Here is a 57,020-nt window from a genome sequence, read left to right on the forward strand (position 1 = left end):
ATCACCGTGCTCCTGGGGATCGCATCCGTCGCCCAGGCCGCCGACTTCAGGGTTCCCGCCCTCGTCATCTGGTTCGGGTGTGCCGTCACCGCGCTGGAGCGGCTGCCCATGGCCACTGCCCTGCCGGTGACCGTGGTCGCCCTCACGTTGTACGCCGCGGTGAACGACGACGCATGGCTGACCACCGTGGCCACGACCGCGGGACTAGCCCTTGCCGGGTACGTCCTACGACTGGACGCCGAGGCCCGTGGCAACGCCCAGCGGCTGCTCGCCCAGGAGCGGGCGGCGCGGGCGGCGGAGGCGGAGTCGGCGGCTCTCGCTGAGCGGGGCCGCATCGCGCGGGAGATCCACGACGTACTGGCGCACAGCCTCTCGGCGCAGCTCGTGCATTTGGAGGCGGCCAGGCTGCTGATCGAGAGGGGCGCCGACCGGGACCAGATCCTCGAACGGGTGGTGGCGGCAAGGGGAATGGCCCGCGAAGGCCTCGCCGAGACCCGGCAGGCGCTGTCGGCGCTGCGTGGGGAGCTGACTCCGGTGGAGGACTTCCTGACCGAGCTCGTGGGGACGGCCGAGGGCGCCGGGGCCACCATTTCGGGTGAGCGCAGGCCACTGTCCGCCGAGGCGTCGCAGGCCGTGCGGAGGGTCGCGCAGGAGGCCTTGACCAACGTCCGCAAGCACGCACCGGGGGCCAAGGTGCGGGTGCGGCTGGAGTACGGCGAGCACCAAGTGACGCTGGTCGTGCGGGACTCGGGCGGTTCACCGGGCGAACTCACCGCCACCGGAGCCGGGTACGGTCTGCTGGGCATGCGGGAGCGCGCCGAGCTGCTGGGCGGTTCGCTGGACGCCGGGCCGGACGAGGAGGGGTTCGTGGTGACGTTGAAGGTGCCGGCATGACGGAGGAGGCGGAGCAGAAGTCGGCGCGGGTGGTGGTCGCCGACGACCAGACCGTGGTCCGCGAAGGCATTGTGATGTTGCTGGGCCTGCTGCCCGGAGTCGAGGTCGTCGGCGCAGCGGGGGACGGGGAGGAGGCGGTGAAGCTCGTCGCCGAACTCGCCCCGGACGTGGTGCTGATGGATCTGCGTATGCCCCGCTGTGACGGGGTGGAGGCGACCCGGCGGATCCGGACCGAGTACCCGGGGACGCAGGTCGTGGTGCTGACGACGTACGCGGACGACGAGTCGCTGTTCCCGGCGCTGAAAGCGGGGGCACGTGGCTACCTCACCAAGGACGCGGGAGGTGACGAGATCGTACGGGCCGTACACAGCGTGCTGTCCGGGGACGCGGGGCTGTCGCCGAGCATCCAACGACGGCTCCTGGAGCGGCTCTCGGAACCCGAGCCGCGGCCGGCGGCACCCACCGAGGCGCCGGACGGGCTCACCGCGCGGGAGGTCGAGGTGCTGGAGTTGATCGCCGAGGGGCTCAGCAATCAGGAGATCGCCCGCAAGCTGCATGTCTCCACGGCGACCGTGAAGACCCACATCAACAACATGTTCGGCAAGACGGGGCTCAAGGACCGCGCCCAGGCGGTGCGTTACGCCTATGCGAAGGGGCTTGTGCGGCCACCGACCGGTTGAATCACCTGATGGGGTGAAGAGCGAGGGGAAGAGAAGTCGGGGATCTTCCCGTTCTGTCCATCCTTGGGCATGCAGTCAAGCAACGGTCGTCCCCGCGGAGTCGGGGGTGATGCCGAAAGTTCGGTCGAGAACCACGACGGTCATGCCCTGGCCCCCGCCGAGGCGTCCGCAAGTGTGAGGTACGACGATCCCTGGTACGACGCACTCGCCTCCGGCTGGGGGGAGGCGAGCGGTGACGGCGTGCCAGTGAGGGCGACTGCGTCGGCACGCGGAGAACGCGAGGACGCGGCTGCCGCAGCGGCCGACGTCTATCTCGAGGTGCAGCGCAGCGCGGCTTTCCAGGAGGTGCGCAGCCGGTACCGGAGGTTCGTGATTCCGGCGGGCGCCGCGTTCTTCGTCTGGTACCTGGCCTACGTGGTGACTGCCACGACCGCGCCCGGGCTGATGGCACGGCCCGTGGCGGGCGCCGTGAACGTGGCGATGCTCGCGGGGCTCGGGCAGTTCCTCACCACCTTCCTGCTCACCTGGGCGTACGCCCGCCATGCGCGGCTGCGCAGGGACCGGGCAGCGCTCGAACTGCGCTGGGACACCCAGGAACTGACGCGTGGTGTCCGGGGCGGTGTCCTGTGACGGGCGACCACCAGACTCTCGCGCTGATCCTGTTCAGCGTGTTCGTCGCGGTCACGCTGGGGATCACGACATGGGTGAGTCGCCATCGGCACGGTTCGGCGGAGGAGTTCTATGCCGGCGGTCGCCTTTTCTCACCGATGGAGAATGGTTTTGCCATCGCGGGCGACTACATGTCGGCCGCCTCCTTCCTGGGCATCTCCGGGCTCATCGCCCTCTTCGGCTACGACGGGATGCTGTACTCGGTGGGCTTCCTCGTGGCCTGGCTGGTGGTGCTGTTCCTCGTCGCCGAACTGGTGCGCAACTGCGGGCGGTTCACGCTCGCCGACGTCGTCGTCGCGCGGATGAGTGAGCGGCCGGTGCGGATCGCGGCGGGAACCTCCTCGGTCACCGTGTCCGTTCTCTACCTGGTGGCGCAGATGGTGGGCGCGGGCAGCCTGGTCGCGCTGCTGCTCGGGGGCACGAGCGAGGCGGCGCAGGCCTGGACCGTCATCGGCGTCGGCGCGCTCATGGTGATCTATGTGTCCTTCGGCGGGATGCGGGCCACCACATGGATCCAGATCGTCAAGGCGGTCCTGCTGCTCAGCGGCACCGTCACGCTGACCGTGCTCGTCCTGGTGCGGTTCCACGGCGACTTCGACCAGCTGCTGCTCACTGCGGCGGAGCGCAGCGGTCACGGCGAATCGTTCCTGGCACCCGGCCTGAAGTACGGCGGGGACTGGACCGCCCGCTTCGACTTCATCAGCCTGGGACTCGCGCTCGTGCTGGGCACGGCCGGGCTGCCGCACATCCTGTCCCGCTTCTACACCGTGCCCACCGCGCGGGCCGCACGGCGCTCGGTCGTGTGGTCGATCGGGCTCATCGGCGGCTTCTACCTCATGACGATCGTCCTCGGGTTCGGCGCGGCGGCGATCGTGGGGCCGGAGGCGGTACGCGGGTCGAACGCGTCCGGGAACACAGCGGTTCCGCTCCTGGCGCTCGATCTGGGCGGAGGCGCGGGGTCCACGGGAGGAACGGTTCTCTTCGCGATCGTCGCCGCTGTCGCCTTCGCCACGATCCTCGCGGTGGTCGCAGGGATCACGCTCGCCTCCTCGGCGTCCGTGGCCCACGACCTGTACGCGTCGCTGCGGCGCCGGCACGCCAAGCCGCGCAGCGAGGTGGCCGTGGCCCGAACCGCCGCCGTCGGGATCGGCGTGGTCGCGATCGCCCTTGGACTGCTCGCACGCGATCTCAACGTCGCGTTCCTGGTGGGCCTCGCCTTCGCCGTGGCCGCGTCCGCCAATCTGCCGGTCCTGCTCTACTCGCTGTTCTGGCGCGGGTTCACCACCCGTGGCGCCGTATGGTCCGTCTACGGCGGACTGATCCCGGCCGTGGTGCTCGTGCTCCTGTCACCCGTGGTGTCGGGCAGCCCCGAATCGCTGTTCCCCGGCGTCGACTTCCAGTACTTCCCGCTGCAGAACCCGGGCCTCGTCTCGATCCCGCTGGGCTTCGTCGCGGGCTGGCTCGGCACGGTGACCTCGGCGGAGGTGGCCGACGAGGCCAAGCACGCGGAGACCGAGGTGCGGTCGCTGACGGGAGCGGGAGCGGTGTAGGGGCGGCGCCCTCACGGTCGTACGGCATCGGGGTTCAGCTAGGGCGCCACCCACGCGTACCGGTGTTCGGGGCGGCCCGTGTCGCCGTATCTGAGGGAGAGGCGGAGGCGGCCGGCCTGTTCCAGGTGGCGGAGGTAGCGCTGGGCGGTGGAGCGGCTCAGGCCCGTCTCGGCGGCGACCTCGTGGGCCGAGAGCGGGTGGTCGGCGCCGTGCAGGACGCGGCAGATCAGGTCCGTCGTCGGCTCCGAGTGCCCGCTCGGCAGGCCCGGTGACGGCGGTGCCGGTGTGGTGCGCAGGGCGCTGAAGATCCGGTCGACCTGCTCCTGGCCGGCGATGCCGCGGCCGCCGACCCGGTCGACGGTGCGGCGCAGGGCGGCGTACGAGTCGAGGCGGGTGCGCAGGGCGGCGAAGGTGAACGGTTTGACCAGGTAGTGGAGGGCGCCCAGACGCATCGCGGTCTGCACGGTCGCCACGTCTCCGGCCGCCGTGATCATGATGACGTCGGTGCCGTGACCCTGTTCCCGCATACGGTGGACGAGTTCGAGGCCCGTCTCGTCGGGCAGGTAGTGGTCCAGCACGACCAGGTCGATGGTTCCACGCTGTACGGCGCTCAGGGCCTGGGCGGCGCTGTGCGCGCGGGCGGCCACCCGGAAGCCGGGAACCCTTCCCACGTACTTGGCGTTGATCTCGGCGACACGGAAGTCGTCGTCCACGACCAGGACGTCAATCATCGGGGCTCTTTCCGTCAAGGCCTGACGGGCGTTAAGCCCGTGTTTCGGCTTCGCTGTTGTAGCGCGAGCAAAACGAGCACAACAGGCCGTTGCAAGCAAAAGAACGGCATGTGCTCAGAAGGCTGATGTCGTGGCGTGGGCCACATCTACCGTCCCCGGCCATGAGCACAGACATCAGCCCCGCCATCGAGCTGCGGGGCGCGAGCAAGACGTTCCGGACCCCGTCGGGGGGTCTGCACACGGCCGTGAGGGGACTTGATCTCACGGTCGGGCGTGGGGAGTTCGTGGCGGTCGTCGGCCCCACCGGCTGCGGCAAGTCGACCACGTTGACCCTGGTCAGCGGCCTGGAGGAGCCCTCCCAGGGGGAGGTCCTGGTGGTGGGGGAGCCGGTCCGCGGGGTCGGGGACAAGGTGGGCTTCGTCTTCCAGCAGGACGCCACCTTCCCCTGGCGCACGGTTCTTTCCAACGTCATGGCCGGTCCCCGCTTCCGCGGAGTGCCCAAGGCGGAGGCGAAGCGGAAGGCGCGGGAGTGGCTGGCCCGGGTCGGGCTCACGGCCTTCGAGGACCGCTATCCGCACCAGCTCTCCGGCGGCCAGCGCAAACGCGTCGCGCTCGCCGCGACCTTCGTCAACGACCCCGAGATCCTGCTGATGGACGAGCCGTTCTCCGCGCTCGACGTGCAGACCCGGGCTCTGATGTCCGACGAACTCCTCGAACTGTGGGCGGGTACGGGCGCCTCCGTCGTCTTCGTCACTCACGACCTGGAGGAGTCCATCGCGCTGGCCGACAAGGTCGTCGTGATGACGGCCGGGCCGGCCACGGTCAAGCAGATCTTCGACATCGACCTGCCGCGCCCCCGCAAGGTCGAATCGGTGCGCCTGGAGGCGCGGTTCATCGAGATCTACCGAGAGATCTGGGAGTCCCTCGGCGAAGAGGTCCGCATCACCCGGGAGAGGGGTGCCGCCCATGTCGCCTGAGGTCCTGAGCACGCCGGTCGTCGAGACGGCCAAGGCCCCTGATCGCGCGCACTCACGCGCGCGTGCCGCTCGCAGACGCAGGATCGTCGTAGCGGTGTCCCGGGTGTTGCTCCTGGCCGCCGTCCTCGGACTGTGGGAGGTGCTCTCCCGGGCCAAGATCATCGATCCCTTCAACTTCTCGATGCCCTCGAAGATCTGGGACCAGATCTGGACCTGGATCACGCACGGGACCGCACTCGGCTCCCTGGGCGAACAGATCTGGTACACGCTGTACGAGGCGCTGCTCGGCTGGGTCATCGGCGTGGTCGGCGGTGTCGTGTTCGGTATTGCTTTCGGGCGGATCACCTTGCTCGCCGATGTCCTTGGTCCATACATCAAGGTGCTCAACTCGATACCGAGGATCGTCCTTGCCCCGATCTTCGTGATCTGGTTCGGGCTCGGCCCGGCCTCCAAGGTCGCGTCGGCCGTCGTGCTGGTGTTCTTCCCGGTGTTCTTCAACGCCTTCCAGGGGGCCCGCGAGGTCGACCGCAACCTGGTCGCCAACGCCCGCATCCTCGGGGCGAGCGACCGCAGGGTGACGCTTCAGGTGGTCATCCCCTCCGCCACCTCGTGGATCTTCACCAGCCTCCATGTGAGTTTCGGCTTCGCCCTCATCGGCGCGATCGTCGGCGAGTACATCGGCGCGACCAAGGGCATCGGCCTGCTCGTCGCGCAGTCGCAGGGCACCTTCAACTCGGCCGGTGTGTACGCCGCGATGGTCATCCTCGCCGTCGTCGCGCTCCTCGCCGAAGGGCTCCTCACCTTCGCCGAGCGTCGCATCTTCCGCTGGAAGCCGTCGGACTCCGACAGCTGAACGCTCCCCAGGCAATCCCCACCCCGCACCGCACCCTCACAAGGACGTGAACCCCATGCGCAACACCGCCAGATACGTCTCCCTGGCCGCAGCCGGCCTGCTCGCCCTCTCCTCGCTCACCGCCTGTGCCGACGACGCGGCCAGTACGGCGTCCAGCGGATCCGGCAGCAAGGGCGACGGAAAGGGCACGAAGGTCAAGATCATGGTCGGTGGCCTCGACAAGGTCATCTACCTGCCGGCGATGCTGACCCAGCGGCTCGGCTACTTCGACGCCGAGGGACTCGACGTGGAGCTGCTGAGCGAGCCCGCCGGCGTCCAGGCCGAGACCGCACTAGTCTCCGGTCAGGTCCAGGGGGCCGTGGGCTTCTACGACCACACGCTCGACCTGCAGGTGAAGGGCAAGGCGGTGGAGTCGGTCGTCCAGTTCTCGCACGCGCCCGGCGAGGTGGAGATCGTCTCCAACAAGGCGGCGGGCGACATCACCTCGCCCAAGGACTTCAAGGGGAAGAAGCTCGGCGTCACCGGCCTCGGCTCCTCCACCGACTTCCTCACCAAGTACCTCGCCGTCAAGAACGGCGTGAAGGTCAGCGAGTTCACGCCGGTCGCCGTCGGTGCGGGGCCGACGTTCATCTCGGCGCTCCAGCAGGGCGCCATCGACGGGGGCATGACCACCGACCCGACCGTCGCGACGATCATGGACAAGAAGGCTGGCAAGATCCTCCTGGACATGCGCACGCCCGAGGGCTCGGAGGAGGCGCTCGGCGGGCCGTATCCCTCGTCAAGCCTGTACATGCAGACGGACTGGGTCAACAGCCACAAGGACACCGTCCAGAAGTTGGCCAATGCATTCGTCAAGACGCTCAAGTGGATGTCCACCCACAGCGCGACCGAGATCGCCGACGAGATGCCGACCGACTACGCGCAGGGCAGCAAGCTGCTGTACGCGGTGGCCATCAAGAACACGCTGCCGATGTTCACCGAGGACGGCGTGATGCCCAAGAACGGCCCCGAGACCGTCGAGAAGGTCCTCAAGGCGTTCAACCCCAACATCCAGAACGCCGACGTCGACCTGAGCAAGACGTACACGACGGAGTTCGTGGCGAAGGCGGGCTGACGCCCTCAGGCGCGGGTCGCCCACACGTAGCGGTGTTCCGGGCGGCCCGCGTCGCCGTACTTGAGCGTGAGCCGGGCCCGTCCCGTGCGCTCCAGGAGCTTCAGATAGCGCTGGGCGGTCTGGCGGCTCACCCCTGTCCGCTCGGCGATCTCCTGGGCCGACAGGGGGCCTTCGGCGTTCATCAGGGACCGGCGGACGAGCTCCGCCGTGGTGGGGGAGTGCCCTTTGGGCAGATCGGGCTCCGAGGGCGTGGACAGGGCGCCGAAGATGCGGTCCACCTCGGCCTGTTCCGCCTCGCCGCCGCCGTCGAGGGTGCGGCGCAGCTCCGCGTACGCCTCCAGCCTGGCCCGTAGGCCCGCGAAGGCGAACGGCTTCACCAGGTACTGCAGCGCGCCGTGCCGCATCGCCGCCTGCACGGTCGTCACGTCCCGCGCGGCCGTCACCATGATCACGTCGGTCTGGTGGCCGCGTCGGCGCATCTCCTGGACGACCGCGAGACCCGTCTCGTCGGGCAGGTAGTGGTCCATGAGGACCAGGTCGACATGGGGCAGCGCCTCCAGCTGGCCCAGCGCCTCGGCGGCGCTGTGGGCCTCGCCGGCCACATGGAAGCCCGCCACCTTCGCGACGTAGGCGGCGTTGACCCGCGCGACCCGGATGTCGTCGTCCACGACCAGAACCTCGATCATCACGACTCCTCCTCGGTGGCGGACTGCCGGGCCGACGACGCGGTGAGGGCCGGCTCCGGCTCGGCCAGCGCGTCAGGCAGGACGACGGTGAACTCCGCGCCTCCGCCGCCCGCCTCACCGACGGTCGCGCTGCCACCCTGCCGTTCGGCGAGCCTGCGCACGAGGGAGAGTCCGATGCCGCGGTTCCGGTGCGCCGGAGGCTTCTTGGTCGACCATCCCTCGGTGAAGATCAACTCGCGTTGCTCCGCCGGAACTCCGGGCCCCGTGTCGCGCACCCTGAGGACGACGGCACCTCCCTTCGCGCGCAGTTCGACCTCCACGCGCGCGTGCGGAGTACCGGCGACGGCGTCCAGCGCGTTGTCCACCAGGTTGCCGACGATCGTGACGAGCCCGCTCGGATCGACCAGCCGGTCCGGCAGCCGGGTCCGGTCGGACACCCACAGGGCCACCCCGCGCTCGGCCGCGACCGTCGCCTTGCCGACCAGCAGCGCGGCGAGCAGGGGATCCCGGATCTTCTCGGTGACCTGCTCCGCGGTGGCCCGGTGGTCGCCGACGACCTCTCCGACGAACTCCACGGCGTCGTCGTACATCTCCAGTTCGAGCAGCCCGAGGAGCGTGTGCATCCGGTTGGCGTGCTCGTGGTCCTGCGCGCGCAGGGCGTCGATCAGGCCGTGGGTCGAGTCGAGTTCCCGGCCGAGCTGCTCCAGCTCGGTGCGGTCGCGCAGGGTGGCGACGGCGCCGCCGTCGTCGGTGGGCATGCGGTTGGCGACCAGCACGCGCTGGCCGCGGACGGTGACCAGGTCGGTGCCCGTCACCCGGCCGGTCAGAACATCGGCCGTACGGCCCTCGCCGAGCGCCTCGGCGGGGGAGCGGCCAATGGCCTCGTCCCCGATGCCCAGCAGGCGCCGTGCCTCGTCGTTGAGCAGGCGTATACGGCCGGCGCGGTCCAGGGCGACGACACCTTCCCGGATGCCGTGCAGCATGGCCTCCCGCTCCGAGAGCAGCGCGGAGATGTCCGAGAAGGCCAGGTCACGGGTCTGCCGGTGGACCCGGCGAGAGATCAGCCAGGCGGCCAGCGCGCCGACGGCCAGGGCGCCGCCCGCGTACGCGAACAGCCCCGGGATCGCGTGGATCAGCCGGGCCCGCACGCTGTCGTAGGCGATGCCGACCGAGACCGCGCCGACGATGTCGCCGTCGCTGTCGCGCAACGGCACCTTGCCGCGCGCGGTGCGGCCCAGGGTGCCGCTGTCGATCTGCATGACCTCCTGGCCGGCCAGAGCCTGGCCGGGGTCGGTCGAGACGGTCCTGCCGACCTCGTCGGGGGTGGTGTGCGACCAGCGCACGCCCCTCCAGTCCATCACCACGATGTACTCGGCATGGGTCGCCTTGCGGATCTGTTCCGCCTCCTTCTGGACCGGTCCGTCGGCCGTGGGAGGCGTGTTCTTGACCTGGTCGGCGATCTGCGGCTGGGCCGCGGTGGTCTGGGCGATCGCGAGCGCGCGGCGCATCGCCTGATCGTCCAGCTGGTCGCTGAGAGGCGCGAGGAACAGTCCGGTCGCGAGCACCGCGACTCCCGCGGCGATCGCCAGCTGCATCAGCAGCACCTGCGAGAACACCCGCTTCGGCATTCCGAGGCGCAGGCGGCGTGCGGGGGGAGTGGGGCTCATACCCATGACGGTACGTGGGCACGCCGGATCTGCCGCAAGGGGTGCGGCATGGATATCTTGATCAATGCTTGGCGGGCCTGTCCACGTGTGCTGAACCAGGCCGAGCCCGGTCAGCTCGCGAGCGCCGTCGCCGTCAGCTCGCGCACCGCCACTACGTCCATCCGCGCGGGTGAGCCGAGCACCGATGCCCCGCAGCTCTCCGGACGGGGCGGCAGGGACGCTCCCTGGGCCACGAGGACGCGCCAGCGGCGCCCGTCGGTGTGGGCGACGGTCACCTCCCAGCGCGGGGCCGCGCCGTCCGTCCGTACGACTGTCAGCGCCTCCGCCGCGTATTCGCCCACCGCCGTGCGCACGGCCAGCTCGGCCGCCTGGCCGGGGCGCTCCCAGGCCGAGTTCCCGCGGCAGCCCTCGACTACGATCCGTCCCCCTTCGACGCTGTGCAGGATCTGCTTGACGGCATGGGCCTCGGCACGGCCGTACGCGTAGCCGTACGGCAGCACGAGCAGCGTCGGAGAGAAGCGATGACCACCCAGATGGGTGACCTCCCAGACGCCCTCGACGGCCGATGCGGCCAGCTCCGCGGCGAGCGGGCGGCCCAGGAGCGCGCAGCAGCGGTCCCGCTTGCCGTTGGTGCACACGAGCGCGAGTGGGTCGCTGGTGTGGGGCCGCCCCCGGAGCGCCGCGTCGAAGGTCGTGTGGTCGCCCCTGCCGAGCGCGGCGAAGTCGAGGTTGAGCAGCTGCCGCGGGTCGCGGGTCGTCGCGCCGTGCAGCCACACGTTCCCTGGCACGGCATGGGCCGCGTACACCTGGCGCACGGCGGGTGTGCCGCTGTCGGCATGCCGTCCAGGGCGGCGGATGAGCGCGATGCGCACGCCCGTGCCGTCCGCGGCGGCCTCCAGGGCACGGCCCAGCGTGGGGTCCAGGTGGCTCGAAGTGAGCGCCTTGGCACCCCAGGGGCCGGACTGTTCCAGCAGCAGCCACGTCTGTGCGGTGGCCGCGGTTCCGGAAACGGGCTCGTCGAGGTCGTGCGAGACCGTTGAACAGGTACTCACAGAGGTGAGCCTAACCTGACTTGGCCCGGGGTGACTTCCGGCCGCGTCCGAGTCCTACTCCGGCAGTGGCCGAGGCGGCTTCGGTCCTACGTAGATGCCGCTCGGGCGCATGCGCAGCGGGCGCTCCCCGTACTCCTCCAGGGCGTGGGCGATCCAGCCCGCCGTACGGGCCACGGCGAAGATCGTCTCGCCCGCCGTGGCGGGCATGCCGGAGGAGGCGGTGAACACGGCGAGGGCCAGGTCGACGTTGGCGTGCAGCGGGGTGTGGCGGGCGGCGGTGGCCGCGATGTCGTGGGCCGCGGCGAGGGCGGGTTCGGCCCGCGGGATCTCCTCCAGGAGGCCGAACAGGGCACGCGCGCGTGGGTCTTCGCCGGGGTAGAGCCGGTGGCCGAGGCCCGGGATGCGACGGCCGGCCCGCAGTTCCTCCGCGATCACGGGAGCCGCGTCACCGCGATCGAGTACGTCGAGGAGCAGCCGGTGGGCGAGCCCGCTGGCCGCGCCGTGCAAAGGGCCCTCCAGGACGCCGAGCCCGGCGGAGACGGCCGCGTAGGCGTGCGCGCGGGCCGACGCGGCGACGCGGACCGCAAGCGTGGAGGCGGCGAGATCGTGGTCGACGAGCAGGCCGAGCGCCGTGTCCAGGGCGCGCAGCGACGCCTCGTCGGCGGGCCGCCCGGTCAGCCGCGTCCACAGCCGGTGGGCCAGGGGGCCGTCGTCGCGGCGGTCGCGCAGCGCAGGCGGGAGGGCGGCGACGAGGGTCGGGATGAGGGTGCGCGCACTGCCGAGCACGGCCTCCTCGGACAGGTCGAACCGCAGCGGATCCGCGACCGCCGCGGCGATCGCCGCGACCCGCAACCGGTCGGTGGGGCCGGTGTGTTCGGGCAGCGCGTCGACGGCGCGGCGGGCCACGTCGACGGCGGCGTCGGGCGCGGTGAAGGTGACTCCAGGGCGCAGCTGTCCGGTCCAGAGCCACTCCGCGATCTCTTCGTAGGAGTGGCGCGCGGCCAGTTCGACCGCGTCCACGCCCCGGAAGTAGTACCGGTCCCGGTCGATCAACGTGATCCGGGTCCGTACGGACAGCTCACCGCCGGAACCCGAACTCCCGCTGCTCTCCCGCCGGTTGCGCCGGGCGAGCGCCTCCACCTCCTTGGCTTCGAAGGTGCTGCCCCGGCCGCCGGGGACGCGTCGGCTGCTCAGTTGACCGCGGCTCACGTAGGCGTAGACGGTCTCGGGCTTCACGCCCAGCAGCTCGGCGGCTTCCTTGGTGCTCAGTCGCCGCTCGGCGGAAGCGGAACCGGGGAGGGGTTCTTGATCGCGCATAAGAGGTCACCGTATCCGTAGCCCGGTGGGTTGATCCTGATGAGTTGATTCAATCAATATTGACAGAGTAAGAGTCAACCATGGACATTCGAATCAAGTCCAGGGAGGAATCATGTCCGTCAACAGGTCCGCATCCACCCTCGTCGACGTACCGCGAGGGCTCGCGGGAGTCGTCGTCACCGATACCGAGATCGGGGACGTCCGGGGGCGCGAGGGCTTCTACCACTACCGCCAGTACTCGGCCGTCGAACTCGCACAGACCCGCGGGTTCGAGGACGTCTGGCATCTCCTGGTCCATGGCGAACTGCCGGACGCCGGGCGCGCGGTGGCGTTCGCCGCCGAGACCGCCGCATTGCGGCGGCTGCCGGACGAGGTGCGGGCGGCGCTGCCCGCGCTCGCCGCGGCGAGCGGAGCTTCCGGACCGCTCGCCGGCATGCGTACGGCCTTGTCGCTACTCGGTGCGGCGAAGGGGTTCCGGCCGGTGTACGACATCGACGCGGACCGGCGGCGCCGGGACACCCTCGGTACGGCCGCGGCCGTACCGACGCTTCTCACCGCGCTGCACCGGCTGGGCAAGGGGCTCGAACCTGTGGAGCCGCGTGAGGACCTGTCGTACGCGGCGAACTACCTCTACATGTTGACGGGTTCGGAGCCGGAACCGCGGCGGGCCCGGGCGGTCGAGCAATACTTGATCTCAACCATTGACCATGGCTTCAACGCATCAACCTTCACGGCGCGGGTCATCGCCTCGACCGGGGCGGATGTGGCGGCGTGCCTCGTGGGGGCGGTGGGGGCGCTGTCCGGGCCGCTGCACGGCGGTGCGCCCAGCCGGGCGCTGGACACCCTCGACGCGATCGGCACCCCCGACCGGATCGACGCCTGGATCCGTGAACGTGTGCTCGCCGGCGACCGGATCATGGGCTTCGGCCACGCGATCTACCGCACGGAGGACCCGCGGTCCCGGATGCTCCGCGAGGTCGCGCAAGGGTTCGGCGGTCCGCGCGTCGACTTCGCCGTCGAGGTCGAGCGCCATGTCGAGGCGATCCTCGCCGAGTTGAAGCCGGGCCGAGAGCTGCACACCAACGTCGAGTTCTACGCCGGCGTGGTCATGGAGCTGTGTGGTCTGCCCCGCGAGATGTTCACCCCGACGTTCGCCGCGGGGCGGGTGGTGGGGTGGAGTGCGAACATCCTGGAACAGGCGGCGGACTCGAAGATCATCCGGCCGGTGGCGCGGTATGTGGGGCCGGGGGCGCCGGTGGCGGTTCCCGCGGTGACCTGACCGGTACTCGAAGTGCCGTGCCTGGAGAGGGCTTTCCGTGTGCGGCCGGCGGTCAAGGCTGTCGCGAAAATTTCACTCACTTGCAGGGGGATAACACGCGCACCAGGCGCACCGGAGTCGATATCTTTACCTGGCCCTCTCCGGGCGCTCCGGCGAACACCCCTGCGCGCGGAGAGCGCACTCCGACACAGCGCCGACGAACCACCGCGGATGGCTTCGGAGGGCACACCCATCCCTCTGAGTCACAAGGCGGTACACCTCCGTGAAGATCGTGCGACGTGTCGGGGTCTCTCCTCGGGAGCGTGGCAGTACCACAGGGCAGACCTGCCCCGACATCTTCGAGCTCAGTAACGGCGACTTCGCCGTCATCGGGCGCGAAGCGACCGCGGAACTTGATCATGAGCTCCCGTCGGACGCCGCACGAGCGGACTACGAGAGGATCGTCGTCATCACGCGCGAGACGCTCGTCCGCGCAAAGTGTGACATCCCCGACGCCTGACGCCTCCTGACGGTTCGCCGCCCTTCTCGGGGCCCGGTGCAGCGAGGCCGGGCCCTCAGTCATGCCGACTCGTCGGGTGGCTCGCCCACGACCCACCACTCGTCGGTGTCGGAGTCATCGAGCTCCTGGATCAGGTCGTCCATCATCCGCCCGAGGATGAATTCCTCCGACGCCTCGGGCAGGCTCTTGCGGTGGTGGCGGGTCGCCTCCCAGTACTCGCGGAACACCTTGTTCTGGCACATCACCCGCAGATGTCCGTACAGCTCCGCCTGGGACAGGGCGCCGATCCGGTAGAAGTGCAGGTTGTTCACGTAGAGCGCGTTGGCGAAGAGGAACTGTCGCTGTTTGTGGAGGGGGATCTCGGACTCGTACGTGTTCAGCACCTCGGCCAGAGCCGGATCGTCCATGGCTTTGCAGAGTAGGTCGAAGGAGAGCCGGTGCTGCTCGGCCAGCGCGGCCCTCTTGCGGTGCCGTGAACCCGGCGTGCTGACGGAGTCGATGGCGGCCGCGAGCTTCGTTTTCGCAGCCGAAACGATCCTTCGTACACCTGTACTCTGTGTGGCCATGTCAACCCCCGGTTCAGGCGTCCATCCGCCGGTCGTCGGGGTGCGGGTCGACTGATGGGGACCGGCGAGCGGTGGGCGGCGCTTGCCGTCTCCCAGGGTGCCGAGCGGCTCTGATCGGCGGGGGAGGCGGAGAGGAGGCGCACGGAGGGAAGTGAGGGTCGCACGAACCGGCGCCATGCCCAACGTCTGCCCCGCAAGTGCTGCTAACAATCGTTCACTTAGCAGTGATTCTTCCGGCTCGTATCCTGGGTGCGCATTCAATCCTCGTACGTGTGCAGGGCGGCAGTCCGGCGCACGCGTCGGCGTGAGAGAGGTAGCGCGTTGAGCCGGAGCCCGCAGCAGATCCCAGTCGTCGTGCTCGCCGGATTCCTCGGTTCCGGAAAGACCACGCTCCTCAACCACCTCCTCCACCGCAGCGGCGGCAGCCGCATCGGCGCCATCGTCAACGACTTCGGCGCCATCGAGATCGACGCCATGGCCGTGGCGGGCGCGCTCGGCGACTCCACCGTCTCCCTCGGCAACGGCTGCCTGTGCTGTGCCGTCGACGCCAGCGAGCTGGACCTCTACCTCGGACGGCTCGCCACGCCCGCCGCCGGCATCGACGTCATCGTCATCGAGGCCAGCGGCCTCGCCGAGCCGCAGGAACTCGTGCGCATGGTGCTCGCCAGCGAGCACCCCGGGATCGTCTACGGCGGTCTCGTCGAGGTCGTCGACGCCGCCGAGTTCGACGACACCCGCGCCAAGCACCCCGAGATCGACCGGCATCTCGCCCTCGCCGACCTCGTCGTGGTCAACAAGCTCGACCGGGCGCCGGACGCCGAGCGTGTCCTCGGACTCGTCCATTCCTTCACCGACCGCGCCGCCGTCGTCCCTGCCACCTACGGCCGTATCGACCCCGAGCTCCTCTTCGACTGCCGGCCGAACGAGGAGCGCATCGGGCAGCTCTCCTTCGACGATCTGCACGATCACCCCCATGGTGACGATCACGCAGACCATCTCCACTCCGCCTACGACACCCTGTCCTTCACCTCCGAAGTGCCCCTCGACCCGCGCCGGTTGATGGGGTTCCTCGACAGCCGGCCCGAGGGGCTGTACCGGATCAAGGGGCACGTCGACTTCGGGCCGTACGACACGCGTAACCGCTACGCCGTGCATGCCGTCGGACGGTTCCTCCGCTTCTACCCGGAGCCCTGGGCGGCTGCTGGCGCCCGCCTCACCCAAATCGTCCTCATCGGCTCCGGCATCGACGCGTCCGCCCTCGGCAAGGAGCTGGAGGCGTGCAAGAGCGACGCCCCACACGCCGACGAGCACGGCATGTGGGGCGTCCTGCGCTACGTACAGGAGCCTGACGAGCAGGATCCCGACGGGATCTAGACCGGTCCCGCCACCACCGACACCGTCTTCGCCAGGGACACGCCCGAGCCGTCGCGCCGCGGGTCCATCTCCGGGAGGTCGGCCGGTGTGCCGTTCTTCTGCGCGGCACGGGCCGGTACGGCGCCCGCCCAGGCCAGCGACAGGCAGTCCTCGCCCTTCAGGAACCGCTGGCAGCGGACGCCGCCGGTGGCGCGGCCCTTGCGCGGGTACTGGTCGAACGGGGTCAGCTTGGCCGTCGTCTGGACGGAGTCGTCGAGCGTGCCGCGCGAGCCCGCGACGGTGAAGACGACCGCCTCCACCGCCGGGTCCACCGCGGTGAAGGAGATGACCTTCGCGCCCTCGGTGAGCTTGATGCCCGCCATACCGCCCGCCGGACGGCCCTGCGGACGGACCTGCGCGGCCTGGTAGCGCAGCAGCTGTGCGTCGTCCGTGATGAAGACCAGGTCCTCCTCGCCGGTGCGCAGTTCGATCGCGCCGACGATCCGGTCGCCCTCCTTGAGCGTGATGACCTCCAACTCGCCCTTGTTGGACGGATAGTCGGGCACCACACGCTTGACGACGCCCTGTTCCGTGCCGAGCGCCAGACCGGGGGACGACTCGTCGAGCGTGGTCAGACAGACCAGCGTCTCGTCGTCCTCCAGGGAGAGGAACTCCGACAGGGGGGCGCCGCCCGAGAGGTTCGGGGCCGCCGCCGTGTCCGGGAGCTGCGGAAGATCGATGACGTTCAGACGCAGCAGCCGGCCCGTCGACGTCACCGCACCCACCTCGCCGAGCGCCGTGGCCGGCACCGCCGAGACGATCACGTCATGCTTGGCGCGCCTGACGTCCTCGTCCTCCGGGAACGGCTCGCCGTTGGCCGTGCGGGCCAGCAGACCCGTCGAGGACAGGAGCACCCGGCACGGGTCGTCCGCCACCTGCAGCGGTACGGCGGACACCGTGGCGCCCGCCGACTCCAGCAGGACCGTACGCCGCTCGGTGCCGAACTTCTTGGCCACCGCGGCCAGTTCGGCGGAGACCAGCTTGCGCAGCTCGGAGTCCGACTCCAGGATCCGGGTCAGCTCCGCGATCTCGGCGTTCAGCCGGTCCTTCTCCGACTCCAGCTCGATGCGGTCGAACTTGGTGAGGCGGCGCAGCGGGGTGTCGAGGATGTACTGGGTCTGGATCTCCGACAGCGAGAAGGTCTCCATCAGGCGCTGCTTCGCCTGCGCCGAGTTGTCGCTGGAGCGGATGAGGCGGATGACCTCGTCGATGTCGATCAGCGCGGTGAGCAGACCCTCGACCAGGTGCAGCCGGTCGCGCCGCTTGGTGCGCCGGAACTCGCTGCGGCGTCGTACGACCTCGAAGCGGTGGTCGAGATAGACCTCCAGGAGCTCCTTGAGGCCGAGGGTGAGGGGCTGGCCGTCCACCAGCGCGACGTTGTTGACGCCGAAGGACTCCTCCATCGGCGTCAGCTTGTAGAGCTGCTCCAGAACCGCCTCGGGCACGAAGCCGTTCTTGATCTCGATGACCAGACGCAGGCCGTGCGCGCGGTCGGTGAGGTCCTTGACGTCGGCGATGCCCTGCAGCTTCTTCGAGCCGACCAGGTCCTTGATCTTGGCGATCACCTTCTCCGGGCCGACCGTGAAGGGCAGTTCGGTGACGATGAGGCCCTTGCGGCGCGCCGTCACGTTGTCCACCGCCACCGTCGCGCGGATCTTGAAGGTGCCGCGGCCCGTCTCGTACGCGTCGCGGATGCCGGAGAGACCGACGATCCGGCCGCCGGTGGGCAGGTCGGGGCCGGGGATGTGCCGCATCAGGGCGTCCAGATCCGCGTTCGGGTAGCGGATCAGGTGGCGGGCGGCCGCGATGACCTCGGCGAGGTTGTGCGGCGCCATGTTGGTGGCCATGCCGACCGCGATGCCCGAGGAGCCGTTGACCAGCAGGTTCGGGAAGGCGGCGGGCAGCGCGCCCGGCTCCTGCTCCTGGCCGTCGTAGTTCGGGGCGAAGTCGACGGTGTCCTCGTCGATGGACTCCGTCATCAGGGTCGCGGCCTCGGCGGCGCGGCACTCGGTGTACCGCATGGCGGCCGGCGGGTCGTCGTTGCCCAACGACCCGAAGTTGCCGTGGCCGTCGACCAGCGGGACGCTCATCGAGAAGGGCTGGGCCATGCGCACCAGGGCGTCGTAGATCGACGCGTCGCCGTGCGGGTGCAGCTTGCCCATGACCTCGCCGATGACGCGGGCGCACTTCACATAGCCGCGGTCGGGGCGCAGGCCCATCTCGTTCATCTGGTAGACGATGCGGCGGTGCACCGGCTTGAGGCCGTCGCGGGCGTCCGGCAGGGCGCGGGAGTAGATGACCGAGTACGCGTACTCGAGGTACGAGCCCTTCATCTCGTCCACGACGTCGATGTCGAGGATCCGCTCCTCGTACGAGTCGTCGGGCGGCGGGGTCTTCGTGCTGCGGCGGGCCATCGCTGCCGGCTCCTCCTGTTTCGGGTCGCTCGCCTGCAGGGCGCTCCTGCCGCAGCGAACGGGATCTGACGCTGACCATTGTGGACCGTGGCACTGACAGTCCGGGCCGGGACCCGGCGCAGGCGCCCGGCCCGCCGCGGAGAGGCACGCCTCCCGCGGGCTGCCCGCAGGCTACGCGATCTCGCTCTGGGCGTACGTCGACCGGGAACTTCGCCGACGGTCCGCGCGCTTGCATACAGTGGCAGGACCGGCAGCAGAACCGCGGTTTCAACGACCGCGTCAGCCATTGAAGGGACGTACATGCCCATGGGTCACACGGCCACAGACCAGGCAGGCACCGGGGGCCTGACAGCGACCGAGCACCGTCTGGCCAACGGGCTGCGCGTGGTGCTCTCCGAGGACCACCTGACCCCGGTCGCGGCGGTGTGCCTCTGGTACGACGTCGGCTCACGCCACGAGGTCAAGGGACGTACCGGTCTGGCTCACCTCTTCGAGCACCTGATGTTCCAGGGCTCGGGCCAGGTCAAGGGCAACGGCCACTTCGAGCTCGTCCAGGGCGCGGGCGGCTCGCTCAACGGCACCACGAGTTTCGAGCGCACCAACTACTTCGAGACCATGCCGACCCACCAACTGGAGCTCGCGCTCTGGCTGGAGGCCGACCGTATGGGGTCGCTGCTCGCCGCCCTCGACGACGAGTCGATGGAGAACCAGCGGGACGTCGTCAAGAACGAGCGCCGGCAACGCTACGACAACGTCCCCTACGGCACGGCGTTCGAGAAGCTGACCGCCCTCGCCTACCCGGAGGGCCACCCCTACCACCACACCCCGATCGGCTCGATGGCCGACCTGGACGCGGCGACCCTGGAGGACGCGCGCGCGTTCTTCCGTACGTACTACGCGCCGGGCAACGCCGTCCTGTCGGTCGTCGGCGACATCGACCCGGAGCAGACGCTCGCCTGGGTCGAGAAGTACTTCGGCTCCATCGCCGCCCACGACGGCAAGCCCGCCCCGCGCGACGGCGCGCTGCCCGAGGTCATCGGCGAGCAGCTGCGCGAGGTCGTCGAGGAGGAGGTGCCGGCCCGCGCCCTGATGGCGGCCTACCGGCTGCCGCACGACGGCACGCGCGCGTGCGACGCGGCCGACCTGGCGCTCACCGTCCTCGGCGGCGGAGAGTCCTCCCGCATCTACAACCGGCTCGTACGGCGCGACCGTACGGCTGTCGCGGCCGGCTTCGGACTGCTGCGGCTGGCCGGGGCGCCCTCCCTGGGCTGGCTGGACGTGAAGACCTCCGGGGACGTCGAGGTGCCGGTCATCGAGGCCGCGATCGACGAGGAGCTCGCCCGGTTCGCCGAGGAGGGCCCCACGGCCGAGGAAATGGAGCGCGCCCAGGCCCAGTTGGAGCGCGAGTGGCTGGACCGGCTCGGCACGGTCGCGGGCCGTGCCGACGAACTGTGCCGGTTCGCCGTCCTGTTCGGCGACCCGCAGCTCGCCCTCACCGCCGTGGGGCGCGTCCTCGAGGTGACGGCCGAGGAGGTCCAGGAGGTCGCCAAGGCCCGGCTGCGCCCGGACAACCGCGCTGTGCTCGTGTACGAGCCGGTCGCCGGAGAGGTTGCCGAGGACGCGGATCCCCCCGAAGACCCCGAGGCCGAGGCCACGATCGAGGCCGGCGACAAGAACGAGGAGGCGGCCAAGTGACCGAGCTCGCCACGATGCAGTTCCACCCGCAGCCCCAGGCGGGCGAGGCCAGGCCCTGGGCGTTCCCGGCCCCCGAGCGCGGCGCGCTCGACAACGGCCTGACCGTTCTGCGCTGCCACCGCCCCGGCCAGCAGGTCGTCGCCGTCGAGGTGCTCCTGGACGCGCCCCTGGAGGCGGAGCCGGCCGGTTTCGACGGCGTCGGCACGATCATGGCGCGGGCCTTCTCTGAGGGCACCGACAAGCACTCCGCCGAGGAGTTCGCCGCCGAACTGGAGCGCTGCGGCGCCACTCTCGACGCGCACGCCGACCACCCCGGCGTCCGCCTGAGCCTCGAAGTGCCGGCCTCCCGCCTCGCCAAGGCGCTCGCTCTGCTGGCCGACGCCCTCAGGGCACCCGCGTTCGCCGACAGCGAGGTGGAGCGGCTGGTCCGCAACCGCCTCGACGAGATCCCGCACGAGCTGGCCAACCCCTCCCGCCGCGCCGCCAAGGAGCTTTCCAAGGAGCTCTTCCCGGCCACCTCGCGCATGTCGCGCCCCCGCCAGGGCACCGAGGACACGGTCGAGAAGATCGACTCGGCGGCCGTACGCGCCTTCTACGACCGCCACGTCAGGCCCGCCACGGCCACCGCAGTGGTCGTCGGCGACCTCACCGGCATCGACCTGGACGCGCTGCTCGGCGACACCCTGGGCGCGTGGACCGGCTCCACGGCCCAGCCGCGCCCCGTGCCGCCGGTGACCGCCGACGACACCGGACGGGTCGTCATCGTGGACCGCCCCGGCGCCGTCCAGACGCAGCTCCTGATCGGCCGTATCGGCTCCGACCGGCACGCGCGCGTGTGGCCCGCGCAGGTGCTCGGCACGTACTGCCTCGGCGGCACCCTCACCTCCCGCCTGGACCGTGTCCTGCGCGAGGAGAAGGGCTACACCTACGGTGTGCGGGCGTTCGGGCAGGTCCTCAGGTCCGCCCCGGACGGCTCCGGTGCCGCGATGCTCGCCATCAGCGGCTCCGTGGACACCCCGAACACCGGTCCCGCCCTGGACGACCTCTGGAAGGTGCTGCGCACGCTCGCCGAAGGGGGCCTCACCGACGCCGAGCGCGACGTCGCCGTGCAGAACCTCGTCGGCGTGGCGCCGCTGAAGTACGAGACCGCGGCGGCCGTCGCGAGCACGCTGGCCGACCAGGTCGAGCAGCACCTGCCGGACGACTTCCAGGCGACGCTGTACCAGCAGCTCGCCGCCACCGGCACCGTCGAGGCCACCGCGGCGGCCGTGAACGCCTTCCCGGTGGACCGTCTGGTGACGATCCTCGTCGGCGACGCGGCGTCGATCAAGGAGCCCGTCGAGGCCCTCGGCATCGGCGAAGTCACGGTCGTGACAGCCGAGTAGAAGCCCGAGTAGAGACCCGAGCAGAAGCAGGCACACCGAGGGGCCCTGGTGACGGAAGCGCCACCAGGGCCCCTTAATGTCCGAATTGAGGGAGAGGTTGCCTGTCTGCCCTGTGGCATGTGCAACAAAAGCCTTGATCCGTTTGGGGATTGAAAGTGGTCCCGTTTAGCTTCGTCCGGGCTGTCCGTCAGGCACCGCGCCGCATCCGCGGCACCGGACAGCCATCGCCGAGTCCCCACATGGCGCGAGCCAGGGGAGCCGGGGACCCACTTGTGCAGTCCCTGGGGTGAATCGGACGCCCGCGCGTGCCGCGAGGGCGCCCGTAGGAGACCTTCCTGCTCCGAACCCGTCAGCTAACCCGGTAGGCGAGAGGGAAGGAAAGGACAACCCACCACATATGGCGTTCACCTGCGCCACCGGGAAGCACCGTCGTCCGAGCCGGATGAAGCGCAGCACCGCCCGCGTGGCGGGTATCGCGGCGCTCACCACCACCGGTGTCATCGGCAGCCTCGCCGCCCCGGCCCTCGCCGCGGAGACCTCCGCGGAGCAGACCGGCATCATCCCGGTCCTCACCATCGACGACTCGGTCGCCGACCAGATCGACGCCCAGGCCGCCGCTCAGGAGCAGGCCGCCGAGGAGGCCGCCGCCCACAAGAAGGCCGTGGCCGCCGCCAAGAAGAAGGCGGCGGAGAAGGCCAAGGAGGAGCGCGAGGCCAAGGAGCGCGCCGCCCGCGAGGCCGAGCGCAAGCGCCTCAACAGCTTCGTGCTCCCGGTCACCGGCTCCTACGTCTCCACCGGCTACAAGACCGGCGGCTCCCTGTGGTCCTCCGGCAGCCACACCGGTGTCGACTTCCACGCCTCCAGTGGCACCTCCGTCCACGCGGTCGGCCGCGGCACCGTCGTGGAGGCCGGCTGGGGTGGGTCGTACGGCAACGAGATCGTGATCAAGATGAACGACGGCACGTACACCCAGTACGGCCACCTGTCGTCCATCGCTGTCTCGGTCGGCCAGTCGGTCACCCCGGGCCAGCAGATAGGCCTCTCCGGCGCGACCGGCAACGTCACCGGCCCGCACCTGCACTTCGAGGCCCGCACGACCGCGGAGTACGGCTCGGACATCGACCCCGTCGCCTACCTCCGCTCGCACGGCGTCAGCGTCTGACGCCCGCGTCTCGTGAACGTCTGACAACAGACGGCAAAGCACCCCGAAGCCCCGGCTCCCCGAGCCGGGGCTTCGGCGTTTCAGACGGCCGTCTGTCCAAAAAATATCCATGGATTCCGGCCCGCCATCGGAAATTCCCGCTGATTGCAATAGAGTCACTGAACACACGTCAATCGTCGACGTTTCACGGGGATTAAAGCGGAGGTCGGTCATGCGTATTCCGGCGCACTCGGTATGCACGGCGATCCGGGACGACATCGTCGCGGGTGTCTACGAGCGCGGCAGCCGGCTCACCGAGGAACTGCTCGCCCGCCGCTACGGCGTCTCGCGCGTCCCCGTCCGGGAAGCGCTGCGCACGCTGGAGGCCGAGGGCTTCGTGGTGACCCGGCGGCACGCGGGCGCGTGCGTCGCGGAACCGACCGAGCAGGAGGGTGCCGACCTCCTGGAGATGCGCATGCTCCTGGAGCCGCTCGGCGCCTCCCGGGCCGCCCAGCGGCGCACCGAGGCCCATCTCAAGGTGCTGCGCGGCCTGGTCCGGCTGGGCCAGGAGCGGGCCAGGCGGGGCAACAGTGATGACCTGCGCTCCCTGGGGGGCTGGTTCCACGAGACGCTCGCCCAGGCCTCCGGCAGTCCCGCGATGACCTCGATGCTGACCCAGCTGCGGCACAAGATCGCCTGGATGTACGCGGTGGACGCGCCGGCCAGCCCGGTGGAGTCCTGGGCGGAGCACGGCGCGATCGTGGACGCGGTGGCGCGCGGCGACAGCGAGCGGGCGCGAGCGGTCACGGCGCTGCACACCGAGCGCGCGACGGCCGCGCACCGACTGCGGTTCGCCTCCGGCGGGGACCGCACGGAACGTGTGAGGAACTCGCAACATCCCGTAAACATGACGAGCGTGCGGCATTAACACTGGCGCCGTATACAAAGAGGAGATAATTCGCGGGGGATTATTTCTGCTGTCTGTGAACGGGAATTAAGAAGGGCTCGCCCGGTAATTCGGACGAGCCCTTCGGTGTTGCCTTACTGCGTCTTTACTCAGACGGTCTCGGGAAGCTCCTCGAGCCCCTCGGAGACCAGCTTCGCGAGCCGGTCGAGGGCCACGTCCGCGCCCTCGGCCTCGGAGGCGAGGACGATCTCCTCGCCGCCCTGGGCGCCCAGGCCGAGGACGGCCAGCATGGAGGCCGCGTTGACGGGGTTGCCGTCGGCCTTGGCGATCGTCACCGGGATACCTGCGGCCGTGGCGGCCCGGACGAAGATGGAAGCGGGGCGGGCGTGGAGGCCCTCGGCCCAGCCGACGTTGACGCGGCGCTCAGCCATGTGATGCTGCCCTTCGGTGTTCAGGGTTGTCTAGACCAGTTTCCCACAACGTGAAGCCCGCCGGAGCGGTCCTTCGTCCCGTCCGGGGTGAGTCGTCGGACCGCGGCCTCGGTCCGACGTCCGTCCTTGTGAGCTCTCTTGCGTTCTCCACAGACTGCCTCGCGCCGTTGTCGTACGCGAGCCGTACTCTGGGGCCCATGCAGAGCGCGTCGGACCGGCACGAGTACCCCGCCCACTGGGAAGCCGACGTGGTGCTGCGCGACGGCGGCACCGCGCGCATCAGGCCCATCACCGTCGATGACGCCGATCGCCTGGTCAGCTTCTACGAGCAGGTCTCGGACGAGTCGAAGTACTACCGCTTCTTCGCGCCCTACCCACGCCTGTCCGCCAAGGACGTCCACCGCTTCACGCACCACGACTTTGTGGACCGGGTGGGACTCGCCGCCACGGTCGGAGGCGAGTTCATCGCCACCGTACGCTACGACCGGATCGGCGCCGACGGTATGCCCGCGTCCGCTCCCGCCGACGAGGCCGAGGTCGCTTTCCTCGTCCAGGACGCGCACCAGGGGCGCGGTGTGGCCTCCGCCCTCCTCGAACACATCGGGGCCGTCGCGCGGGAGCGGGGCATCCGCCGGTTCGCCGCCGAGGTGTTGCCCGCCAACACCAAGATGATCAAGGTGTTCAGGGACGCCGGGTACACCCAGAAGCGCAGCTTCGAGGACGGCGTCGTACGCCTGGAGTTCGACCTGGAGCCCACGGACCGCTCGCTCGCCGTGCAGTACGCGCGCGAGCAGCGCGCCGAAGGGCGGTCCGTGCAGCGGCTGCTGACGCCCGGCTCCGTCGCCGTCATCGGCGCCGGCCGCACACCCGGCGGCGTCGGCCGCAGCGTTCTCGGCAACATCCGGTCCGCCGGGTTCACAGGTCGGCTGTATGCCGTGAACAAGGCGTTCCCCGAGGAGCAGAAGGAGCTCGACGGGGTTCCCGCGTACCGCTCGGTGCGGGACATCGACGGTCCCGTCGACCTCGCGGTCGTCGCCGTGCCGGCCGAGCACGTCCCCGAAGTCGTCGCCGAGTGCGGGGCGCACGGCGTACAGGGACTCGTCGTGGTCTCCGCCGGGTACGCCGAGAGCGGGCCCGAGGGACGCGAGCGTCAGCGTGAACTCGTGCGGCACGCGCGCGCGTACGGGATGCGGATCATCGGGCCGAACGCCTTCGGGATCATCAACACCTCCGAGAAGGTGCGGCTCAACGCCTCCCTCGCGCCCGAGGCGCCGAGGCCCGGGCGCATCGGGCTGTTCGCGCAGTCCGGCGCCATCGGGATCGCCCTGCTGTCCCGGCTGCACCGGCGCGGCGGCGGGGTCACCGGCGTGACCGGCGTGTCCACCTTCATCTCGTCCGGCAACCGGGCGGACGTGTCCGGCAACGACGTCCTCCAGTACTGGTACGACGACCCGGACACCGACGTCGCCCTCATGTACCTGGAGTCCATCGGCAACCCGCGCAAGTTCACGCGGCTCGCACGGCGAACGGCGGCCGCCAAGCCGCTGGTCGTGGTGCAGGGCGCGGGGTCCGCTCCGCAGGGACATGCCGTACGGGCGACACGGCTGCCGCACGCCACGGTGTCGGCGCTGCTGCGGCAGGCCGGCGTGATCCGGGTGGACACGATCACGGAGCTGGTGGACACGGGGCTGCTGCTCGCGCGGCAGCCGCTGCCGGGCGGGCCGCGGGTGGCGATCCTCGGGAACTCCGAGTCGCTGGGGCTGCTGACCTACGAGGCGTGTCTCTCCGAGGAACTCAGGCCGCTGGCCCCCTTGGACCTGACCACGGCGGCGGCGCCCGCGGACTTCCATGCCGCCCTGTCCCGGGCGTTGGCGGACGACAAGTGCGACGCGGTGATCGTGACCGCGATACCGGCGGTGGGGGAGGGTTCGGCCGGGGACGCGGCGTTGGCGGAGGCGCTGAGGTCCGCGGCGGAGCGGGTGCCCGGCAAGCCGGTGCTGGTGGTGCACGTCGAGCTGGGCGGGCTGGCGAAGGCGCTGTCGGCCGCGACCAGCACCGCACCCCAGGCCGCCGCGCCGGCCGTCGGGGCCGACCACCCCTTCCGGGCACTGGACCGACTGGCCGCCGCCCCGGCACCCAAGGAGACACCGGAGAACTGCTCCCGCCTCATCCCCGCCTACCCCGCCGCCGAACGCGCCGTAAGGGCCCTCTCCGACGCAGTCGAGTACGCGGCGTGGCGACGGGAGGCCGCCGAGCCCGGCAAGGTGCCCGAGCACGAGGACATCGACGAGAAGGGTGCCGCCGGACTGATCGACGGGCTGCTCGCGCGGGGGCGGGGATTCACGCTCGGTACCGAGGAGACCTGCGAACTGCTGCGGAAGTACGGCATCCAGGTCCACCGCGCCCTGCCCGCCCCCACCCCCGACGAGGCCGCCGAAGCCGCCCGCACCCTCGGCTACCCGGTCGCCCTCAAGGCCACCGCCCCGCACCTCAGGCACCGGGCGGACCTGGGCGGCGTACGACTGGATCTCGCGGACGAGGAGCAGCTGCGGCGGGCGTACGCCGAGCTGACCGAGCTGTTCGGGACGCCGGAGGAGCTGCGGCCGGTGGTGCAGCGGATGGCACCGCGCGGGGTGGACACGGTGATCCGGGCCGTGATCGACCCCGCGGCCGGCGCCGTGCTGTCGTTCGGGCTCGCCGGGGCCGCCTCGCAGCTGCTCGGCGACACGGCGCACCGACTGATTCCGGTCACCGACCGGGAGGCGACCTCGCTCGTCCGCGCGATCCGGACGGCACCGCTCCTCTTCGGTTGGCGCGGCTCCACCCCCGTCGACACCCCCGCGCTGGAGGAGCTGCTCCTGCGGGTGTCGCGGCTGGTCGACGACCATCCGGAGGTCGTCGCGGTCACCCTGGAACCAGTAGTGGTCGCCCAGCGTGGGCTGAGCGTGCTCGGCGCCTCCGTCCGCCTGGCGCCTCCGCCCGCCCGCGACGACCTCGGCCCGCGGACGCTCCCGACGTACTGAGACCTACGGAGACAGGCGTGAGCGTGCCTCGCAGTCAGTGGGCCACCGTAGGATGGACGTCATGGCCAAGACCAGTTTGACGACCCAGGGGCTGCGTGCGGCGATCGAGCGCAGCGGCTACTACCCGGCCCTCGTGGCCGAGGCGGTGGAGGCCGCCGTCGGCGGCGAGCCCATTCGGTCGTTCCTGGTCCACCAGGAGACGACGTTCGACCAGAACGAGGTGCGGCGGCATGTGACCGTGCTGGTCCTCACCGGCAACCGCTTCATCGTCAGCCACACCGACGAGCAGAACGCGGACACCACCTCCCCGACGCCGTACGCCACGACGTCCACGGAGTCCGTGAAGATCGGCCGGATCTCGTCGGTCGTGGTCAGTCGCGTGGTCGCCAACCCGGAGTCGTACCAGCCGGGCACGCTGCCCCGCGAGGTCGTGCTGACCATCGGCTGGGGCGCCGTCTCCCGCATCGACCTGGAGCCCGCCGCCTGCGGCGACCCCAACTGCGAGGCGGACCACGGCTACACCGGCAACTCGACGGCGGACGACCTGAGCCTGCGCGTCAGCGAGGCCGGGGACGGCCCGGACACCGTGCGCCAGGCGCTCGCCTTCGCGCAGGCCATCTCCGAGGCGACCGCGGACGTCACCCGCTGATGGCGCAGCCCGCCTCCGCCTGGGACCACCACCCGCAGCCCCTCGCCCTCGACACCGCCCCCGTCCCCGAGTACGGCACCGGCTCCCTCGCCGACCTGCTGCCCACGCTGGCCGCCGGCATGGCCGTACCGGGCATGACCGCGACGATTCCCGAGCTCACCCCCGCCGACCGGAACTGCGTGTTCCTGATCGACGGTCTCGGCTGGGAGCAGCTGAAGGCGCACCCGGACGAGGCGCCCTTCATGAGCTCCCTGCTGAGCAGCTCGCGCGGCGGCACCGGCCGCCCCCTGACCACCGGCTACCCGGCGACCACCGCGACCTCCCTCGCCTCGGTCGGCACCGGACAGCCGCCGGGCGCCCACGGCCTGCCCGGCTACACCGTGCGCAACCCGGACACCGGCGAGCTGATGAACCAGCTGCGCTGGCAGCCGTGGACCAAGCCGCACGTCTGGCAGCCGTACCCCACCGTCTTCAAGCTGGCCCACGACGCCGGGGTGCACGCGGCCCAGGTGTCGTCCCCCACCTTCCAGAACACCCCGCTGACCAAGGTCGCGCTCAGCGGAGGAACGTTCCACGGGCGGCTGTCCGGCGAGGAGCGTATGGACCTCGCGGCCGAGCAACTGGCCGCCGGCGACCGCTCCCTGGTCTACACGTACTACGCCGAGGTCGACGGCGCCGGCCACCGCTTCGGCGTCGACTCCGACACCTGGCGCGGCCAGCTCATGTACGTCGACCGACTGGTCCAGCGCCTGGCCGAGCAACTCCCGCCGCACACCGCGCTGTACGTGACCGCCGACCACGGCATGATCGACGTGCCCTTCGACGAGGAGCACCGCATCGACTTCGACGAGGACTGGGAACTGCGCGCCGGCGTCGCCCTGTTGGGCGGCGAGGGCCGCGCCCGCCACGTCTACGCCGTCCCCGGCGCCCAGAGCGACGTCCTGACCTGCTGGCGCGAGGTCCTCGGCGAGCAGTTCTGGGTGGCCTCGCGGGACGAGGCGATCGCGGCGGGCTGGTTCGGGTCGCCCGACCGGTTCGACGAGCGGGTGTACGACCGTATCGGCGACGTGGTCGCCGCCGCCCGCGACGACGTGCTCATCATCGCCTCCGAGCGGGAGCCGAAGGAGTCGGCGATGGTCGGCAACCACGGTTCGATGACCCCTGCCGAGCAGCTGGTCCCGCTGCTGGAAGTACGCTCCTGACGCCGACCCGGCCACGCTGTCCCCATCACCCCCGCCCACCTTGAAAGGTTGCTCTCCCGCGATGTCCGAACTGGTGTTTTTCTCCGGCACGATGGACTGCGGGAAGAGTACGTTGGCGCTCCAGATCGGACACAACCGCTCGGCTCGCGGGCTGCAGGGCGTGATCTTCACCCGGGACGACCGGGCGGGCGAGGGGAAGTTGTCCTCGCGACTGGGTCTGGTCACGGAGGCCGTCGAGGCCACCGAGGGCATGGACCTGTACGGATACCTGGTCGACCAGTTGTCCAAGGGCGGCAAGGTCGACTACGTGATCGTCGACGAGGCGCAGTTCCTCGCGCCGGACCAGATCGACCAGTTGGCGCGGGTCGTCGACGATCTGGGGCTCGATGTCTTCGCCTTCGGTATCACCACCGACTTCCGCACCAAGCTCTTCCCCGGTTCGCAGCGGCTGATCGAGCTGGCCGACCGGATCGAGGCTCTCCAGGTCGAGGCCCTGTGCTGGTGCGGCGCCCGGGCGACGCACAACGCCCGCACGGTGGGCGGGGAGATGGTGGTCGAGGGCGCCCAGGTGGTCGTCGGTGACGTCAACCGCCCGGTGGAGGAGGTCGGTTACGAGGTCCTGTGCCGCCGCCACCACCTCCGCCGGATGACCAGCGCTTCGGCTCACGCGGGCGCGCTGTCCCCCGACGTCCTGCCGGTCACCTCAGCCTGACGGGCCTAGGGGGTCCAGATGTGCTTTTCGAGCGGGCCGAACACGGCACGCCTATGCGCGTCCTCTCGCTCCCAGGCCAGCCAGCGCTCGTAGGCGCCCGCACCCTGGAGGCGGATACCCCAGTAGTACATGGGGTCGAGGAAGAGCACACCGCCGTACTGGAACCGGATCTCGGCCGCCCGAACCGTGCCGGCCGCGCGGTCGGACTCGTCGTTGAGGGCGTACCGGACCTGGGTGACGGCGTTGAGCTGGCCGTCGTCGCCGAGGAAGTGCGATCCGTAGTCGCCGACGGCGAACTCGTCCTCGTCGAGGTCCCATTCGGGAGAAGGGGTGGGCTCGGACACCTCCCGGAAGCCGAGCTGCCCGTGGTTGCCGAGGCAGTCCACGCGGAAGTACCCCTCGTCGAGGACGAGGTAGATGGTGCATGCCATGGGGGCGAAGCGCTGCACGGGTTCGTCGCGGTCGATGTAGCCGGGGACACGGACGCCCCATGCCCTCGCTCCGCGCAGGGGTGCGAAGACGTGCTCGTACTGCCCGTGGCCGGTCATGCCGATGATCGTGCACGGTCCTGGATCGCCGCTCCAGCTGTTTTCCGGGGCGTGAGTCAGTGGGTCCACCACTCGCGGCGCGTCCGGTACCAGCCGACCGAGTAGCGCAGGTCGTGTCCGGGCCGGTCGGGGGCTTGGCGAGGTCGCCCCCGTAGGTGAGGGCGTCGAGGACGGTGCCCCGGTGAACGTCGGAGGCACCCTCTGCGAGGAGTGAGCGGACGAAGTGGCAGCCGATGAATCCGGCTCCGCCGGTGACGAGCAGACGCAAACGGGGGTGTTCTCCAGGAGCCAGGAGCCAGGAGCCAGGAGCCAGGAGCCAGGAGCCAGGAGCCAGGGGCAGCAGTCAGGAAGTGATCTGGACGTGGCTGTGGTCGCCCAGCACCAACCGGTGGGCGCGGGGCGCCCGTTGGGCGCCCGTGACCCGCACCCCGCGGCCGATGAGCGAGCCCTCGATACGCCCCGCGTGCTCGATGCGCGAGCCGCTGAGGACGATCGAGAACTCCAGCTCGCTGCCGATGATCACGCAGGAGCTGTCGACGGAGGTGGACGGACCGATGTAGGAGTCGGCGACGACGCTCCCGCTGCCGATCACCACCGGCCCGACGATGCGGGACCGCTCCACCCGGGCGCCGGCCTCGACGCGGACGCGGCCGATCAGCTCGCTGTCCGCGTCCACGTCACCGAGCCGGGCGGGCTCCATGCCCTCCAGGACCGACCGGTTGACCTCCAGCATGTCGGTGACGTTCCCGGTGTCCTTCCAGTAGCCGTCGATCACGGTGGGCGTGACGGCGTGGCCGTGGTCGAGGAGCCACTGGATCGCGTCGGTGATCTCCAGCTCGCCGCGCCCGGACGGACGGATCGCGCGCACGGCCTCGTGCACGGCGGGTGAGAACAGGTAGACGCCGACGAGCGCCAGGTCGCTGCGCGGCTCGGCGGGTTTCTCCTCCAGGCGCACCACTCGCCCGGAGCCGTCGAGTTCGGCCACCCCGAACGCGGACGGGTCGCCGACCTTGGTCAGCATGATGCCCGCGTCGGGACGCTCGGCCCGGAACGCGTCGACCAGTTCCGTGATGCCGCCGACGACGAAGTTGTCGCCCAGGTACATCACGAAGTCGTCGTTCCCGAGCCACTCCCGGGCGATGAGCACGGCGTGGGCCAGGCCCGCCGGACGTTCCTGCGGCAGATAGGTGACCCGGGCGCCGAAACGGGAGCCGTCGCCGACCGTCGCCTCGATCTCGGCGGCGGTGTCGCCGGTGACGATGCCGAGCTCGGTGATGCCGGCGGCGACCAGGGCCTCGATGCCGTAGAAGAGGACGGGCTTGTTGGCGACGGGCACCAGTTGCTTGGCGGAGGTGTGCGTGATCGGGCGCAGCCGGCTGCCGGTGCCGCCGGCGAGGACGAGGGCCTTCACGGTCGGGTCACTCCAGTCGCGGTGGGGGAGAGGGGAGAGGACGGGTCACCCGGAGAGGCCGCGCCATGCCGCCACAGCCGCGCATAGGCCCCGTCCGCCGCCAACAGCTCGTCTTGCGAGCCCTGTTCGACGATCCGGCCGTGGTCGAGCACGACGATCCGGTCGGCGCGCGCCGCCGTCGTCATGCGATGGGCGACGACGACCGTCGTACGGCGGCCTGCTGCGCGTTCGCCGGCGAGTGCGACGGCCTGCTCGGTGGCCGGGTCGAGGGACGCCGTGGCCTCGTCGAGCAACAGCACGGCGGGGTCGACGAGTTCGGCGCGGGCGAGTGCGATCAGCTGGCGCTGGCCCGCGGACAGGGACCGGCCGCCCTCGCCGACGGGCTGCCGGAACCCGTACGGCTGCTGGGCGACCGCGTCCAGCGCGCCCACGGCACGTGCCGCCGCCTCCACCTCGGCGTCGGTCGCCCCGGGCCTGCCGTAGCGGATGTTGTCGGCGATGTCGCCGCTGAACAGGTGGGCCTCCTGCGGGACATAGCCGATCAGACGGCGGTACGCGGACCCCGGCCAGCGGCGCAGGTCGGTGCCGTCGACGAGGACGCCGCCCGCGCCGGGGTCGTAGAAGCGGGCGAGGAGTTTGACGACGGTCGACTTGCCGGCGCCGGTGGTGCCGACCAGGGCGACGGTCTCGCCGGCGGCGATGCGCAGGTCGACGTCGATGAGTGAGGGCCGCTCGACGCCCGGGTAGGTGTGGCCGACGCCCTTCAACTCGACCTCACCGGTGAGCCGTTCGGGCAGCGGGGCCGGGTCGGCGGGAGCGGGGACCGAAGGTGTGGACCGCAGGAGTTCGATGAGGCGGCGCAGGCCGACGGAGGCCTGCTGGTAGCTGTCGAAGGTGAGCGACAGCTGCTGGATCGGCGAGAAGAACATGCCCAGGTAGAGCATGAACGCGACCAGCACACCGGGGGAGAGGTCGCCGGAGGCCACTCGGTGCGCGCCCACCAACAGGACCAGGGCACGGGAGAGTTCGGCGGTGAGGTTGATGCTCGGGAAGTAGACGGAGGCGTAGCGCTGGGCGCGCAGCCGGGCCGCCCGGTAGGCGCCGGAGAGCTTGTCGAAGTCGCGGGCGGCGCCCTGCTCGCGGCCCTGCGCCTGGGAGGTGCGCAGACCGCTGACGTTCTCCTGGAGCGAGGAGTTGACCTCGCCGATGCGCTTGCGGGCCTCGTCGTACGCCGCCGCCGACAGCCGCCAGAAGACGTAGGTGGCGCCGAGCACCAGGGGCAGCAGAGCGAGTGCGGCCAGGGCGAGCGGCGGATGGACGGCGATCATCGCGCACACGGCGCCCGTGATGGTGGCGAGCGAGGCGACGGAGGTGAGGAGCCCGTTCTGGAGGAACTGGGAGAGGGCGTCGACGTCGTTGACGACCCGGGTCATGACCTGGCCGCCGTGCTCGCGCTCGTAGAAGTCCAGTCCCAGGCGCTGCAGTTGGGCGAAGGTGCGCACGCGGAGCCCGTACAGGATCCGCTCTCCGGAGCGGCGCGTGATGCGGGACTGGCTGTTCAGGGCGGCCCAGCTGACGGCGACAGCGAGCGCGGCGAGCAGCGCGCACAGGGTGAGCATCCAGCCGTTGCTCTCGGCCACGCCGTCGTCGAGGCCGTGCCGGACCAGGAGGGGCAGGGCGGTGGCGGCGGCCGTGTCCACGGCGAGCAGGGCGAGGCCGAGCAGGAGGGGGCCACGGACCGGGCGCAGCAGTCGGCGGAGGGTGACCGGCTCGGTGGAGGTGCGCAACTCCTGTTCGTCTAGGGCGGGTTCGTCGTCCGAGGCCTCGTCCGGGCCGAAAGATGACTTCTGGGGCCAGAGTTCGGGAGTGACGCCGTCCTCCGCCACCAAGGCCGGGGGAGGAGCCGTACGTTCGTCCAGACTGCCGCTCGGCCCGGCGAGGAGTTCGCGGAACAGGGCGCAGCGTTCGGTGAGTTCGGCTTCCGTGCCCACATCCATCAGACGGCCGCCGTCGAGGACCGCGATGCGGTCGGCGAGGCTGAGCGTGGAGCGGCGGTGGGCGATCAGCACGGTGGTGCGGCCTTCGGCCGCGGTGCTCAGGGCGTCGTGGATGGCGGCCTCGGTCGCCGGGTCGACGGCGGACGTGGCGTCGTCGAGGACGAGGATGCGCGGGTCGGTGAGCAGGGCGCGAGCGAGGGCGACGCGCTGCCGTTGGCCGCCCGACAGGGACATGCCCCGCTCGCCCACTTCGGTGTCGTACCCCTCGGGCAGCGCGCTGATGAAGCCGTGCGCGTCGGCGGCCCGGGCGGCGGCCGCCACCTCGGCGTTGGTGGCCTCGGGGCGGCCGTGGGCGATGTTGTCGCGGATCGAGCAGGAGAAGAGGAAGGGATCCTCGAAGACGCTGCCGACGGCCGCGCGCAGGGAGGCGAGCCGCAGCATGCGTACGTCGGTGGTGTCGCCCGGTGCGCCGACGCGGACGCTGCCCGACTGGGCGTCGTAGAAGCGGCTGACCAGCAGGGACACCGTCGACTTGCCGGAGCCTGGCGGGCCGACGACGGCGAGGGTCTCGCCGGGGCGCACGGTGAGGGAGACTCCGGCGAGGACGGGGTCGCTGGGGGCGTAGCCGAAGGTGACGTCGCTCAGTTCGAGTTCCAGCGGGCCCTCGGGCAGGTCCTTGGCGTGCGGGTGGTCGGTGATGTCGGGCTTGGCGTCGATGAGTTCGTGGACGCGCTCGGAGGCGGCGCGGGCCTGCTGGGCGGTGACGGTGAAGTTGGCGAGCAGCCGGGCGGGGCCCGCCAGCAGCGTCAGATAGGCGGCGAAGGTGAGGAACGTACCGACGTCGATGCTGCCGCGCAGGGCGAGCCAGCCGCCGAGGGCGAGGACGCCGACCTGGCCGGCCGCGGGCAGCGCGGACATGGTGGCGGTGGCCCCGGCCTGGAGCCGTGAGACGACCACGCGGCGGGCGAACAGGCCGCGGGCGGCCCGGGCCATCCGGTCGGTCTCGGCGTCCTCCTGGCCGAAGCCCTTCACCACACGCACTCCGGTGACGGTCTCCTCGACGTGCTCGGCGATCGTGGCCGCCTGGGCCTGCGCGGCCCGGGTCGCGGGCGTCAGGCGGAGCCTGCTGCGGGCCGCGGTGAACGCGAGCGCCGGCACGACGGTCAGGGTGACCAGCGTGAGCGGCGGCGACAGCCACAGCATGGCCGCGACGGAGACGGCGAACTGGGCGCTGACCCCGATGGGAATGGGGAGCATGCCGAGCATGATCTGGATCTGCTGGAGGTCGCTGTTGGCGCGGGAGACGACCTGGCCGGTGCGCAACTCGTCCTGTTTCACGCCGTCGTAGCGCTGCACGGCCGCGAACACCGCGGTGCGCAGCCCGTGTTGCACGGCGAGAGCGAGCTTTCCGGCGAAGAAGCGGCGGGTGAACTCGGCGCCGAACTGCACCACTGCCAGCGCGCACAGGACGCCGACGAGGACGGCGACCCGGTGAGTGTGGCCGGCCACGGCGTCGTTCACGGCGATACCGGCGAGCAGGGGGCCGAACGCTTCGAGGCCGGTGCCGAGCGCCGAGCCGAGGACGAGGGCGGTCAGGAGTCCCGGGTGGTGGCGGCAGGCAGCGGCGAGCCGTCGCATTCCACCCGAGTGTGGGGGGGATCCGGTGGACATGTGATTAGCTTAGGCTAACCTAAGTAGTTGTGTTGACGATTGCGTCGACAAAATGCTGGTCAAGCCTCAACTCCCCCCACTCCTGCGCTGGTTGGCGCCGCTCCTGCGCAGGGAGAAATGAGGAAACAATGCGCGTCCTGTTTGCGGGGCCGCCCTTCTTCGGGCTGCTCTACCCCATGGTTCCGCTCGCGCACGCGCTGCGCGCCGCGGGCCACGACGTCCTCGTGGCCACCTGCGGCGCGGCGGTGGGGCACTCCGAACGCGCCGGCCTGATAGCCGTCGACTGCGCACCCGGTATCGACCCCGACGCGCTCTACACCCGCATGGAGAAGGCCAAGGGCGACCGCAAGCCGCCCGCGCCCGGCGAGCGCGGCGAGGCGCCCAAGGGCAAGGGATTCTCCTTCTTCAGCGACGAGATGGCCGACCGCATGGTCGAACTCGCCGACGAGTGGCGGCCCGACCTCGTCGTGCACACCCCGCTCGGCGTGGCCGGCCAACTGGTCGCCGCCCGCAGGGGAGTTCCCTCCGTTCTGCACGCGGTGGGATTCGGTCATACGTCGGCCCACGTCCGCATGATCAACAACACCCTGGCGCCCGCCTACGAACGGCACGGCCTCGACGGCCCGGCCCCCGTCGCCGCCTGGCTCGACATCGGCCCGCCCAGCATGAGCACCACCGACGAGCCCCGCCGCTGGTTCATGCGGTACGTCCCCTACAACGGCGGCGGCCGCCTGCCCGAGTGGCTCACCACGACCCGTGAGCGCCCCCGCGTCACCGTCACGCTCGGCACGGTGCGTCCCCTCGTGGACGGGGTGTCCCCGGTGAAGTGGGTGGTGGACGCGGCGCGGGAGATCGATGCCGAGTTCGTACTCGCGCTCGGCGGCGGTGATCTCTCCGACCTGGGTGAACTGCCCGACAACGTACGCCCGGTGGACTGGATGCCGCTCGGCTCGCTGCTCGCCCACAGCGACGCCGTCATCCACCACGGTGGCTCCGGTACGACGCTCACGGCCCTGGACTCCGGACTGCCGCAGATCGTCCTCGGCGAGGGCGCGGACCGCCCGGCCAACGCGGCCGCCGTACGCGCCCGCGGCTGCGGCCTCGTGCCCGACGGGTCCGGCGACCTCACTCAGGCGCTGGTCCAACGGCTGCTCACCGACGAGTCGTTGCGCGCTGCGGCCCGGGACACGGCCCGTGAGATGGCCTCGATGCCGAGTCCGACGGAGACCTTGCAGCGGTTGGTGGAACTGGCTCGTACGAAGGGGGAACTGAGGTGAGACCCGACCTCCGGCCGGTCCGCGTCACAGGTCCACGCATCGCCCGTCTGGTGGCCCAGCTGTCCGGGGTTGGGAGCGAGGGCCAACGCGCAGCCCTGACAGCCGAGTTCTGGACGGAGGTGGAGGGGAGGGGCACCCCCCTTGTGGAGCCATTGGACGACGAACCGGACCACAGAGCCGTCACGTTCCTCTGGCGGGGTCAGGACTTCACACGCCAAGTCCTGCTGCTGGGCAACCGCATCATCGACCGCGAGCGGCTCGCGGCGTCCCTGTTGGAGCAGGTCCCCGGCACCGACGTATGGCATCTGGGCCTGAGGATGCGCGCGGACCATCGGGGCTCGTACCGCCTGGCCGCGGAAGTCTCGGCGAAGGAACCACCGTCGGACCCGGACGAGCTGCAGCGACACCTGCGCTCACTGTCCGCGGACGCCGTCCTGGATCCGCTCAACCCGCGTTCCGTACCGACGCGTTGGGAGCGGTCGGACAGCTCGGTCTTCGCCCTGCCGCACGCGCCCGCGCAACCGTGGGCGGACCGGCAGGGTGCCGTGCCGGCGGGGCGGGTGGAGCGGCACCGGGTGACCGCGAAGACACTCGGCGGGGACCGCGACACGTGGGTGTATCTGCCGCCGGGGCACGAGGGGGAGCCGTTGCCCGTCCTCGTCCTGTGCGACGGGGACATGTGGCTGGGGAGGCTCGGCCTGGAACACACCCTCGATGCGCTGATCGCAGACGGCGCGCTGCCACCGCTCGTCGTGCTGTCACCGGACGCCGTGGACCGGAGCACCCGCTGGCGCGAACTGGGCGGGCGGGACGAGTTCGTGACGTTCCTCGCGGACGAGCTGCTGCCCTGGGCGGCGGGCCGCTGGCCCCTCACGACGGACCCCCGCCGCACCGCCGTCGCCGGCCAGAGCCTGGGTGCCGTCACCGCCCTGTACGCCGCCCACCTCCGCCCCGACCGCTTCGGCAACGCCCTGGCCCAGTCCACCTCCCTGTGGTGGCGCCCCGGCCTCCCACCAGGAGTGCTCAAGCAGGAGACCGGGACCGTCCCTTGGCTCCTCGACCGCTACGCCACGTCGAAACCCCGCCCCGTCACGATCCACCTCGACGTCGGCCTGCACGAGGGCGCCATGCTCGACCACACCCGCGCCCTGCACGCCACCCTGCGCGAGACGGGCTACCGGGCCACCTACGACGAGTACAACGGCGGCCATGACTATGTGTGCTGGCACGGAGCGTTGGCGGACGGCTTGGTTCGCCTGCTGGGACCTCGCTGATCCGGACCCATGCCCACCTGGCGTGGGCCGGGTCGACAGCCTGCCTCGGCGTCAGTGCCTCGCTCACCTCAAGTCGCAGGCTCAGCCCGGACTCTCGATCAGGGCGAAGCGCGCCCCCTCCGGGTCCGCCACCGTCGCGATCCGTCCGTGGGGGGTGTCCTGCGGTGGCCGCAGGACATGGCCGCCGAGGTCCATGACGTGGCTGACCGCGTCGTCCGTGTCGGCGACCTCGAAGTACGTCATCCAGTGCGGCCCCCGGTCGCGGGGAAGGGCGTTGCCCACGCCGTGGATGCCGGCGACGGGGCGGTCGCCGATGTGGAGGGTGACGTAGTCGAAGTCGGCGGAGACGACCGGCTCCTCCTCGTAGCCGAAGACCGTCTCGTAGAACTTGGCGACGCTCGCGGACTCGAAGGTCAGCAGCTCGTGCCAGGCCGGTGTCCCCGGAACCCCGGAAATCGACGTGCCGCGGTGCGCGGCCACCTGCCACACGCCGAAGACGGCACCGGAGGGGTCGGAGCCGATCATCAGCCGTCCCGCCTCGTCCGCGTCCAAGGGGCCCACCCCGACCGTGCCGCCGCACAGCCGTACCGTTTCGGTCGTCAGGTCCACGTCGTTCGAGGCGAGGTAGGGCGTCCACGCGATGGGGAGGTGACGGTCGGGGGGGAGTTGGCCGATGCCGGCCACCTCGTGGCCGTCGAGCAGGGCCCGCACATAAGGGCCGAGTTGCTGCGGGCCCGGCACGAACTCCCAGCCGAACAGCGATCCGTAGAAGTCCTGGGTCGCGGCCATCCCGTGCACCATCAGACTCACCCAGCAGGGCGTGCCGGGCGTGGGCCGAGCGTGCGTGTCGCCGTTCGGGGCGGCCGACCCCCTTGCCTCGGTCATCGTCACTCTCTCCTCGGCCCCTCAAAGATGGCCGTGTCGTGTCCGCTGTCCGGACCTCCGTGCCGATGCTCGCACCACCCGTGGTGCCGCGCGTCCCGGGCGCGCCGCCGCGGGCCACCCGTCCCCGGAGAATGCCCGTCGTACGACTGCTTGTCCGTTTCCGTGCGATTGCCGACGGATGTCGATCGGCTGTACAGCATGTGCCCGATCCAGTACGCCTCGTGATCGGGCCTGTCCGGCGGAGCAGAGTAGCCGGACATGGGCGATGCGGCCACCCCGTGCGCAAGGATGGTGGCCATGAACGCCATCATCTCCGCATCCGAACTCGTGAGCGACCTGGCGGGCCCGAACCCGCCGGTGCTCCTCGATGTCCGCTGGCAGCTGAGCGTGGCCAAGGCGGCCGGAGAGCCGCCCTTCGACGGCCGAGCCGAGTACGCGGCAGGCCACATCCCGGGCGCGGTGTACGTCGACCTGGACCGGAAGCTGGCCGGCCCGTCCGGCGACCGCGGCCGGCACCCGCTGCCCGACGTCGCCGGGTTCGGCGCTGCCATGCGCCGAGCGGGCGTGTCCGCGGCGACGCCGGTGATCGTGTACGACGGCGGACAGGGCTGGGCGGCCGCCCGCGGCTGGTGGCTGCTGCGCTGGACGGGTCACCCGGACGTGCGGGTCCTCGACGGCGGGTTGCCGTCCTGGCGGGGTCCGCTGGAGACGACCGTGCCCACCCCGGCCGAGGGCGACTTCGAGCCCGTGCCGGGCGCGGCGGGCCTCCTCGACGCGGACGGGGCGGCGGCTCTCTCGCGTTCCGGCGTACTGCTGGACGCCCGGGCGGGGGAGCGCTACCGCGGCGAGGTGGAGCCGATCGACCGGGTCGGCGGCCACATCCCGGGCGCGCTCTCCGCGCCCACGACGGACAACGTGGCGCCGGACGGCCGCTTCCTGCCCGCCGAGGAACTGGCCGCCCGCTTCAAGGCCCTGGGTGCCGCCGACGACGCGGAGGTCGGCGTCTACTGCGGCTCCGGCGTCTCCGGCGCCCACGAGGTGCTGGCACTGGCGGTCGCGGGGATCCCGGCGGCGCTGTACGTGGGGTCCTGGTCGGAGTGGTCCTCGGACCCGGAGCGGCCGGTCGCCGTGGGTCCGGATCCCCAGTAGGCGCACAGCGAGAGGGCCCGCCTCAACCAGCGCGGGCCCTCAAGCCACGTACGAAAGACGTCGTACGGCCGACTACTCCTGCTTCTTCCGCCGCGTCCCGAACACGATCTCGTCCCAGCTCGGCACGTCCGCCCGGCGCCCCGGGCGGACGCCGTCCGCCTCGGCCTGGCGGTCGGTGGCGCCGACGAGACGGTCGCGGTGGGCACCGACGGAGCGCGGCATGAGGACGTCCGCGTAGGCGGAACCGGCCGAGGCGGCGGGCGCCGGCGGCTCCTCCTCCTCGGGCTCGGGTGCGGGCTCCTCGGTGGCGGTGGTCGTCTCGGACACAGTCGTGGACGCGGTCGGCCGCTCCGGTACGACCATGTCGCCCCGGAAGCTCGGCACCGCCTCCAGCAGGCTGGTCAGCGAGTCCCGCTCACTCGTGCTCTCCTCGGCGGCGGGCTCGGTCGACGGCACGGGCAGGCTCGGCCCCGCCCGGTCGAGCGCACGGTCCAGCGGGCGGTCGCGCGGCAGCCGGGCGATACGCGGTACGAAGGGGAAGCTGGGTTCCGGCGAGGCGGCGAGGTCCTCGGACTCGCCGATCAGCGAGCGCGCCTCCTCGTCGACGGCCTGGACGAGCCGCCGGGGCGGGTCGTACGTCCAGCTCGCCGAGTGCGGTTCGCCCGCGACCCGGTAGACCAGCAGGACCTCCCAGGTGCCGTCGTCGCGGCGCCACGAGTCCCACTGGACGGTCTCCTTCTCGGCGCCGCGCAGGGTCAGGCGCTCCTGGACGGCCTCGCCGAGCTGTGGTCCGGCGTTCTCACCGGGCCGACGGACCGGAGTCTTCCGGGCCCGTTCGGCCATGAAGGCACGCTCGGCCAGCACGGGGCCCTCGAAGCGGCGTACCCGGTCGACGGGGATGCCTGCCATCTGTGCGACTTCTTCCGCGGACGCACCGGCACGTATACGCGCCTGAATGTCGCGGGGGCGGAGATGGCTCTCCACCTCGATCTCGATCTGGCCGAGGCGGGGACGGTCGCCGCGTACAGCGGCGCGCAGACGCTCGTCAATCGGAAGCGTGTACTCCGTGCTGTCCGCAGCCTTCAGCACCAGCCGTGTGCCGTCATTGGAGACGGCCACGACACGCAGTTCGGGCATGGGGACCTCCCGGGTGGTGCCTGCCGACGTCACGTGCGTCGCTGCTTCCGCTAGTCGAGTGTGGCCTGCCCGGGTGCAGCCTGCCACAACCTTGCCGAGTTGCCCGGCGTGTCGGGCGCAGGCCCTGGAACGCCGTTATGGCACGGTTACCTATTCGCAACGCTAAGTGACCAACTCCGTCACCCTGTGCAACTGGCCCCCTCCTGGCGCTCCTTGAAGGCCACGGACGCCCTGGCGGGAGACCGCACCCAGGGCTCGCAACAGTACTCCATTCGGGCCACGTGCGTGGATTGGCGCGCCGCCCAACTTCTTGCAAGAGACGGGACTTGGCCGTCCGCTGCCCGGTTTTCGGGATCTTGAACGTGGCGTACTTCACGGAATCACCAGAAACGGAACTATTGGTTTCGTTCGTACGTCCTTTTCTCGTGCAGTTGGTTGAACAAGCATGGGAAAGGCAGGAAAGGCCCCGGGATGCGTGAAAGGCCCGATGTCAGGAAGAAGCGGATCGATCTGAACGTCCCTCAAGTCGCGGGTGGCGCGGTGGCCGCGGTGGTGGCCGCCAAACTCGCCTCGTACTTCGGGGTCTACGGCACGATCCTCGGCGCCGGTGTCGTGAGTGCCATCGCCACCTGTGGGGGCTCCGTCTTCCAGCACTTCTTCAGACGCACCGGCGAACAGCTCCGTGAGGCGACGGTCGCGCCCAAAGCCCTGGGCCAGGAGCCGCCAGCCGTCGGAGAGTTCACGGCAGGCACCGTCTACCGCGCCCGGGTCAGGAGCTGGAAGCGACCGGTGCTCGCGGCGGCGCTCGTCTTCGGGGTCACCATGGCCGGCATCACCACGTACGAGCTGGCGTCCGGCACCAGCTTCAGCGGCGGCAAGGGCACCACGGTCAGCAGCGCCGTCACGGGTCAGGACTCGTCGTCCTCGAAGTCCGGCGACGGCACGCCCACTTCGACCACCTCGGGGACCCCGTCCGCCCCGGCCGACGACAGCACGCCGTCGAACGGTGCCACGTCGAGCGGCGACACGACGTCCAGCCCGACGCCGACGCCCAGCACCTCGGACGACAGCGGGACCCCGAGCCCCACGCCCAGCGAGTCCGCTACGACCCCAACACCCTCCGCAAGTAGTCGTTCTGGAAGCGCCGATCAGGATCAAGACGATCCCGCAGGGCAGTGAACTCGCCGAAGCGGGGGTATACCCCGGCGAAGTACTCGGCGTCCCGCGTGTGCACCTTGCCCCAGTGCGGGCGCCCCTCGTGCGCGGTGAGGATGCGCTCGGCGGCGGTGAAGTACCTCTGATAGGGCGTGCCCTTGACCATGTGGACCGCGATGTACGCGCTGTCGCGGCCCGATGCCGTCGACAGGGTGATGTCGTCGGCCGGGGCGGTGCGCACCTCGACGGGGAAACTGACCCTCAGGCCGGACCGGTCGACCATCGTCTTGAGCTCACCCAGCGTGTCGACCACGGCCTCGCGCGGGACGGCGTACTCCATCTCCACGAACCGCACCCGGCGGGGCGATGTGAAGACCTTGTAGGGAATGTCCGTGTAGGTCCGCGCGGACAGCGCCTTGCTTGAGATCTGGGCGATCGAGGGGATCGTGGCGGGCGCCGCGCGGCCGACCCACTGGGCCACCTGGAAGACGCCGTTGGAGAGGAACTCGTCCTCGAACCAGCCCTGGAGCTGCGGCACCGGCTTCTCCGGGCCCGCGCTGCGGTTGTTGCGCTTGGTGTTGGTGTTGCCGGTGTGCGGGAACCAGTAGAACTCGAAGTGCTCGTTCTCGGCCCAGAGTTCGTCGAAGGCGCCGGTGACCTTGTCGAAGGTCATGGGCTCCTCGCGGGCCGTGAGCAGGAAGATCGGCTCCACCGCGAAGGTGATCGCGGTGACGATGCCCAGGGCGCCGAGACCGATCCGGGCGGCCGCGAAGACCTCTGGGTTCTCCTTCTCGGAGCAGGTGAGGACCGAGCCGTCGGCAAGGACCAGCTCAAGGGCCTTGATCTGGGCGGCGATCGAGGCCGACTCGCGGCCGGTGCCGTGCGTGCCGGTGCTGGTCGCGCCGGAGACCGTCTGCTCCATGATGTCGCCCATGTTGGTGAGCGAGAGCCCTTCGCGCGCGAGGGCCATGTTGAGCCTCTTGAGCGGGGTACCGGCCTCGACCGTGACCGTCAGGGCATCCCGGTCGATGGTGCGGATGCCGGTCAACAGTTGAGGGCGGATCAACACACCGTCGGTGGCGGCGATCGACGTGAAGGAGTGCCCGGAGCCGACGGCCTTCACCTTCAGGTCGTCCTCGGCGGCCTTCCGTACGGCGGCGGCCAGCTCCTCGACGGAGGCCGGAGTGACCTCCCGCGCGGGGCGGGCGGCGACGTTGCCGCCCCAGTTACGCCACGTGCCGTTCTTCCCGCTCGCTGTGCTGCTCAACGACGCCTCCCCGACGCGGAGCCGGCCTGCTGAGCCGGCGATACCCCAGGAAACCGACCGCGACCGCGACGGCCCCGGACACCGCCGGAACCCCGTACCCGGCACGCGCACCGGCCGCGTCGATGACCCAGCCGGCCGCCGAGGAGCCGAGCGCGACCCCGACCGCGAGCCCGGTGCTGATCCAGGTCATGCCCTCGGTCAGTTGCGCGCGTGGTACGTGCTGTTCGATCAGGGACATCGTCGTGATCATCGTGGGAGCGATGGAGAGGCCCGCAACGAACAGCGCCACGGCCAGAAACGGCAAGCTTCCGACCAGTAGGAGGGGGATCATACTCACGGCCATCGCGCATATGCCCAGCAGCCAGCGAGGTTCGGGCGCTCCCTTGAAGTGCAGCAGCCCGAACACGAGCCCGGCCACGCAGGAGCCCGCCGCGTACAGCGCGAGGACGACGCTCGCGGCGCCCTTGTGCCCCTGCTCGTCGGCGAAGGCCACGGTGACCACGTCGACGGCCCCGAAGATCGCGCCGGTCGCCACGAAGGTGGCCACCAGGACCTGGAGACCGGGCGCGCGCAGCGCCGAACCGCCGGAGCCGTGCCGCTCGCGCGGATGCGGCGCCGGCTCGGTGGCCCGCTGCGCGGTCAGCCAGAAGACACCCACCGCCAGGAAGCAGGCGGCGAGCAGCGGACCGGCCTCCGGGAACCAGGCCGTGGACAGACCGATGGAGATGATCGGCCCGAAGATGAAGCAGACCTCGTCGATCACGGACTCGAAGGAGTACGCGGTGTGCAGCTGCGGGGTGTCCCGGTACAGGGCCGCCCACCGGGCCCGGATCATCGCACCGATGCTGGGCACGCACCCGATGCCGGCGCTGAAGACGTACAGCGTCCAGTCCGGCCACTCGTAGTGCGCGGCGAACAGCAGCCCGGCCGCCGCCACGAGCGAGATCAGCGTCGCCGGACGCAGCACCCGCCGCTGCCCGTACTGGTCCACCAGTCGCGAGACCTGCGGACCGGCCACCGCGGCGGCCAGCGCGATGGTGGCCGACAGCGCCCCCGCGAGCCCGTACCGCCCGGTGAGCTGGGAGACCATCGTGACCACGCCGATGCCCATCATCGACAGCGGCATACGGCCGAGGAACCCCGCGGCGGAGAAGCCCTTGGAGCCGGGGGCGGCGAACAGGGCGCGGTAGGGGCTGGGCACGGGGGTCTCCGGTCACAGGGAGCAGCGGCGGCTCGGTAAGGCGTGAAGGTGGCTGATACAGCTTACGAGTGAGGTGACCCTAACGCACCTGCTCGGGCAGTCCGGGAACCCGGGTGGTCACCCCACCGTTTCCCGCCTGTCAGTACCGGATGACAGGATCGACCCATGCGAGACGCGCTCGATGCCACCCCCTACGACGCCCTGCTCCTGCTCTCGTTCGGCGGCCCGGAAGGCCCCGACGACGTGGTCCCGTTCCTGGAGAACGTGACGCGCGGGCGCGGCATCCCCAAGGAACGACTCAAGGAAGTCGGGCAGCACTACTTCCTGTTCGGCGGGGTCAGCCCGATCAACGACCAGAACCGTGCCCTGCTGGACGCCCTCCGCAAGGACTTCGCCGACCACGGCGTGGACCTGCCGGTCTACTGGGGCAACCGCAACTGGGCCCCTTACCTCACGGACACCCTGCGCGAGATGGTCGCCGACGGCCGCCGCCGCATCCTGGTCCTCGCCACCAGCGCCTACGCCTCCTACTCGGGCTGCCGCCAGTACCGCGAGAACCTCGCCGACTCGCTGGCCGTCCTGGAGGCCGAGGGCCTCGAGCTGCCGAAGATCGACAAGCTGCGGCACTACTTCAACCACCCCGGCTTCCTCGAGCCGATGATCGACGGCGTGCTCGAGTCCCTCGCCGACCTCCCCGAGGACGTCCGCGACGGCGCCCACATCGCCTTCTCGACCCACTCGATCCCGAACGCGTCCGCGGACAGCTCCGGCCCGGTGGAGGATCACGGCGACGGCGGCGCGTACGTGAAGCAGCACCTGGACGTCGCCCAATGCATCGCCGACGCCGTCCGCGAGCGCACCGGCGTCGACCACCCCTGGCAGCTCGTCTACCAGTCGCGCTCCGGCGCCCCGCACATCCCGTGGCTGGAGCCCGACATCTGCGACCACCTGGAGGAGCGGCACGAGTCCGGCGTCCCCGCGGTCGTGATGGCCCCCATCGGCTTCGTCTCCGACCACATGGAGGTCCTCTACGACCTCGACACCGAGGCCAAGGCCAAGGCCGAGGAACTGGGCCTGCCAGTGCGCCGGTCGGCCACGGTCGGAGCCGACCCGCGCTTCGCCGCCGCGATCCGCGACCTGGTCCTGGAGCGCGCGTCGGTCGAGCGCGGCCAGGAGGTCACCCCCTGCGCCCTGGGTGCCCTCGGCGCGGACCACAACCTCTGCCCGGTCGGCTGCTGTCCCGCCCGCGCCCCCCGCCCCGCAGCCGCGGGCGCCGACAGCCCGTACGCGTGAGGAGCCCCGTGACCGACCCCCTGCACCAGGAACTGCTGAAGCTGGCCCAGGAGGCCGCCCGCCGCGCCGGCGAACTCCTGCGCGACGGGCGCCCGGCCGACCTGGCGGTGGCCGCCACCAAGTCGAGCCCCATCGACGTCGTGACCGAGATGGACATCGCGGCGGAGAAACTGATCACCGACCTGATCTCCGCACACCGCCCCGACGACGGCTTCCTCGGCGAGGAGGGCGCCTCCGTCCAGGGCACCTCCGGTGTCCGCTGGGTGATCGACCCGCTCGACGGCACGGTCAACTACCTGTACGGACTGCCCACTTGGGCCGTCTCCATCGCGGCCGAGCAGGACGGCGAGACCATCGTCGGGGTGGTCTACGCCCCGATGCGGGGCGAGACGTACCACGCGGTCCGCGGCGCGGGCGCCTGGGCCACAGGGGCCTGGGAGGGCGAGCGCGCACTCGCCTGCCGCCCTGCCCCGCCCCTGGACCAGGCCCTGGTCTCGACGGGCTTCAACTACGTCTCCGAGGTCCGCGCGCACCAGGCCGACGTGGCCCAGAGGCTCATCCCCCTCCTGCGCGACATCCGCCGCAGCGGCTCCGCGGCGGTCGACCTGTCCGACGTGGCCGCGGGCCGCCTCGACGGCTACTACGAGCGCGGTCTGCACCCCTGGGACCTCGCGGCGGGCGACCTGATCGCCCGTGAGGCGGGCGCCCTGACCGGTGGACGCCCCGGAGAGCGCCCCGCACACCATCTGACGGTGGCCGCCACCCCCGGCGTCTTCGAGCCCCTCCAGCAGCTCCTGGAGGACTTCGGCGCCTGGCACGACTGAGCGGTCGGCGGTCGGCAGAACGGCAAAAACAAGCGGGACCCGGTGCTGGATTCACCGGGTCCCGCTGTCATACCGGTCAAGCAAGGGCCGTACAAACGAGCTGTACAGACGCTAGAACGCGCCGACCTCCACACCGTGCTCGGCGGCGAGGCGGCGCAGGTCGTCGAGCTCGGCCTGTTCCACCTCGACGAGGAAGTCGTCGCCCTCGTCGCGAGCCCGGGTCAGGTCGGTCTCGGTCGCCCTTATGCGCTGCAGAAGTCCTGCGGTGAATGCGTCCATGCTGCGCCCCCTCGTCCTGGGTCGTGGGTCGATGGCACGGGGGTGTGCCGTTCGGAAGGGGCGATCACGTCTCCAATGGGTGCCCAGCGCTGCCCGGTGCTGGGCGGCGACGGTGCCGGACACCCACGCCCGCTCTGCGGAAGCGGATCGCGACGTACCGCATGGTGGTGCGGCACAAGCAGAGCGTGATCGCGGGGTGTAAAGCCGTCCTCCCCCCGCTCCCTTCCACGGAAACCTCAACCGCCGGAGAAAATCCCGCATTCCCGCTCTCTCACCTGTCCTTCAGACTCCGCGTCCCCGTCTTACAGCCGACTTATGGCCGAAAAGGGCAGGATGGAGGTCAACACACTCACCAAACCCCCTGCCCGCGCCTGCCCGAGAGGCGCTACGCGGGTGGACACAGGAAGGACAAGCGACGTGCGCGTACTCGTCGTCGAGGACGAGCAACTGCTCGCCGATGCGGTGGCCACCGGACTGCGCCGGGAGGCCATGGCCGTCGACGTCGTGTACGACGGTGCGGCCGCCCTGGAACGCATCGGCGTCAACGACTACGACGTGGTCGTCCTCGACCGTGACCTCCCGCTCGTGCACGGCGACGACGTCTGCCGCAAGATCGTCGAACTCGGCATGCCCACGCGCGTGCTGATGCTGACGGCGTCCGGCGATGTCAGCGACCGTGTCGAGGGCCTGGAGATCGGCGCTGACGACTATCTGCCCAAGCCCTTCGCGTTCAGCGAGCTGACGGCACGCGTGCGTGCCCTCGGCCGGCGCACCAGCGTGCCGCTGCCGCCGGTCCTGGAACGCGCCGGCATCAAGCTCGACCCCAACCGCCGCGAGGTCTTCCGGGACGGCAAGGAGGTGCAGCTCGCGCCGAAGGAGTTCGCCGTCCTGGAGGTGCTGATGCGCAGCGAGGGCGCGGTCGTCTCCGCGGAGCAACTGCTGGAGAAGGCCTGGGACGAGAACACCGACCCGTTCACCAACGTCGTGCGGGTGACGGTCATGACCCTGCGCCGCAAGCTGGGCGAGCCGGCGGTCATCGTCACCGTGCCCGGCTCCGGCTACCGGATCTGATCGGCTGTGGCCGCCGCACCCGCGCCGCCTCAGGCGCCTCCGAAACCGACCTGGGACCCGCGTCGGGTGCAGCCCCCCTTCCCGTGGCTGCGCCCGACCATCCGCATAAGGCTCACGCTGCTGTACGGCGGCATGTTCCTGATCGCCGGCATTCTGCTGCTGTCGATCATCTACCTGCTGGCCGCCCAGGCGCTGAACGTGGGCAGTGACCTGCCCTTCAAGATCACCGAGGGGACGGTCACCAGCGACATCTGCGACCTGCCCTCCAAGGCCTCGCCCGACGTGTTCAACAGCGCGATGAGCGCCTGTGTCGGCCAGCAGCGCCAGCACGCCCTGGACAACCTGCTCAGCCGCTCGCTGCTGGCCCTGCTCGGCCTCGCGATCATCGCCTTCGCCTTCGGGTACGCGATGGCCGGCCGTGTCCTCTCGCCGCTCGGCCGCATCCTGCGCACCGCGCGCGCGGTGGCGGGCTCGGACCTGTCCCGCCGTATCGAGCTGGACGGCCCGGACGACGAGATCAAGGAACTGGCCGACACCTTCGACGACATGCTGGAGCGCCTCCAGCGGGCGTTCACGGCCCAACAGCGGTTCGTCGGCAACGCCTCGCACGAGCTGAGGACACCGCTCGCGATCAACCGCACGCTCCTCGAGGTGCACCTGTCCGATCCGGGCGCGCCGATGGAGCTGCAGCAGCTCGGCAAGACGCTGCTGGCCACCAACGAGCGCAGTGAGCAGCTCGTCGAGGGGCTGCTGCTGCTGGCCCGCAGCGACAACCAGATCGTCGAGCGCAAGCCGGTCGACCTCGCCGAGGTCGCCGAGCAGGCCGTCGACCAGGTGCACGCCGAGGCGCAGGCCAAGGGCGTGGTGATCCGCGGCGACCAGAAACCCGCGGTCGTCCAGGGCAACGGCGTGCTGCTGGAGCGGATCGCCCTGAACCTCGTCCAGAACGCCGTGCGGTACAACGTGCCGGAGGGCGGCTGGGTCGAGGTCACCACGGACGTCCAGCACGGCCAGGCGGTCCTGGTCGTGTCGAACACGGGCCCGGTCGTGCCGGCGTACGAGATCGACAATCTCTTCGAGCCGTTCAGGCGGCTGCGCACGGAGCGTACGGGCAGCGACAAGGGCGTCGGCCTCGGTCTGTCCATCGTCCGGTCCGTGGCCCGGGCGCACGGCGGGCACATCTCGGCGACGCCCCGTGAGGGGGGTGGGCTCGAGATGCGGGTAACCCTGCCGGTCTGAGATCATGGCCCCCGCACTGGGGTCGACATACTGGGATGTTCGCTTTGCGCGGAATTTTCGGGGCGCCAAGTGGACAGTTCCGTGTGTGATCGATCACAAGGGAGAATTTCCGGCCATCTACTCTCCGTGATCATGCACCCTATCGGAAAGCCGGAAAAATCCGGGTTTTCGAGGGTCTTGATCACGGGAAGTACACGGTGAGACGCCTTTGAAGTGCGGGATTCGGACCGTGTACGGTCCCGATCGCCATCCAACCCGATCACTCAAGAGGAGTCCGGTTGGGTGTCGATTGAGTAACAGACCTTGATGTGAGGCAAAATCTCCGCCTCAGGTCGGGCACAAGTCCGGCCTCTCACGCGTTACGTGCGCTGGAGACACCGCAGACACCCAGAGGGGGAGAGCGACATGGCAACGGATTACGACACCCCACGCAAGACCGACGACGACGTCGACTCGGACAGCCTTGAAGAGCTCAAGGCCCGTAGGAACGACAAGTCGACCTCCGCAGTGGACGTCGACGAGTTCGAGGCCGCCGAAGGCCTCGAACTGCCCGGAGCGGACCTCTCCAATGAGGAGCTGGCCGTCCGGGTACTGCCCAAGCAGCAGGACGAGTTCACCTGCATGAGCTGCTTCCTGGTGCACCACCGCAGCCAGCTGGCCCGCGAGAAGAACGGCCAGCCGATCTGCCGCGACTGCGACTGAGGACGGGTCGGCCGTGACTGGCTCGACCCCTCCCCGGAAGCGCCGTCTTTCCCTGGGGAAGGCGGACCAAGGGCCGCTCGACGACCCTCACGGCGCGCGTGACGACGAGCGGGGCTCGCCCGGTACGGGAGCCTCGCTCGAACCGGCGGCCGCCCGGGCTGACCCCCCGGCGCCGACACAGACGCCCGCACCCGTCGCAAGGCGGCGTGTGGCGGCTATCCGGGACAAGGCCAGGGAAGGCGTCCGCAAGAGCGGCAGCCGCGCCAGGGCAGGCCTGGCGTACCTCGCCGACCGGATCATCGAGAACGCCCCGAGAATCCCCGTGAGGGACCTCGAGGCGCTCCGCAGACAGTTCCCGGGCCAGGGACCCGAGGAACTCGCCGACAAGCTCGTGACGGGCGCCTGTGGCGCCACGGCGACGGTCGGAGCCGGGATCGGAGCGGCGGCGATGCTGCCCGTGCCGCCGGCGATGCCGACGGAACTGGCCGCCGAGATCACCGGCGTGGCGGCGATCGAGCTGAAGCTGATCGCCGAACTCCACGAGGTCTACGGCGTACGCCCGCCCGGCAACCTCAAGCAGCGCAGCACCGCGTACCTGAACTCCTGGTCGGGGGAGCGCGGGATCGACGTGAAGAAGCCGTCGACGGTGAGCACGACGCTCAACAGCCACATGAAGCAGCAGCTGCGTCAGCAGATCATGAAGCGGACGGTCCGCAACCTGCCGAACCTGATGCCGTTCATGGTGGGCGCGGCCGTGGGAGCGGTCATGAACCGTCGGGACACGAGGAAACTCGCGGACCGGATCCGGGCGGACCTGCGCAAGGTCCAGGTGCCGTGGGACGCGCTGCCCGAACTGCCGGCGCTGGAGCGCCCGGCGGATCCGCTGGAGCTGGGAGACATCGCGAAGGAGCTCGGGCCCTGACCCGGGTGATCGGGCGCTGACTCCGGTAAGACTTCCGTGAGACTTCGGGCTTCACCCGCCGGGTGAAGCCCTGCGCAAACGTTCTACGCCGCGGCGGTCCGAGCCGCCTTCAGTGCGTCCGCCAGTCGCTCCGGCTCCCGCGTCGACAGGTACAGGTACGGCGTCGGGTCGTCCGGGTCCGTGACCTCCACCTTCAGCGCGGTGGGGATGTAGGCGCGCAGCAGCATGAAGGCGCGGGCGTCGGCCTTGTGCATGCGCCAGGCGCGGGCCTCTTCCGGGTCCAGGATCTCCGCCTCGCCCAGGGCCGACACCGGGATCTTCGCCTCGCCGGCGATCAGCGAGTCCCCCACGACGCGGATGCGCATCGAGCCGTAGGAGCTGGCCACGACCGCCGCCGCGGCGGTGCCGCCGGCCAGACCGCCGAGCATCGGCAGGGTGCCGAAGGGCAGCAGGATCAACGCCAGCGCGAACCCGACCAGGAAGGAGATCAGCCACCAGGAGCGGGGGGCGGTGAGGCGTTCTTCGTACGGGGTGGCGTGGGGCTGCATGAAGCCAAGCTTGGCACGGTGTCCGGTTGCCGCCGACGCGCGGGTAAGGTCTGCGGCTGTGAGTCGTAATTCCGCTGCTCTTGAGCCTCCCGCCGACGCCGTGAAACCGGTGCGTCACCCTGACGCCCCCGTGCCCGGTGAGCTGCTCGGTGCGCACTACGAGCAGTGTTTCGGCTGTGGCGGCGAGCAGCCCCACGGGCTGCACCTGGAGGCCCGGGCCGGCGAAGGGGTGTCGGTCATCGCCGAGTTCACCGTGCGGCCCGCCCACCAGGGCGCTCCCGGCCTCGCGCACGGCGGCGTCCTCGCGACCGCTCTCGACGAGACCCTCGGCTCGCTGAACTGGCTGCTGCGCACGATCGCGGTGACGGGACGGCTGGAGACCGACTTCGTACGGCCTGTCCCCGTGGGCACGGTGCTGTATCTGGAGGCCGAGGTGACGGCCGTCGCCGGGCGCAAGATCTACTCGACCGCCACCGGCCGGATCGGCGGCCCCGACGGGCCCGTCGCCGTCCGCGCCGACGCCCTCTTCATCGAGGTGAAGGTCGACCACTTCATCGACAACGGCCGCCCGGAGGAGATCCGGGCCGCCATGAACGACCCGGACCAGGTCCGGCGTACCCGTGCCTTCGAGGTGAACCCGTGAGCCGTGCCCCCCGTCGAGAACTCGCCGTGCTGATCCGGCGCGTCGACCCCGACGTACCGCTTCCGTCGTACGCGCACCCCGGCGACGCGGGAGCCGATCTGCGCACCACCGAGAGCCGTGAACTGAAGCCCGGGGAGCGGGCCGTACTGCCCACGGGGGTGTCTGTCGCGCTCCCGGAGGGGTACGCGGCCTTCGTGCACCCCCGATCCGGCCTCGCCGCCCGCTGCGGTGTCGCTCTCGTGAATGCCCCGGGGACGGTTGATGCCGGGTACCGTGGGGAGATCAAGGTGATCGTGGTGAATCTCGATCCGCACGAGTCGGTGCGGTTCGAGCGCTTCGACCGGATTGCCCAACTGGTCGTCCAGCAGGTCGAGAGGGTCCGCTTCCAGGAGGTCGCGGAACTTCCCGACTCGGCGCGGGCCGAGGGGGGCTTCGGGTCCACCGGTGGCCACGCCGCCGTGGGCGACGGGGGCGGCACCAGCGGTCAGGCCGCTGTCGGCGGCACAGCGGGTGGGAATCGATACGCTTCGGTCGTATCCGACCGGGAAGGACAGTGACGTGTTCGGACGTCGCAAGAAGAAGGGTGCCGCCGAGGACGCGGCCGGCGAGGCCGAGCAGGTCGTCGACAGTGTCGACACTGAGGCGGACGAAGAGGGCGAGCGCGAGCGTGTGAGGCTCGAGCCCGAGCCGCGGCCCGACGGGCCCTGGGACGACACCGAGGTGCGCGACCCCGCCGAGGGCCGTGTGGACCTGGGCGGGATCTTCGTGCCCGGCGTCGACGGCATGGAGCTGCGGGTCGAGGTCGCGGGCGACGCGATCGTCGCGGCCACCGTCGTCCTCAAGGACAGCGCCATCCAGCTGCAGGCCTTCGCCGCTCCCAAGCGCGAGGGCATCTGGGGCGAGGTGCGCGAGGAGATCGGCTCCGGCATCACCCAGCAGGGCGGCATCGTCGACGAGGTCGAGGGTCCGCTGGGCTGGGAGCTCAGGGCCCAGGTTCCGGTGCAGCTGCCGGACGGCACGGGCGGTTTCCAGGTCGTGCGGTTCGTCGGTGTGGACGGTCCGCGCTGGTTCCTGCGCGGTGTGATCTCGGGTCAGGGCGCGGTCCAGCCGCAGGCCGCGGGCCTGCTGGAGCAGATCTTCCGGGACACGGTCGTGGTCCGCGGCGAGGGCCCGATGGCTCCTCGCGACCCGATCGTCCTGAAGCTGCCGAACGACGCGCAGATGGTCCCCGAGGGTGTCCAGCAGGAGGACGAGGGCTCTCGCTTCTCCGGTGGCATGGGGCAGTTGCAGCGTGGACCGGAGATCACCGAGGTTCGCTAGCCGTACGACAGAGAGGGCCGTACCCCTGTTACGGGGTGCGGCCCTTTGTCATGCCCGTGTTTTCGTGCGTGGACCCTTGACGGTGCATTGGTCTGTACCTACGGTCTCCGCTCAACGCCTCTGTTCATAAAGGCGCTTTCCGTTCACATACAGGAACGAAAGGCCCCCCACGCATGCACAGAACCGCACTCCTCGCGTCCGCCGCAGCCCTCGTCGCCGGTGCTCTCGCCTGGCCCGCCGAGGCCGCCCCCGCCACCTTCGTCCACCCCGGAGTCACCGTCTCCCAGGGCCAGTTGGACTTCGCCCGCACCAAGGTCAACGCCGGCGCCCAGCCCTGGAAGGGCGCCTTCGACCGGATGCTGGCGAGCAAGTACGCCGACCTGAACCGCACGCCCAAGCCCCGTGCGGTCGTCGAGTGCGGCTCGTACTCGAACCCCAACTACGGCTGCACCGACGAGCGCGAGGACGCGATCGCCGCCTACACCGACGCCCTCGCCTGGTACGTCACCCGGGACGAGCGGTACGCCAAGAAGGCCATTCAGCTGATGGACGCCTGGTCCGCCGTCATCACGGACCACACCAACAGCAACGCGCCCCTGCAGACCGGCTGGGCCGGCTCCACCTGGCCCCGGGCCGCCGAGATCATCAAGTACACGTACCCGGGCGGCTGGTCGAACTCGGGGCGCTTCGCGACCATGCTCCGGAACGTCTACCTGCCCGAGGTGATCAACGGCTCGAACTCCAACGGCAACTGGGAGCTGTCGATGATGGAGGCGGCCGTAGGCATCTCCGTCTTCCTGGAGGACAAGACGTCGTACGACAAGGCCATGGCGAAGTTCCGCACCCGCACCGCCGCCTACGTCTACCTCGCCTCCGACGGAGACCTGCCGAAGACCGTGCCGAGCCAGAACCTCGACACCAGGGCGAAGGTCGTCGCCTACTGGCAGGGCCAGTCCACCTTCGTCACCGGACTCACCCAGGAGACCTGTCGCGACCTCACGCACACCGGGTACGGCATCTCCGCGATCTCGCACGTCGCCGAGACGAGCCGTATACAGGGGCAGGACCTGTACGGCACCGACGTGGGCGAGCGGCTGCGGCAGGCGCTCGGGTTCCAGGCCAGGTACGAGCTGGGGACGGCCGTGCCGAGCTGGCTGTGCGGCGGGTCGCTGAAGCCCGGGCTCGGGCCGGTCACCGAGGTCGGGTACAACGCCTTGCACCATAGGCTTGGCATGCCCATGACTAATACGCAGACGCTGACCGAGCGGAACCGCCCGGCCGGCAGCAACAATCTCTTCGTGGCCTGGGAGACGCTCACCCACGGGGACAACCCGAGCTGAAACCGTTGAAGTGCCGGGCGCCCGGTGGGGATACTGGCGCCCGGTTCACGGGGGAGGGCGTATGACTCAGGTGGTCACCGAGACCATGGTGCGGGTCGAGAACATCCACAAGTCGTTCGGGGACGGAGCCGCCGCCGTGCACGCTCTGCGCGGTGTCTCCTTCGAGGTGCCGCGCGGTGAACTGGTCGCCCTCAAGGGGCGTTCGGGATCCGGGAAGACGACGCTCCTCAACATCGTCGGCGGGCTCGACGCACCGGACGGGGGGCGGGTCGTGGTGGACGGGCTCGACCTCGCCGAGCTGGACGAGGACGGTCTGCTCGCGCTGCGCCGGGACCGTATCGGCTTCGTCTTCCAGTCCTTCGGACTCATCCCGATCCTCACCGCCGCCGAGAACGTCGGCGTCCCGATGCGGCTGCGCCGGGTCGAGGCACGCGCGCGTGAGGAGCGCGTCGAGCTGCTGCTGTCCCTGGTCGGCCTCGCCGACCACGCGAAGCAGCGCCCCGGCGAACTCTCCGGCGGCCAGCAGCAGCGCGTCGCCATCGCCCGCGCCCTCGCCAACAACCCCTCGCTCCTTGTCGCCGACGAGCCGACCGGCCAGCTGGACGCGGAGACCGGCCATGCCGTGATGGAGCTGCTGCGGGCCGTCGTGCGCAGCGAGAACGTCACCGCGCTCGTGGCCACCCACGACGCGACCCTGCTCGACCTGGCCGACCGGGTGCTGGAGCTGGGCGACGGGGAGATCGTCGGGGACTGAAGCCCGGGCGTCAGGGTTGCGTCAAAGACGGCCGTGAGGGCTTTACCGGCCCTTTTTGTCGCGATTGCTGGCCGTAAGGTCGACGCTGCGTGGACGGCAGTGGCGACGCTGCGTGGGCGACAGTGACCGGAAGACAATAGGACCCATGGGACGCGGCAAGCTTCGGATCTACCTCGGTGCGGCACCGGGCGTCGGCAAGACGTACGCGATGCTGTCCGAGGCCCACCGTCGGATCGAGCGGGGTACCGACTGTGTCGTGGCCTTCGTGGAGCATCACGGCAGGTCGCGTACCGAGGTGATGCTGCACGGTCTGGAGCAGATCGCGCGCAAGGAGCTGGAGTACCGGGGCCCGGTCTTCACCGAGATGGACGTCGACGCCGTCCTCGCCCGGCGCCCCCAGGTCGCTCTCGTGGACGAACTCGCCCACACCAACATTCCCGGCTCCCGGAACGCCAAGCGGTGGCAGGACGTGGAGGAGCTGCTGGCGGCGGGGATCGACGTGGTCTCGACCGTCAACATCCAGCATCTGGAGTCGCTGGGCGATGTCGTCGAATCGATCACCGGCGTACGGCAGCGGGAGACCGTGCCCGACGAGGTGGTGCGGCGGGCCGACCAGATCGAGCTGGTCGACATGTCGCCGCAGGCGCTGCGGCGACGGATGGCGCACGGCAACATCTACAAGCCGGACAAGGTCGACGCGGCCCTCTCGAACTACTTCCGGCCCGGAAACCTCACCGCGCTGCGGGAGCTGGCCCTGCTGTGGGTGGCGGACCGGGTCGACGAGTACCTGAAGCAGTACCGCAGCGACCACCGGGTGTCGAAGATCTGGGGTTCGCGGGAGCGGATCGTGGTCGGGCTGACCGGCGGTCCGGAGGGACGGACCTTGATACGGCGGGCCGCGCGGCTCGCCGAGAAGGGCGCCGGAGGCGAGGTGCTCGCGGTCTACATAGCCCGCAGCGACGGCCTGACCTCCGCCTCACCCAAGGAACTGGCCGTCCAGCGGACCCTCGTCGAGGACCTGGGCGGCACCTTCCACCATGTGATCGGGGACGACATACCGGCCGCGCTGCTGGACTTCGCCCGCGGTGTGAACGCCACCCAGATCGTCCTCGGCTCCTCGCGCCGCAAGACCTGGCAGTACGTCTTCGGACCCGGCGTCGGCGCCACCGTGGCCCGGGAGTCGGGGTCCGACCTCGACGTGCACATCGTCACCCACGACGAGGTCGCCAAGGGGCGTGGGCTGCCCGTCGCCCGGGGCGCGCGGCTCGGGCGGTCGCGGGTCGTGTGGGGCTGGCTGGTCGGCGTGGCCGGCCCGGCGGTCCTGGCGGTGCTGCTCAACACCGTGCACCTCGGCCTCGCCAACGACATGCTGCTGTTCCTGACGGTCACCGTGGCGGCGGCCCTGCTCGGCGGGCTGCTGCCCGCGCTGGCCTCGGCGGCGGTGGGCTCCCTGCTGCTGAACTACTTCTACACACCGCCCCTGCACCACTGGACCATCGCCGACCCGAAGAACATCGTCGCCATCGCGATCTTCGTGGGCGTCGGCGTCTCGGTGGCGTCCGTCGTCGACCTGGCCGCCCGCCGAACCCACCAGGCGGCCCGGCTGC

General features: G+C 70.7%; 51 protein-coding genes, 1 pseudogene and 1 riboswitch (2 of these 53 cut by a window edge). Of the genes and pseudogenes, 34 read left to right on the forward strand and 18 right to left on the reverse strand.

What is annotated here, in order from left to right; translation table 11 throughout:
* The 4 genes from IG08_RS0122675 to IG08_RS0122690 all read left to right on the forward strand — a co-directional run.
* Positions 1-894, forward strand: partial view of a sensor histidine kinase gene (locus tag IG08_RS0122675; protein ID WP_030605469.1) — the 3' portion only. The gene continues 258 nt to the left of window position 1, outside the view; 894 of the gene's 1,152 nt are visible here — the last part of the coding sequence; its start codon lies off the left edge, out of view; it ends in the stop codon at positions 892-894.
* Entirely contained in the window at positions 891-1,574 is a 684-nt protein-coding gene (locus IG08_RS0122680; protein ID WP_030605471.1) for a response regulator transcription factor, read from the forward strand. The genes IG08_RS0122675 and IG08_RS0122680 overlap by 4 nt, the downstream gene beginning before the upstream one ends.
* A gap of 69 nt (positions 1,575-1,643) precedes the next feature.
* Complete coding sequence (locus IG08_RS0122685; protein WP_078655693.1) at positions 1,644-2,204, forward strand: DUF485 domain-containing protein; 561 nt, start codon at positions 1,644-1,646, stop codon at positions 2,202-2,204.
* The gene (locus tag IG08_RS0122690) at positions 2,201-3,793 is read left to right on the forward strand and encodes a solute symporter family protein (RefSeq protein ID WP_030605474.1); all 1,593 of its coding nucleotides are present in this window, start codon (positions 2,201-2,203) and stop codon (positions 3,791-3,793) included. The genes IG08_RS0122685 and IG08_RS0122690 overlap by 4 nt, the downstream gene beginning before the upstream one ends.
* 38 nt (positions 3,794-3,831) lie before the next feature.
* Here IG08_RS0122690 and IG08_RS62520 read toward each other — a convergent pair whose 3' ends face one another.
* Positions 3,832-4,524: a response regulator gene (locus tag IG08_RS62520; RefSeq protein WP_030605478.1), complete on the reverse strand. Its 693-nt coding sequence runs from the start codon at positions 4,522-4,524 to the stop codon at positions 3,832-3,834.
* A gap of 161 nt (positions 4,525-4,685) precedes the next feature.
* Here IG08_RS62520 and IG08_RS0122700 point away from each other — a divergent pair, with 161 nt between their 5' ends.
* The 3 genes from IG08_RS0122700 to IG08_RS0122710 are packed head-to-tail and all read left to right on the forward strand — an operon-like array spanning position 4,686 to position 7,468.
* Positions 4,686-5,501 carry an ABC transporter ATP-binding protein gene (locus tag IG08_RS0122700; protein ID WP_030605480.1) on the forward strand — a complete coding sequence of 272 codons (816 nt, stop codon included), beginning with the start codon at positions 4,686-4,688 and terminating at the stop codon, positions 5,499-5,501.
* Positions 5,491-6,354: an ABC transporter permease gene (locus IG08_RS0122705; protein WP_030605481.1), complete on the forward strand. Its 864-nt coding sequence runs from the start codon at positions 5,491-5,493 to the stop codon at positions 6,352-6,354. The genes IG08_RS0122700 and IG08_RS0122705 overlap by 11 nt, the downstream gene beginning before the upstream one ends.
* A 55-nt stretch (positions 6,355-6,409) precedes the next feature.
* Complete coding sequence (locus tag IG08_RS0122710) at positions 6,410-7,468, forward strand: ABC transporter substrate-binding protein (protein WP_030605484.1); 1,059 nt, start codon at positions 6,410-6,412, stop codon at positions 7,466-7,468.
* A 5-nt stretch (positions 7,469-7,473) separates the two neighbouring features.
* Here the strand turns inward: IG08_RS0122710 and IG08_RS0122715 are convergent, their stop codons facing one another.
* From IG08_RS0122715 to IG08_RS0122730, 4 genes are all read right to left on the reverse strand, one after another.
* Positions 7,474-8,154 carry a response regulator gene (locus IG08_RS0122715; protein ID WP_030605487.1) on the reverse strand — a complete coding sequence of 227 codons (681 nt, stop codon included), beginning with the start codon at positions 8,152-8,154 and terminating at the stop codon, positions 7,474-7,476.
* Positions 8,154-9,821 (reverse strand): ATP-binding protein, encoded by a 1,668-nt coding sequence (locus IG08_RS0122720; protein WP_043454918.1) that lies wholly within the window; start codon positions 9,819-9,821, stop codon positions 8,154-8,156. Before IG08_RS0122720 ends, IG08_RS0122715 begins: the two co-directional genes overlap by 1 nt.
* A 110-nt stretch (positions 9,822-9,931) precedes the next feature.
* Complete coding sequence (locus IG08_RS0122725; RefSeq protein WP_030605492.1) at positions 9,932-10,873, reverse strand: sucrase ferredoxin; 942 nt, start codon at positions 10,871-10,873, stop codon at positions 9,932-9,934.
* Between the two features lie 54 nt (positions 10,874-10,927).
* The gene (locus tag IG08_RS0122730) at positions 10,928-12,190 is read right to left on the reverse strand and encodes a citrate synthase (protein WP_030605495.1); all 1,263 of its coding nucleotides are present in this window, start codon (positions 12,188-12,190) and stop codon (positions 10,928-10,930) included.
* Between the two features lie 112 nt (positions 12,191-12,302).
* On the opposite strand from IG08_RS0122730, the gene IG08_RS0122735 reads away from it, so the two are divergent.
* The gene (locus IG08_RS0122735) at positions 12,303-13,469 is read left to right on the forward strand and encodes a citrate synthase/methylcitrate synthase (protein ID WP_030605498.1); all 1,167 of its coding nucleotides are present in this window, start codon (positions 12,303-12,305) and stop codon (positions 13,467-13,469) included.
* A 262-nt stretch (positions 13,470-13,731) separates the two neighbouring features.
* On the forward strand, positions 13,732-13,968 hold the full coding sequence (locus tag IG08_RS0122740) for a hypothetical protein (RefSeq protein ID WP_030605500.1): 237 nt from the start codon (positions 13,732-13,734) through the stop codon (positions 13,966-13,968).
* 59 nt (positions 13,969-14,027) lie between these two features.
* On the opposite strand, the gene IG08_RS0122745 is transcribed toward IG08_RS0122740, so the two are convergent.
* Complete coding sequence (locus IG08_RS0122745; RefSeq protein WP_030605502.1) at positions 14,028-14,534, reverse strand: DUF6082 family protein; 507 nt, start codon at positions 14,532-14,534, stop codon at positions 14,028-14,030.
* A 321-nt stretch (positions 14,535-14,855) separates the two neighbouring features.
* Here IG08_RS0122745 and IG08_RS0122750 point away from each other — a divergent pair, with 321 nt between their 5' ends.
* On the forward strand, positions 14,856-15,908 hold the full coding sequence (locus IG08_RS0122750) for a CobW family GTP-binding protein (RefSeq protein WP_030605505.1): 1,053 nt from the start codon (positions 14,856-14,858) through the stop codon (positions 15,906-15,908).
* Here IG08_RS0122750 and IG08_RS0122755 read toward each other — a convergent pair.
* On the reverse strand, positions 15,905-18,361 hold the full coding sequence (locus IG08_RS0122755) for a DNA gyrase/topoisomerase IV subunit A (protein WP_030605508.1): 2,457 nt from the start codon (positions 18,359-18,361) through the stop codon (positions 15,905-15,907). The genes IG08_RS0122750 and IG08_RS0122755 overlap by 4 nt on opposite strands.
* Before the next feature lie 306 nt (positions 18,362-18,667).
* On the opposite strand from IG08_RS0122755, the gene IG08_RS0122760 reads away from it, so the two are divergent.
* The 4 genes from IG08_RS0122760 (at position 18,668) to IG08_RS0122775 (ending at position 23,510) form a co-directional block, all read left to right on the forward strand.
* Positions 18,668-20,056 (forward strand): M16 family metallopeptidase, encoded by a 1,389-nt coding sequence (locus tag IG08_RS0122760; protein WP_078655695.1) that lies wholly within the window; start codon positions 18,668-18,670, stop codon positions 20,054-20,056.
* Entirely contained in the window at positions 20,053-21,441 is a 1,389-nt protein-coding gene (locus IG08_RS0122765; RefSeq protein ID WP_030605513.1) for a M16 family metallopeptidase, read from the forward strand. Before IG08_RS0122760 ends, IG08_RS0122765 begins: the two co-directional genes overlap by 4 nt.
* Before the next feature lie 215 nt (positions 21,442-21,656).
* Positions 21,657-21,824: riboswitch (cyclic di-AMP (ydaO/yuaA leader) on the forward strand.
* 14 nt (positions 21,825-21,838) lie between these two features.
* On the forward strand, positions 21,839-22,603 hold the full coding sequence (locus tag IG08_RS0122770) for a M23 family metallopeptidase (protein WP_030605515.1): 765 nt from the start codon (positions 21,839-21,841) through the stop codon (positions 22,601-22,603).
* A 211-nt stretch (positions 22,604-22,814) separates the two neighbouring features.
* Positions 22,815-23,510 carry a GntR family transcriptional regulator gene (locus IG08_RS0122775; protein WP_030605516.1) on the forward strand — a complete coding sequence of 232 codons (696 nt, stop codon included), beginning with the start codon at positions 22,815-22,817 and terminating at the stop codon, positions 23,508-23,510.
* 128 nt (positions 23,511-23,638) lie between these two features.
* Here the strand turns inward: IG08_RS0122775 and IG08_RS0122780 are convergent, their stop codons facing one another.
* Entirely contained in the window at positions 23,639-23,920 is a 282-nt protein-coding gene (locus IG08_RS0122780) for an HPr family phosphocarrier protein (RefSeq protein WP_030605519.1), read from the reverse strand.
* 197 nt (positions 23,921-24,117) lie between these two features.
* On the opposite strand from IG08_RS0122780, the gene IG08_RS0122785 reads away from it, so the two are divergent.
* The 4 genes from IG08_RS0122785 (at position 24,118) to IG08_RS0122800 (ending at position 29,506) form a co-directional block, all read left to right on the forward strand.
* Entirely contained in the window at positions 24,118-26,943 is a 2,826-nt protein-coding gene (locus IG08_RS0122785) for a bifunctional acetate--CoA ligase family protein/GNAT family N-acetyltransferase (RefSeq protein ID WP_030605521.1), read from the forward strand.
* Positions 26,944-26,995: 52 nt separating this feature from the next.
* Positions 26,996-27,592 carry a DUF5998 family protein gene (locus IG08_RS0122790; protein WP_030605523.1) on the forward strand — a complete coding sequence of 199 codons (597 nt, stop codon included), beginning with the start codon at positions 26,996-26,998 and terminating at the stop codon, positions 27,590-27,592.
* Positions 27,592-28,794 (forward strand): alkaline phosphatase family protein, encoded by a 1,203-nt coding sequence (locus IG08_RS0122795; protein ID WP_030605526.1) that lies wholly within the window; start codon positions 27,592-27,594, stop codon positions 28,792-28,794. Before IG08_RS0122790 ends, IG08_RS0122795 begins: the two co-directional genes overlap by 1 nt.
* A gap of 61 nt (positions 28,795-28,855) precedes the next feature.
* Positions 28,856-29,506, forward strand: a complete 651-nt coding sequence (locus IG08_RS0122800) for a thymidine kinase (RefSeq protein WP_030605528.1) — start codon at positions 28,856-28,858, stop codon at positions 29,504-29,506.
* Positions 29,507-29,511: 5 nt separating this feature from the next.
* Here IG08_RS0122800 and IG08_RS0122805 read toward each other — a convergent pair whose 3' ends face one another.
* The 4 genes and pseudogenes from IG08_RS0122805 to IG08_RS0122815 all read right to left on the reverse strand — a co-directional run bounded on the left by IG08_RS0122805 (position 29,512) and on the right by IG08_RS0122815 (position 35,100).
* Entirely contained in the window at positions 29,512-30,054 is a 543-nt protein-coding gene (locus IG08_RS0122805) for a hypothetical protein (protein WP_030605530.1), read from the reverse strand.
* A gap of 151 nt (positions 30,055-30,205) precedes the next feature.
* Positions 30,206-30,322, reverse strand: a pseudogene (locus tag IG08_RS61470) (NAD-dependent epimerase/dehydratase family protein); the annotation flags it as partial.
* Between the two features lie 75 nt (positions 30,323-30,397).
* Complete coding sequence (locus tag IG08_RS0122810) at positions 30,398-31,465, reverse strand: glucose-1-phosphate thymidylyltransferase (protein ID WP_030605532.1); 1,068 nt, start codon at positions 31,463-31,465, stop codon at positions 30,398-30,400.
* Positions 31,462-35,100 carry an ABC transporter ATP-binding protein gene (locus IG08_RS0122815; RefSeq protein ID WP_052424832.1) on the reverse strand — a complete coding sequence of 1,213 codons (3,639 nt, stop codon included), beginning with the start codon at positions 35,098-35,100 and terminating at the stop codon, positions 31,462-31,464. Before IG08_RS0122815 ends, IG08_RS0122810 begins: the two co-directional genes overlap by 4 nt.
* Positions 35,101-35,261: 161 nt before the next feature.
* Between IG08_RS0122815 and IG08_RS0122820 the strand changes: the two genes are divergently transcribed.
* On the forward strand, positions 35,262-36,410 hold the full coding sequence (locus tag IG08_RS0122820) for a nucleotide disphospho-sugar-binding domain-containing protein (protein ID WP_030605536.1): 1,149 nt from the start codon (positions 35,262-35,264) through the stop codon (positions 36,408-36,410).
* Positions 36,407-37,684: an enterochelin esterase gene (fes, locus tag IG08_RS0122825; RefSeq protein ID WP_030605537.1), complete on the forward strand. Its 1,278-nt coding sequence runs from the start codon at positions 36,407-36,409 to the stop codon at positions 37,682-37,684. The genes IG08_RS0122820 and fes overlap by 4 nt, the downstream gene beginning before the upstream one ends.
* 81 nt (positions 37,685-37,765) lie before the next feature.
* On the opposite strand, the gene IG08_RS0122830 is transcribed toward fes, so the two are convergent.
* Entirely contained in the window at positions 37,766-38,569 is an 804-nt protein-coding gene (locus tag IG08_RS0122830; RefSeq protein WP_030605539.1) for a VOC family protein, read from the reverse strand.
* A 297-nt stretch (positions 38,570-38,866) separates the two neighbouring features.
* Here IG08_RS0122830 and IG08_RS0122840 point away from each other — a divergent pair, with 297 nt between their 5' ends.
* Positions 38,867-39,718, forward strand: coding sequence for a sulfurtransferase (locus IG08_RS0122840; protein ID WP_030605541.1), 852 nt, complete (start codon positions 38,867-38,869; stop codon positions 39,716-39,718).
* A 72-nt stretch (positions 39,719-39,790) separates the two neighbouring features.
* On the opposite strand, the gene sepH is transcribed toward IG08_RS0122840, so the two are convergent.
* Positions 39,791-40,855 carry a septation protein SepH gene (gene sepH, locus IG08_RS0122845; RefSeq protein ID WP_030605543.1) on the reverse strand — a complete coding sequence of 355 codons (1,065 nt, stop codon included), beginning with the start codon at positions 40,853-40,855 and terminating at the stop codon, positions 39,791-39,793.
* Between the two features lie 471 nt (positions 40,856-41,326).
* Between sepH and IG08_RS57300 the strand changes: the two genes are divergently transcribed.
* Entirely contained in the window at positions 41,327-42,034 is a 708-nt protein-coding gene (locus tag IG08_RS57300; protein ID WP_078655698.1) for a hypothetical protein, read from the forward strand.
* On the opposite strand, the gene IG08_RS0122860 is transcribed toward IG08_RS57300, so the two are convergent.
* Positions 41,958-43,277 carry a D-arabinono-1,4-lactone oxidase gene (locus IG08_RS0122860; protein ID WP_030605549.1) on the reverse strand — a complete coding sequence of 440 codons (1,320 nt, stop codon included), beginning with the start codon at positions 43,275-43,277 and terminating at the stop codon, positions 41,958-41,960. The two genes, IG08_RS57300 and IG08_RS0122860, sit on opposite strands and share 77 nt — an antisense overlap.
* On the reverse strand, positions 43,237-44,478 hold the full coding sequence (locus IG08_RS0122865; protein ID WP_030605551.1) for an MFS transporter: 1,242 nt from the start codon (positions 44,476-44,478) through the stop codon (positions 43,237-43,239). The genes IG08_RS0122860 and IG08_RS0122865 overlap by 41 nt, the downstream gene beginning before the upstream one ends.
* Positions 44,479-44,643: 165 nt before the next feature.
* Between IG08_RS0122865 and IG08_RS0122870 the strand changes: the two genes are divergently transcribed.
* Both IG08_RS0122870 and IG08_RS0122875 read left to right on the forward strand, forming a co-directional pair.
* Positions 44,644-45,771, forward strand: a complete 1,128-nt coding sequence (locus tag IG08_RS0122870) for a ferrochelatase (protein ID WP_030605553.1) — start codon at positions 44,644-44,646, stop codon at positions 45,769-45,771.
* An 8-nt stretch (positions 45,772-45,779) separates the two neighbouring features.
* Positions 45,780-46,595, forward strand: a complete 816-nt coding sequence (locus IG08_RS0122875) for an inositol monophosphatase family protein (protein ID WP_030605556.1) — start codon at positions 45,780-45,782, stop codon at positions 46,593-46,595.
* 111 nt (positions 46,596-46,706) lie between these two features.
* Here IG08_RS0122875 and IG08_RS60710 read toward each other — a convergent pair whose 3' ends face one another.
* Positions 46,707-46,874, reverse strand: coding sequence for a hypothetical protein (locus tag IG08_RS60710; RefSeq protein ID WP_199820890.1), 168 nt, complete (start codon positions 46,872-46,874; stop codon positions 46,707-46,709).
* A 417-nt stretch (positions 46,875-47,291) separates the two neighbouring features.
* On the opposite strand from IG08_RS60710, the gene IG08_RS0122885 reads away from it, so the two are divergent.
* The 4 genes from IG08_RS0122885 (at position 47,292) to IG08_RS0122900 (ending at position 50,808) form a co-directional block, all read left to right on the forward strand.
* Positions 47,292-47,945 (forward strand): response regulator transcription factor, encoded by a 654-nt coding sequence (locus IG08_RS0122885; protein ID WP_030605557.1) that lies wholly within the window; start codon positions 47,292-47,294, stop codon positions 47,943-47,945.
* 6 nt (positions 47,946-47,951) lie between these two features.
* Positions 47,952-49,184 carry a sensor histidine kinase gene (locus IG08_RS0122890; RefSeq protein WP_030605559.1) on the forward strand — a complete coding sequence of 411 codons (1,233 nt, stop codon included), beginning with the start codon at positions 47,952-47,954 and terminating at the stop codon, positions 49,182-49,184.
* A gap of 405 nt (positions 49,185-49,589) precedes the next feature.
* The gene (locus tag IG08_RS0122895) at positions 49,590-49,886 is read left to right on the forward strand and encodes a DUF4193 domain-containing protein (RefSeq protein ID WP_005481602.1); all 297 of its coding nucleotides are present in this window, start codon (positions 49,590-49,592) and stop codon (positions 49,884-49,886) included.
* A 13-nt stretch (positions 49,887-49,899) separates the two neighbouring features.
* Positions 49,900-50,808: a hypothetical protein gene (locus tag IG08_RS0122900; protein WP_078655699.1), complete on the forward strand. Its 909-nt coding sequence runs from the start codon at positions 49,900-49,902 to the stop codon at positions 50,806-50,808.
* 83 nt (positions 50,809-50,891) lie between these two features.
* Here the strand turns inward: IG08_RS0122900 and IG08_RS0122905 are convergent, their stop codons facing one another.
* The gene (locus IG08_RS0122905) at positions 50,892-51,356 is read right to left on the reverse strand and encodes a DUF3093 domain-containing protein (RefSeq protein ID WP_030605565.1); all 465 of its coding nucleotides are present in this window, start codon (positions 51,354-51,356) and stop codon (positions 50,892-50,894) included.
* Positions 51,357-51,414: 58 nt separating this feature from the next.
* On the opposite strand from IG08_RS0122905, the gene IG08_RS0122910 reads away from it, so the two are divergent.
* The 6 genes from IG08_RS0122910 to IG08_RS0122935 all read left to right on the forward strand — a co-directional run.
* On the forward strand, positions 51,415-51,999 hold the full coding sequence (locus tag IG08_RS0122910; RefSeq protein ID WP_030605567.1) for a PaaI family thioesterase: 585 nt from the start codon (positions 51,415-51,417) through the stop codon (positions 51,997-51,999).
* Positions 51,996-52,556 (forward strand): dUTP diphosphatase, encoded by a 561-nt coding sequence (dut, locus tag IG08_RS0122915; protein ID WP_030605568.1) that lies wholly within the window; start codon positions 51,996-51,998, stop codon positions 52,554-52,556. The genes IG08_RS0122910 and dut overlap by 4 nt, the downstream gene beginning before the upstream one ends.
* 1 nt (position 52,557) lies before the next feature.
* Positions 52,558-53,319 (forward strand): DUF3710 domain-containing protein, encoded by a 762-nt coding sequence (locus IG08_RS0122920; RefSeq protein ID WP_030605571.1) that lies wholly within the window; start codon positions 52,558-52,560, stop codon positions 53,317-53,319.
* A gap of 173 nt (positions 53,320-53,492) precedes the next feature.
* Positions 53,493-54,659: an alginate lyase family protein gene (locus IG08_RS0122925; RefSeq protein WP_030605573.1), complete on the forward strand. Its 1,167-nt coding sequence runs from the start codon at positions 53,493-53,495 to the stop codon at positions 54,657-54,659.
* Positions 54,660-54,720: 61 nt separating this feature from the next.
* The gene (locus IG08_RS0122930; protein WP_030605575.1) at positions 54,721-55,413 is read left to right on the forward strand and encodes an ABC transporter ATP-binding protein; all 693 of its coding nucleotides are present in this window, start codon (positions 54,721-54,723) and stop codon (positions 55,411-55,413) included.
* 145 nt (positions 55,414-55,558) lie between these two features.
* Positions 55,559-57,020 carry the 5' portion of a sensor histidine kinase gene (locus IG08_RS0122935; RefSeq protein ID WP_030605577.1) on the forward strand. 1,082 nt of this gene lie beyond the right edge of the window, so the window shows 1,462 of its 2,544 coding nt (coding positions 1-1,462); its start codon is at positions 55,559-55,561; the stop codon falls past the right edge of the window.

Origin of the sequence: Streptomyces fulvoviolaceus (genome assembly GCF_000718165.1) — a bacterium.
Lineage (GTDB): Bacteria > Actinomycetota > Actinomycetes > Streptomycetales > Streptomycetaceae > Streptomyces > Streptomyces fulvoviolaceus.

Bases quoted from the DNA above. Each gene is read 5' to 3' on its own strand.
- IG08_RS57300 (WP_078655698.1), top strand. From the start codon at position 41,327: ATGCGTGAAAGGCCCGATGTCAGGAAGAAGCGGATCGATCTGAACGTC.
- IG08_RS0122795 (WP_030605526.1), top strand. From the start codon at position 27,592: ATGGCGCAGCCCGCCTCCGCCTGGGACCACCACCCGCAGCCCCTCGCC.
- IG08_RS62520 (WP_030605478.1), bottom strand. From the start codon at position 4,524: ATGATTGACGTCCTGGTCGTGGACGACGACTTCCGTGTCGCCGAGATC.
- IG08_RS0122800 (WP_030605528.1), top strand. From the start codon at position 28,856: ATGTCCGAACTGGTGTTTTTCTCCGGCACGATGGACTGCGGGAAGAGT.
- IG08_RS0122700 (WP_030605480.1), top strand. From the start codon at position 4,686: ATGAGCACAGACATCAGCCCCGCCATCGAGCTGCGGGGCGCGAGCAAG.
- IG08_RS0122905 (WP_030605565.1), bottom strand. From the start codon at position 51,356: ATGCAGCCCCACGCCACCCCGTACGAAGAACGCCTCACCGCCCCCCGC.
- IG08_RS0122790 (WP_030605523.1), top strand. From the start codon at position 26,996: ATGGACGTCATGGCCAAGACCAGTTTGACGACCCAGGGGCTGCGTGCG.
- IG08_RS0122755 (WP_030605508.1), bottom strand. From the start codon at position 18,361: ATGGCCCGCCGCAGCACGAAGACCCCGCCGCCCGACGACTCGTACGAG.
- IG08_RS0122780 (WP_030605519.1), bottom strand. From the start codon at position 23,920: ATGGCTGAGCGCCGCGTCAACGTCGGCTGGGCCGAGGGCCTCCACGCC.
- IG08_RS60710 (WP_199820890.1), bottom strand. From the start codon at position 46,874: ATGGACGCATTCACCGCAGGACTTCTGCAGCGCATAAGGGCGACCGAG.
- IG08_RS0122715 (WP_030605487.1), bottom strand. From the start codon at position 8,154: ATGATCGAGGTTCTGGTCGTGGACGACGACATCCGGGTCGCGCGGGTC.
- IG08_RS0122730 (WP_030605495.1), bottom strand. From the start codon at position 12,190: ATGCGCGATCAAGAACCCCTCCCCGGTTCCGCTTCCGCCGAGCGGCGA.
- sepH (WP_030605543.1), bottom strand. From the start codon at position 40,855: ATGCCCGAACTGCGTGTCGTGGCCGTCTCCAATGACGGCACACGGCTG.
- IG08_RS0122760 (WP_078655695.1), top strand. From the start codon at position 18,668: ATGGGTCACACGGCCACAGACCAGGCAGGCACCGGGGGCCTGACAGCG.
- IG08_RS0122930 (WP_030605575.1), top strand. From the start codon at position 54,721: ATGACTCAGGTGGTCACCGAGACCATGGTGCGGGTCGAGAACATCCAC.
- IG08_RS0122710 (WP_030605484.1), top strand. From the start codon at position 6,410: ATGCGCAACACCGCCAGATACGTCTCCCTGGCCGCAGCCGGCCTGCTC.
- IG08_RS0122770 (WP_030605515.1), top strand. From the start codon at position 21,839: ATGGCGTTCACCTGCGCCACCGGGAAGCACCGTCGTCCGAGCCGGATG.
- IG08_RS0122775 (WP_030605516.1), top strand. From the start codon at position 22,815: ATGCGTATTCCGGCGCACTCGGTATGCACGGCGATCCGGGACGACATC.
- IG08_RS0122925 (WP_030605573.1), top strand. From the start codon at position 53,493: ATGCACAGAACCGCACTCCTCGCGTCCGCCGCAGCCCTCGTCGCCGGT.
- IG08_RS0122895 (WP_005481602.1), top strand. From the start codon at position 49,590: ATGGCAACGGATTACGACACCCCACGCAAGACCGACGACGACGTCGAC.
- IG08_RS0122805 (WP_030605530.1), bottom strand. From the start codon at position 30,054: ATGACCGGCCACGGGCAGTACGAGCACGTCTTCGCACCCCTGCGCGGA.
- IG08_RS0122685 (WP_078655693.1), top strand. From the start codon at position 1,644: ATGCAGTCAAGCAACGGTCGTCCCCGCGGAGTCGGGGGTGATGCCGAA.
- IG08_RS0122680 (WP_030605471.1), top strand. From the start codon at position 891: ATGACGGAGGAGGCGGAGCAGAAGTCGGCGCGGGTGGTGGTCGCCGAC.
- IG08_RS0122870 (WP_030605553.1), top strand. From the start codon at position 44,644: ATGCGAGACGCGCTCGATGCCACCCCCTACGACGCCCTGCTCCTGCTC.
- IG08_RS0122735 (WP_030605498.1), top strand. From the start codon at position 12,303: ATGTCCGTCAACAGGTCCGCATCCACCCTCGTCGACGTACCGCGAGGG.
- IG08_RS0122745 (WP_030605502.1), bottom strand. From the start codon at position 14,534: ATGGCCACACAGAGTACAGGTGTACGAAGGATCGTTTCGGCTGCGAAA.
- IG08_RS0122840 (WP_030605541.1), top strand. From the start codon at position 38,867: ATGAACGCCATCATCTCCGCATCCGAACTCGTGAGCGACCTGGCGGGC.
- IG08_RS0122820 (WP_030605536.1), top strand. From the start codon at position 35,262: ATGCGCGTCCTGTTTGCGGGGCCGCCCTTCTTCGGGCTGCTCTACCCC.
- IG08_RS0122785 (WP_030605521.1), top strand. From the start codon at position 24,118: ATGCAGAGCGCGTCGGACCGGCACGAGTACCCCGCCCACTGGGAAGCC.
- IG08_RS0122815 (WP_052424832.1), bottom strand. From the start codon at position 35,100: ATGCGACGGCTCGCCGCTGCCTGCCGCCACCACCCGGGACTCCTGACC.
- IG08_RS0122720 (WP_043454918.1), bottom strand. From the start codon at position 9,821: ATGAGCCCCACTCCCCCCGCACGCCGCCTGCGCCTCGGAATGCCGAAG.
- IG08_RS0122830 (WP_030605539.1), bottom strand. From the start codon at position 38,569: ATGACCGAGGCAAGGGGGTCGGCCGCCCCGAACGGCGACACGCACGCT.
- IG08_RS0122705 (WP_030605481.1), top strand. From the start codon at position 5,491: ATGTCGCCTGAGGTCCTGAGCACGCCGGTCGTCGAGACGGCCAAGGCC.